Source organism: Rhodovulum strictum (assembly GCF_009649175.1).
Taxonomy (GTDB): domain Bacteria; phylum Pseudomonadota; class Alphaproteobacteria; order Rhodobacterales; family Rhodobacteraceae; genus Rhodovulum; species Rhodovulum strictum.
Window position 1 is genome coordinate 1 of the sequence record NZ_WJPO01000006.1, and the last position, 57,671, is coordinate 57,671.

A 57,671-nucleotide genomic window follows, 5' to 3' on the forward strand; every position below is an offset into this window, starting at 1 on the left:
CCATGACCACCTCCCTCTCCGAAAGGGAACCACAGCCCCAAACAAAGGGGAAGCCCGTTTATGAGTTCAGAACCTAGACCGCCCTGCGGATCCCGATCATCCGCGCCCGCCCGCGCGGATCCTTGTCGAAAAGCGCGGCCAGTTGCTCGGTCATCGCGCCCGCAAGCTGCTCGACATCGGTGATCGTGACCGCGCGCTGGTAATAGCGGGTGACATCATGGCCGATACCGATGGCGATCAGTTCCACGGCCTTGCGCCGCTCGACCATCGCGATCACGTCGCGCAGGTGCTTTTCAAGGTAATTCGCCGCATTCACCGACAGCGTGGAATCGTCCACCGGCGCCCCGTCCGAAATCACCATCAGAATCCTGCGCGCCTCGGGCCGGGCCATCATCCGCCGATGCGCCCATTCCAGCGCCTCGCCGTCGATATTCTCCTTCAGCAAGCCTTCCTTCATCATCAGCCCAAGGTTCTGGCGCGCCCGCCGCCAGGGCGCATCGGCGGACTTGTAGATGATGTGGCGCAGATCGTTCAGCCGCCCCGGCGCCATCGGCCGTCCCTCGGACAGCCATTTCTCGCGGCTCTGCCCGCCCTTCCAGGCGCGGGTGGTAAAGCCCAGGATCTCGACCTTGACATCGCAGCGTTCCAGCGTGCGCGCCAGAACATCGGCACAGATCGCGGCAATGGAAATCGGCCGCCCGCGCATCGAGCCGGAATTGTCCAGCAGCAGCGTCACCACGGTATCGCGGAACTCGGTGTCCTTCTCGACCTTGAAACTCAGCGGCGTGGTCGGGTTCGCGACCACACGGGCCAGCCGCCCGGCATCGAGGATCCCTTCCTCGCAATCGAATTCCCAGGAGCGGCTCTGCTGGGCAAGCAAACGGCGTTGCAGCTTGTTCGCCAGCCGTCCCACCGCGCCCTTCAGCGGGTCAAGCTGCTGGTCCAGATAGGCGCGCAGCCGTTCCAGTTCGGCCGGTTCGGCCAGATCCTCGGCCTTCACCTCCTCGTCGAACTCGGCCGTGAAGACCTTGTAATCGGGATCGGCCTCGGAATGCGGCGCGGGCGGCGGCGGTTCAAGCGGTGCCTCCCCCTCGGGCAGTTCGGCTTCCTCGCCCATGTCCATGTCGGCCAGATCGTCCGGGCTGACATGGGCCTGCGCGGCATCCTGCAACGCGTCCTGCGAGCGTTCCGAACTGGCATCGGCCTCGTCGCTGTCCTCGCCCTGTTCCTCGCCATACTCCTCGGGCGCGTCCTCGTCGGTCTCGGCGCCCTCGTCCTCGGCCTCGTCCTCCTGCGCATCCGGGTCGTCGCCCAACTGGTCGCCATAGCCCAGATCGGCGATCACCTGCCGGGCGAAGCGGGCAAAACCCGCCTGATCGGCCAGCACCTCGTCCAGCCGGTCCAGCGTGCCGCCCGCCTGTTCCTCGATGAAGCCGCGCCACAGCGCCATCGCATTGTCCGCCCCCTTGGGCAGCGGCCGCCCGGTCGCCAGATGGCGCAGCATGTAGCCGGCGGCAACCGACAGCGGCACCTCGCCCGCCTCGCGCGCCTGGGCATAGCCGCGCTTCGCGGCCTCGGCGGCGATCACCGCGTCGATATTTCCGGCCGTGCCGGGCATCGCGCGGGCGCCCACCGCCTCGCAGCGGGCGGTCTCCATCGCCTCGTAGAGATCGCGCGCCATCTGGCCCGAGGGCCGATAGCGCGCATGCAGCCCGGCATCATGGAACCTGTGGCGCAGCGCAAAGCCGTCCGCCGTGCCACGCGCGATCAGCACCTCCTCGCGCGTCATCCGCCGGCTGACCTGCGGCAGACGCACCGCATCCGCCATCAGCCCCGGCGGATCGACCGAATAGGATACGCCCAGATCGGGATCATCGGCCAGCACGCGCGTGGCCTCGGCCAGCGCCTTCTTGAACGGATCGGCGGGGTTGTCAGATGGTTTGGTCATCCCGTCCCGGCGCCGCACGCGCCCTCACCCTTCTTCTGGCCCCAAATATCCCCGCCGGAGGCACGCGCCCGACGGGCGCGTCCCCTCAACCTACAGCGATGCTCGCCGCGCTTTCGGGCAGTTCCTCGGCGAACAGCCGCTGATAGAACTCGGCCACGGTGGCGCGTTCCAGTTCGTCGCATTTGTTCAGGAAGGTCACCCGGAACGCATAGCCCACATTGCGGAAGATCTCGGCATTCTGCGCCCAGGCGATCACCGTGCGCGGGCTCATCACCGTGGACAGATCGCCATTCATGAAGGCCGTGCGCGTCAGGTCGGCGACCGTCACCATATGGCCGATGGTCTTGCGGCCCTTCTCGGTGTTGTAATGCGGGCATTTGCCCAGCACGATCGCGCATTCCGCGTCATGGCTCAGATAGTTCAGCGTCGCGACCAACGACCAGCGGTCCATCTGGCCCTGGTTGATCTGCTGGGTGCCATGGTAAAGCCCCGTCGTGTCGCCCAGACCCACCGTGTTCGCCGTCGCGAACAGCCGGAAATAGGGATGCGGCGAGATCACCTCGTTCTGGTCCAGAAGCGTCAGCTTGCCGTCCGCCTCCAGCACGCGCTGGATCACGAACATCACATCCGCGCGGCCCGCATCGTATTCGTCAAAGACGATGGCACAGGCATTGCGCAGCGCCCAAGGCAGGATGCCTTCCTGGAACTCGGTCACCTGCTTGCCGTCGCGCAGCTTGATCGCGTCCTTGCCGATCAGGTCGATCCGGCTGATATGGCTGTCGAGGTTCACCCGCACGCAGGGCCAGTTCAGCCTTGCGGCCACCTGCTCGATATGGGTGGACTTGCCGGTGCCGTGATAGCCCTGGATCATCACCCGGCGGTTATGGGCAAAGCCTGCCAGGATCGCCAGCGTCGTGTCGGGGTCGAACTTGTAGGTCGGGTCGATATCGGGCACCCGGTCGGTGCGCTCCTCGAAGCCCCTGACCAGCATGTCGGTGTCGATCCCGAAAACCTCGCGCACCGAGATCTCCTCGGTGGGTTTGACTACGCTCATGTTGCTCGATCCGTCCAACTTGCGTTCCTGCGCCTAAGTGTAACATAACGTCCGGGCGTGCAAGGGGAAGGGACCGGTCCGCGCTGTCGGAAACACGGCGCGTTGCGTCGGAAACGGAGCGCCGCAACGGTTTGTAAACCATTTCCGGGCATCTTTGCGCCGAAGCGAACTGTCCGGGTGACGTAGCGGCGGATGCGGTTCAGGATCGCGCCGCTTGGACCGACGGTTCCGAGGCGCGTATCGCCGGAAGACGAGTTGTCCTTTGACGAGTTCTGTTGGCGATACCCGCATGTGCGCCCGTGGACGGGACGTGCCTGCGGTCCCCGCCCGCCATCGCGGTGGCGGGCGGGGCGTTTTCCCTGGCAAGGACCCGCTGCCCCTTCCATGCGCACCGCAATGCCTGCCCTTTGATCGCCGTGCGGCGGCCCGCTGGCCTGCCGCATCGGTCTTGTCAGGCTGCCTTGCGCGACGAATCCCGCGATGCATCGGCCAAAGCGGCGTCCATCGCGGTGGCCGCGGACAGGATCGGCTTCGGTGGCACCCTCAGCCAGAAACAGCCACCAAAGGTTGTGGATGCGGGGGCGCGCTAGAGAATAGGTTGAGATCTCTCGATTGCACGCACCCAGGCTCACGGATTTCCGCAGCTTTCCGCCATGCAGCGCGCGTTGCACTTTCCCGCGCCGCCGGTCTCGCCTAGGGTGCCTGCCGTTGCCTGATGAGCAAGGAGTTGCCGGATGCCCGTTCCCGCCGAAGCCCTGACTGCGCTGGGGAACGTTCTGGGGGGGCGTCTCAGCCGGTCGGGGCCGGATCTGGACCAGCACGGACGCAGCGAGACGTGGTTTCCCAAGGCACTGCCCGATGCCGTCGCCTATCCCGAGACGGTCGACGAGGTCGCGGCGATCGCACGAATCTGTGCCGCGCATGGCTGTCCGCTGACCGCCTGGGGCGCGGGCACCTCGCTCGAGGGGCATGCGCTGGCCATCAAGGGAGGGATCTGTGTCGATTTCACCCGCATGAACCGGGTTCTGAAGATCAACCCCGAGGACATGGACGCGGTGGTTCAACCCGGCGTGACGCGCGAGGCGCTGAATGTCGAGCTGCGCGCGACGGGGCTGTTCTTTCCGGTCGATCCGGGCGCGAATGCGACGCTGGGGGGCATGGCCTCGACCCGCGCCTCGGGCACGACGGCGGTGCGCTATGGCACGATGCGCGACAACGTGCTGGCGCTACAGGTGGTGCTGGCCGATGGGCGGGTGATCCGCACCGGCACGCGGGCGCGCAAATCGTCGGCGGGCTATGACCTTACGGGGCTGTTCGTGGGCGCCGAGGGGACATTGGGGCTGATCACTGAACTGACGGTCAGGTTGCAGGGCCAGCCCGAGGCGATCTCGGCCGCGGTCTGTGCCTTCGACGCGATCGGCCCTGCGGTGGACACGGTGATCCAGACGATCCAGCTGGGCATCCCGATGGCGCGGATCGAATTCGTGGATGAAGCGACCGCCGCCGCCGTCAACGCCTATGCTGGTGCCCGCTTTCCGGTGAAGCCGCATCTGATGGTCGAATTCCACGGCTCGGCATCCGGCGTGGCCGAGCAGGCCGAAGCCTTTGGCGAGATCGTGGCCGACAATGGCGGGGCGGGCTTCGAATGGTCCGCACGCCCCGAGGACCGGACCGCGCTCTGGACGATGCGGCACAATGCCTATTACGCCTGCCTAGCCTCGCGCCCCGGTGCAACGGCGCTGGTCACCGACCTGTGCGTGCCGATCTCGAAGCTGGCCCAGGCGGTCGAGGAAACCCGCGCCGACATCGCCCGATCGCATATCCCCGGCCCGATCCTGGGCCATGTGGGGGACGGCAATTTCCACGCGATCCTGCTGGTCGATCCGGACAACCCTGTCGAACTGGCCGAGGCAAAGCGCCTGGCGCACCGGATGACAGAGCGCGCATTGCGGCTGGGTGGCACGATCTCGGGCGAGCACGGGATCGGCATGGGCAAGCTCGGCCACATGGCCGCCGAACACGGTCCTGCCTGGGACGTGATGGGCGAGATCAAGCGCGCGCTGGACCCCCTGGGGCTGATGAACCCGGGCAAGATGATCCGACAGGAGTAAGCCGGGCTGCCGCGCCCTGCCCAGGCCGCCCGTCAGACATATTGTCCCGCATCGACCTGCAACACCTGCCCGGTGACAAAGGCCGCGCGGTCCGACAGCAGGAACAGCACCGCCGCGGCCACATCCTCGACCCCCGGCAAGCGGCCCAGCAGCGTTTCGTCCAGCGCGCGTTGGCGCACCTCCGGGGCCAGCGCCAGCGTCATCTCGGTCAGCACCATGCCGGGCGCGACCGCATTCACCGTCACCCCCTTGCGCCCGAACTCGCGCGCCGCGGTCTTGGTCAGCGCCACCAGCCCGCCCTTGGACGCCGCATAATTCGCCTGACCGAACTTGCCCCGCAACCCGTTGATCGACACCAGGTTGACGATCCGGCCATAGCCCGCCCCGGTCATCCCCGGCGCCACCGCGCGGATCAGGTTGAAGGCGCCGGTCAGGTTCACATCCAACACCTGCCGCCATTCCTCGTCCGTCATCCTGAGGATCGAGCGGTCCCGCGTGATCCCGGCATTGTTCACCAGCAGATCGACCCGCCCCAGCGCCGCCACCGCATCGCCCACCGCCCCCGCGCAGGTCACATCGACGGCGTGCATCGCGGTGCCCTCGGGTCCGGTGCCGCCCGCGGCGTCGAACACATGCACCTCGGCCCCGCCCGCCACCAGCCCCTCGGCAATCGCGCGCCCGATGCCGCGCCCGCCGCCGGTCACGATCGCGCGCCGCCCCTGCCAGCCCCCTGTCGCCTCCAAAGCCTGCCCTCCCTCCGCTTGACCATCGCTTAATTTGGTATTAGCGTACCGTTTTAATTCATACAAGGAAAAGGGGGCCTGCATGTCCGAGAAACCCGTCGCCGTCCGGCCGGTCCAGCCGCCGGATCTCGACGCCGCCATCGCGCTTGACCGGCAGGTGACCGGGCTCTCGCGCCGCGGCTTCTTCGTCAAGCGCCACGCAAGCCTCGGGGCCGATCCGGGCCGCTTTGCCTGGCTCGTGGCCGAACGCGACGGCAGCCTTGCGGGGTTCGTCTCGGCCCATCTGCAAGAGGGCGAGTTCGGCGGCACCGCGCGCGCCGCGGTGATCGACGCCATCGCCACCGACCCCGCGCAGCGCGGAACCGGCATCGGCCGGGCGCTGATGGACGCGCTTGAGGCCGACCTGCGCGCCCGCGGCGTGACCGAGATCCGCTCGGAAGCCGACTGGACCGACCGCGAGATGGTCCGCTTCTTCGCCGCGTCGGGCTTTGCGCTCGCCCCGCAGCTTGTCCTGAATTGCCCCGTCACCGCCGAGGCCCGCCCATGAACACCCATGACACCGATTTCAGCGACCCCTCCGGCGATGGCCCCGAGGCGCTGGGCCGCGATCCGATCCTGGTGCGTTCGATGCGCGAGACCGATCTGCCCGCCGTCGTCGCCATCGACCGCAAGCTGAACGGCACGGGCCAGCCCCGCAGCCGCTATTACCAGGGCAAGCTGGCCGAGATGCTGGGCGAAAGCGGCGTGCGCGTTTCGCTGGTGGCTGAAATCGACGGCATGTTCGTGGGCTTCGTGATGGCGCGGGTGGATTATGGCGAATACGGACGCACGGCACCTTCGGCGGTACTGGACACGATCGGGGTGGACCCCGGCTTTCAGGGGCGTGCCGTGGGCCGCGCGCTGATGCGCCAGCTTCTGGGCAACCTTGGCTCGCTCAATGTCGAGACGCTGCACACAAGGGTCGACTGGAACGCGCATGGGCTGATGGCGTTCTTCGAGTCCGCAGGCTTCGCCCCCGCGCAGCGCCTGGCCTTCTGCCGGACGCTCTGACAGGATGGGATGGGCGACAGGATGGGATGGGCGGCGCGCGTGACGCCGCCCAAAGGCCGCCTCAGGCGGCCATTTCGTCCAGATGCGCCAGCTTGCGATGGCGGAAGGCGCCCCAAAGCGCTGCGCCGATCGCACCGGCATGGATCGCGTCGGGATGGCTTTCGGCCCTCAGTGCCATCTTCTCGGCCTGAAGCGCCTCGTTCAGCGCGGCCACCAGCCCCTCGTCCAGCGCAAGCCCGCCGGTCATCTGCACCACGCCCTCGGTCGCGCCGATGGCCTTGAGCAGTTTCGCAAGCCGCGTCGCCATCGACACATGGATGCCCTTGAGGATGTTCGCCGCCGATATCCCGCGCGAAACCATGTTGATGACATCCGTCTCGGCCAGCACCGCGCAGATCGAGGATACCTTTTCCGGCGCATCGGCCGATTGCGACAGCGCGCCGATCTCGTCCTGGGCGATGCCCAGATAACGGGCGATGTTTTCCAGGAACTGGCCGGAACCGGAGGCGCATTGGCTGGTCATCCGGTAGCCCAGCACCTTGCCGCTGTCGTCGATGCGGATCGCGCGGCCGTTCAGCGCGCCGATATCCAGCACCGCGCGGGCCTGATCGTTCAGGAACACCGCACCGCGGCCATGCGTCGTCATCGAGTAGAAATGCCCTGTCGCGCCGCGCAGCGCCTCGGCGTCCCCGGTCGAGGCGACATAGGCCACATCGGCGCGGCTCAGCCCCTGACGGGCCAGCATCGCGTCGAATGTCTCGTCGGCAAGCTGGAACGGGTCGCGGTTGCGGATGCGCGCCACATCCTTGTCCAGCCACTCGGCGCGGTCGCCGTCCACGCGGAACAGCACGGCCTTGACGCAGCCCGAACCGATGTCGATGCCGGCAGTAATGATGGGGTTCATGTCATTCCTCCCTCAGTTCAGCGCGGCACGCGCGGCAAAGGTCGCCCCGCCCAGCGCGCCGGTATAGATCGACTCCGGGTCGATGTTGATCTGGACGTCGCCGTAATTCTCGGCGATCAGCTTGCGCAATTCGCGCACGGCGGCCTCGTTCTTGGCGACGCCGCCAGTAAAGGTGAACTGGTCCTTGACCCCGCCCGCCCGCGACAGGATCGACATCGCGCGCAGGATGATCGCGCGGTGCAGCCCCGCCAGGATGTCCTCGCGCTTTTCGCCCAGCGCCAGCCGGTCGCGCAGTTCGGCGCCCGCAAAGACAGTGCAGGTCGAGTTGATGCGCACCTGCTTGGTCGAGGCCATGGCCAGCGGCCCCAGTTCGTGCAGGCCCATGTTCATCTCGTCCGCGATATAGCCCAGATAGCGGCCGCAACCCGCCGCGCAGCGGTCGTTCATCTGGAAATTCTCGACGATGCCCTGGGCATCGACCTGAATGCCCTTGGTGTCCTGCCCGCCGATATCCAGCACCGTGCGCGTGCCCGGATACATCATGTGCGCCCCCAGCCCGTGGCACAGGATTTCCGAGCGGATATGCTCCTTGGGAAAGGGCAGGCGCACGCGGCCATAGCCGGTGCCGACCACATAGGTTTCCTCAAGCGGGATGGCGAGTGCGGCCTGCACCGGCGCGGCGATGGTGGTGGCGTCCATCGTCCCCGCCTCGAGCGCGCGCAGGAACTTGGCCTCCATCTCGCCGGCGGGGGGGCGGTTTTCGACCTCGATGATCGACTTGTCATAAAGGTTCAGGACCAGTTCGAAGGGCAGCCCCGCGTCCTTGCTGACCGCCTCGCCGACCTGCATGAAATCGGCGCCCGCCAGATCGCGGAAGAAATCCGACTTGCGCCGCGCCCCGGGGGCGAACAGCCCGGCCGAGCGGTCGCGCAACCGGCGGAAGGTTTCTTCCAGCACGTCGCGCACAGCGCCCGCGATGCCCTCGAAACGCGGGCCGCTGATATTGCCGATGCAGGTGGCTTCCAGATCGTCGAACTGTTCGAGGAACTGGATATGGCGGAAGTTGCGTTCCAGATCGGCCAGGATCGCATCGACCTGCCCTGCCGCGCCCGGCACATCGGCCAGCGCCCGGCGGAACAGCGTCAGGCGCGTGTCGATCAGCGCCTCCTGTTTCGAGACCTTGGCCGCGGTGTCGTAGTTCGAGCGCGAATTGGTGATGCCGCGGCCCAGCACCTGAAGGTTCTCGTCCATCACCACCGCCTTGGTGGTGGTCGAGCCCAGATCGATTCCGATGAAACACTGCATGACTGGTCCCCCCTCAGGCCGCCCGGGTCGCGCCGCGGCGCTTCTGCTCGATCATCTGGAAATAGCTTTCCAGCCGGTTCTTGACGTTGGCCGCCGAGAAGTAGCGCGGGTCCACCAGATCGGTCTCGATGAAGGCGCCGGGCTTGCCGGTGCGCTTCTCGACCTCGCGCATCATCATCAGTTGCCCGGCCGAAAAGCTGTTGCAGGACTTGATGGAATTGGTCAGCAACCCGTCGGCCTGATACTCCTCGATATACTTGGTCAGGATCTCGACGCGGTTCGGCAGGTTGCGGTTGGTGTAGCAACCAAGGCAGTAATCCGCGAGCGACTCCAGGGGGTTGTCGGGGTCGTGGCGGAAGCCCAGATCATACATGCCGCCGACCTTGGTATAGGTCGAGGCCACCACCACCGCGCCCTCGTCGGAAAACATCTTCCAGAACTCGCGGAAATGGGTCCAGTTGGGCGGGCCTTCGACCACCAGCCGGTATTTCTGTTCGCTCAGCGTGGTGCCATCGGGCATCAGCGGCCCCTGCCCGGCATCGACACGGGCCTGCACCTCGGCGCGCAGCGCGGTGTAATAGTCGATAGCGTCGGTCGTGCCGCGAAAGGCGGTAAAGATCGGGCCGATGTAATAGACCCCGCCGAAATAGGCGTCGATCGGCGAGGGCGTGCGCTTGCCCTGTTCCAGCACCCAGACCAGATCATCCTCGGCCCGCGCCGAATTGCGCAGCGCCTCGCGCAGCCGGTCGATGTCGAACTTGACGCCCGACACCTCCTCAAGGCCGGGAATGATGACCTCTTTCAACTGCTTGACGATGTAATCGCGCATGTTCTTCGTCGACTGCCCGTCGCCCTCATAGGGGACGTGCAGCATCAGGGTCGGGCATTTGTACTCCTCGCGCAGCAGCTCGAACCACTTCATGAAGGTGTAGCAGCCCGTATAGGACAGCAGCAGCACATCGGGGTTGGGAAACGGCTTGCCGTTCGGCGCGATGTTGCCCTTGCCCATCATGCCGATATCGGCCTTGACATAGGTGCAGACATCCTCGGAATGGCCCGATTTCTCGGCCGTCATGATGTAGTCGCCCGACAGCTTGCGCATGCCGTTCTGGATCGCGTTGATCTCGGGCAGGTTGTTGACGATGCCAAAGCACAACAGCAATTCGTTCAGGTTGCCCGGCACGAAGGTCGAGGACACCTTGCGCCCGGTTTCGCGGGACGAGGTGATGGCGTCGTAATTGCGGGCGATCAGTTCCTTTTGCAGGAGCATCGAGGGTTCCTTGACGACATCGGACATGGCCTAGCTCCAGAGCTTGAGGGAATCGGCGAATGTTCCGGCCTGCTCGCGGATGGGCTGCATCTGGCCGGAATTCTCGGCGTATTTGAACGAGATATGGGGGATGCCCGCCTCGGTCAGCCGGTGCGCGATCATCGGCCGGTCCAGCAGCGCCGGATCGCAGAAGCTGGGGCTGGCATAGATCACCCCCTCGGCGCGGGCCTTGCGGATCTGGGCGATGTGGAACCGGCCCTTGTCCTCTTCCCGGGGCACATATTTGCACGAGGTCTCGACCGAATGGGTCAGATAGGCCAGCGCCAGCGCCTGCACGGGGTCGCCATCGGCGGGCACGTCTTCGGTCAGGAAGCGGTTGACCAGCGCATAATCGTCCTCGACCACATAGCAGCCCGCCATCTCGATCGACTTGATCAGGTTCAGAGGGGGCTGTTCGCAGAACGAGCCATAGATCGCGATGCGCACATTGTCCCGGCGCGGCCGGTCCTCGGCGCTTGCGGCGGCCAGCCAGGCGGCGAGCATCTCGTTATGCTCCTCGACCGGCATCAGCAGCCCGGCCCGCATCAGCAGATACACCTCGGATGCCGGGGCCTTCCACGGCGCCTCGGCGCGGAAATCGTAGACGGCGCGCACAAGGCGTCTGTTCTCGTTGTAAAGCGCGATGGACGTGCGCAGCGCCGCGTCGGTCACCGGGCGGCCGGTCAGCCGTTCCAGCCCCTCGCGCATCTCCTGAAGTTCTTCGGCGTAATAGGCGCCGCCCACCTCGGGGTCGAAATTCTGCGGCGTATCGAAGAACTTGGTCCAGACATCGGGGAACATGATCTTCCACATCCCCGACAGGTTGCGGATCACGTCGCAGACGAAGGGAAAGATCATCCCGTCCACGAAATCCAGCCGCCCGGTCAGGCCCAGTTCCACGGTCGAACGCGGGATCCGGCAGATATAGCTTTGATAGAAGGCGTCGCCGTGGATCACCTCCATCCGGTCGCCGCCGCCGAAGATGCCGAGCGGCAGGCAGCCCGCGGCATGGATCAGCTCCAGCGGCGCATAGACCGGCAGGAAACCCACCACCTTGCGCCCCGGCTCGGCCGCCTTCCACGCCCGCGCGGCAGAAAAGTCCAGATCGTCGAACAGCGCCTGGCAATGGGCGATGATGGCTTCGGTGCTGGCGGTCATCGGGTTGCCTCCCATTGCGCGGGGCGCTTTTCGAGAAAGGCCGTCAGCCCCTCGACCGCGTCCCGGGTCTGCATCAGTTCGTTCAGATAAAGCGCCTCGGCCTCGGCCAGTCGGGTGCGGATGCGCTCGACGTAAGGACCGCGCGCCGCCCGGACGGCCAGCCGCAGGGAGGACGGGCTGTGCCCGGCGATGCCGCTGTCGAACCAGTCCAGCGCGGCGCGTTCGGGATCGTCGGAAACGCTGTGTACCAGCCCCAGCCGGTGCGCCTCGGTGCCGGTGACCGGCTGGCCCGAGAACAGCATCGCCTCGGCCGCGCAGCGCTCCATCCGCTCGGGCAGGATGACCGAGGCGGGCGGGGCAAAGACGCCCAGCACGATCTCGGGCTGGCCGAAACGGGCATCGGGCGCGGCAAAGATCAGGTTCCCGGCAATCGCCACCTCCATCCCGCCGCCCAGGCACTGGCCGCGCACCGCCACCAGAACCGGCACCGGCGCCGCGACGATGCGCAGGACCATGGCGTGAAAGCCCCTCAGCATCGCTTCGTACTGGCCGGGCAGATGTTCCTCGACCGAGGCGCCAAAGCTGAAATGCGGCCCCTCATGGTCGATCAGCACCCCCATCAGCCGCGGATCGTCCAGATGGTCGGACAGCGCGGCGTCGATGGCGGCGATCATCGGGGCATCGACGATATTGGCCTTGGGCCGCGCCAGACGCAGCCGCAACAGCCGCCCGTCCCGGTCGTGCCAGACCTTCAGGGGCGCGGCGCTCATTTCTGTGCCCTCGCCGCGGGCATCAGGCTTTCGGTCAGATCGTCGGTCCAGGGCGTGCCGGCCGCCAGCGCCTGACGCAGCGCGACGAAGTCGATCTCGCGGTCCTCCTTGCTGCCCTCGTTGAAGGCGCGGAAGCCCGCCCGCGCCTCTGTCATCATGTTCAGGGCCAGCCAGGACCGGCTGTTTTCCTTGTTGGCGTTCCAGGCGTCGATCTTGGGCTTGCGCAATTCCTCGATGGTCTTGGTGAAGCAGTCGGGGAAGGTCAGCAGGATCCTGGCGCACAACTCCTCGACCCGGGCATCCAGCAGCGACAGGTCCACATTGCCGCGCTTCAGCATCTCGCGGCCCGCGGCCAGTTCCTCGCCCGTCCGCGGCTCGCCATGGGCGATCTTGCCGTATTCGTCCAGCCAGCGGTCGGTGATGACCAGCGGGTTCGGCACGAATTTCCCGTCCACCTTCAGCGCGGGCACGATGTCGGTCAGCATGCCCAGCCGATACGCCTTGTGCGCCGACCACGGCTCGCAAAGCGAGCCCGAGACCATCGCCATCTCGGCCCCCAGCATCACCGGCAGGAAGTCGGTCGCGCCGCCGATGGGGGCCGAGCCGTGCTTGGGCCCGGCCTGCCCGAAGCGCGCCAGATCCTGCGCGACCGAGAAATCGCAGGCCATGCCGATTTCCTGCCCGCCGCCGATGCGCATGCCGTTCACGCGGCAGATCACCGGCTTGTCGCAACCCAGGATGGCCGAGACCATGTCGTTGAAAAGGCGCATGTATTGCCGGTATTCCTGTGGGTTGCCCGCGTAATATTCGGCATATTCCTTCGTGTTGCCGCCGGTGCAGAACGCCTTGTCGCCCGCACCGGTAAACACCACCGCCACCACGTCACGCGCGTTCGAGGCGGCGCGAAAGGCCAGGATCGTGCCCTTGACCATCTCGGTCGTGTAGGAATTGAACTGCGCGGGGTTATCCAGCGTGATCCAGGCATTGAACAGCCCAGGCACCACGGCGCCGTCAGGCGTGCGCGCAGAGCGTTTTTCGTACAGGACGCCCGGCACGACGGTTTCGGGCACGATATTGTGGTCCTTCAGCGCGCGGGGCTCGGGGGCAAGGGCGGCAGCGGGATGGGCAGACATGATGTCGTCCTCTCTGGCAATCGGATGGGGTCAGGGCACAAGGATCGCGCGGCGCGTCAGCTTGTGGTCATGGGCGGCGGCGAAGATGGCGTTGATCTCGTCCAGCGGGTGCTGTTCGACAAAGGCGCCAAGCTCGATCCTGCCATCCAGCACCAGATCCAGCGCGCCGGGATACAGTTCGGGCGGGCAGCCCCAATTGCCCAGCGCGCGGGCATGAAAGGCCATCAGGTTCGACAGCCGGATATCGGGCTTGTCCATGGTAAAGCCGACGACGGCCAGCGTCGCGCCATGCACCAGCAGGTTCCAGGCCGTGGTCTGGCCCGCCGCGGTGCCGGAACATTCGAAGATCACCCATTCCCGCGTCGGCAGACCGTTTTCCGCCGCGAAGGTGGCAATCGCCTTCTTCAGCGCCCGTGCGTCATGCTCGCGGGCATTGAAGGTCGCCGCAGCGCCATGCCGGGCAATCGCCTCCAGCTTGGCCGGGTCCACGTCGATGGCGACCACCGTGCCGCCAAAGGCCGCGGCGATCTGCGCGCAATAGCCGCCCACCCCGCCGGTGCCGATCACGATGCACAGGCTGCCGGGCGAAACACCGGCCTGCAACACCGCCTGATAGGGCGTGGTCACCGCATCCGCCACGACCGAGACATCGGCCAGCGTGAGCCCCGCCCTGGCCAGCCTGTCCTCGTCCACCGGGCACAGCCCGCGCGCCGGCACCACGATATGCGAGGCAAAGCCGCCCTCGATGTCATTGCCCGGCATCGCCTGGTTGGGACAGATCGTACCCTTGCCACGCTTGCAGGCATCGCATTCGCCGCAGGGCATCACCGCGGGCACGATCACCGCGCGGCCCAGCCAGTCCTGGGCGCCCGGCCCGGCCTCTATGACGCGGCCCGAGATCTCGTGCCCCAGCGTCAGCGGCAGCGGCCGGTTGGTGCGCACCCCGTCATAATAATAGCCCAGATCGGTATGGCAGACGCCGCAGCCCGCGATTTCCACCACAACCTGTCCGGGGGCGGGCGCATCCCATCGCAGCGGCGCGCGGGCCAGCGGTTCTCCGGCAGCCGTCATGGTCCACCGATACGGTGCTTTCAGCATGTCTCCTCCCCGTCCTGTGATCGAGCCCGTGCCGGGCGGCGTGGCCGGCATCTCTTATATAAGTATAGGAGTACCTATTTACCTGTTTGTCAAGCACCCAATCCTGCGCCATAGTCCCGGCAAGGGGCCGCGCGCCGAAAACCCGCGCCGCCACGAACGGAGGAGCCATGTCGATCCTGAACCTGCCCGGCCTGTTCGCCCCCCGGTCGGTCGCGGTGATCGGGGCCAGCGAAAAGCCGCTGTCGCTGGGCAATATCGCCATGCGCAACCTGCTGGCCGGCCGCTTCGAAGGCCCGATCATGCCGGTCCATCCCGGCTGGCGCTCGGTCACCGGGGTTCTGGCCTATCCCGGCATCGCCGAGCTTCCGCTTGACCCCGATCTGGGCGTGATCTGCACCCCCGGCGCCACGGTTCCCGCCCTGATCGACGCGCTGGGCCAACGCGGCGCGCGCGCAGCCATCGTCGCGGCCAGCGATGCCGATCCGGCCGCGATGCTGGCCGCCGCCCGACCGCACGGGCTGCGCATCCTTGGCGGGTCCAGCTTCGGCGTGGTGGTGCCGCGCGCGCATCTGAACGCCAGTTTCGCCCATCTTTCGGCCAGGCCCGGCCGCGTCGCCTTCGTCTCGCAATCGGGTGCGCTGTGCGCGGCCGTGCTCGACTGGGCCGCGCCGCGCGATATCGGCTTTTCCTGCGTGGTCTCGCTGGGCGATTCGGTGGGCGTGGGGTTTTCCGACGTGCTGGATTTCCTGTCCAACGACGACGAGACCAAGGCGATCCTGCTGCATATCGACACGATGGTTGCCGGGCGCGAGTTCATGTCGGCCGCCCGGGCCGCGGCGCGCAACAAGCCGGTGATCCTGACCCGCGGCGGGCGGTTGCGCCGGGCGGGCGGCCCGATCGGCCCCTTTCTGGCCGAGGCGCTGGCCGCACCCGACGAAACCTTCGATGCCGCCGTCAGCCGGGCCGGGGCGCTTCGGGTGGAAACCGTGGACGAGCTGTTCGGCGCGGTCGAGACGCTGGCGCGGTCCAAGCAGATCCGCGGCGAACGGCTGGCGGTGCTGTCGAATGGCGGCGGCGCAGCCAAGATCGCCATCGACGAGATCATGTCCACCGCGCGCGGCGAGGCGACCGAACTTGCACCCGACACGCTCGACCGGCTTGCCCGGCTGATGCCACCGGGCTGGGTGCCGGAAAACCCTGTCGATCTGGGTGTGACCGCACCCGCAGGGCTGTACGAAGCGGCGCTGGAGATCCTGTTCGACGCGGCCGAGGTGGACGGGGTTCTGGTGATCCATTCGCCCAACCCCATCGTCGAGGCGCGCGAGGTCGCCGCCCGCGTGATCGCGGTGCAGCGCCGGATGGATGGCCCGCTGCTGGCCTGCTGGCTGGGCGGGCAGACCGCCGATCCCGCGCTGCGGCTGTTCGCCGAGGCCGGGCTGCCCAGCTTCAACTCGATCGGGGCGGCGGTGCATGGCTTCGGCCATCTGGTGCAATACCGCCGCAACCAGGCGATGCTGCTGGAAACGCCCCCGGCAGAACCCGCCGACATGCATCAGGGCCGGCGCACCGCGCACCGGCTCATTGCGCAGGGGCTTGCCCGGCCCGGCGGCACGCTGGGCGATCCCGAGACCCGTGCGCTGATCGCAGCCTATGGCATCCCGGCGGTTGCCAGCACCTTTGCCGCCAGCGTGGACGAGGCCGCCGAGGCCGCAGAGCGCATCGGCTTTCCGGTCGCGCTGACCGTTTCCTCGCCCGATCTGCCGCGGGAATGGGATGTGGGCGGGGTGGCGCTGAACCTTCAGACCGCCGAGGCGGTGCGCTCGGCCGCCGAGGGCGTGCTTGGCCGCGTCGCCCGCACCGCGCCCGAAGCCCGGATCGAGGGTTTTGCGATCCAGCCCATGGTCCTGCGCCCCAATGCGCGGCAGTTGATGATGGGCATCGCCTGCGATCCGCTGTTCGGCCCGGTTCTGGTCTTTGGCGAGGGCGGGCGCGCGGTGGAACTGGTGCGCGACCATATCGTGACGCTGCCGCCGCTGAACATGGCGCTGGCCCGCCAGATGATCGCGCGCACCCGCCTGTCGCCCCGGCTCGACGCCCATGGGCTGCGGCCTGCTGCCAATCGCGATGCCATCGCCGAGGCACTGGTGCGGCTGTCGGCAATGCTGGTGGACAATCCCGAGATCGTGGCCTGCGACATCAACCCATTGTTCTGCGACGAGACCGGCGTGATCGCGGTCGATGCCCGCATCCGGGTCGCGCCGTTGCAGGACAGCCCCGCGCGGCGCTTTTCGATCCTGCCCTATCCGGCCGGGCTGGAAGAACCCGCAACACTGCATGACGGCAGCCGGATCCTGCTGCGCCCGATCCGCCCCGAGGACGAGCCCGCCCATGCCGACCTGATCGGCCGAATGAGCCCCGAGGATCTGCGCTATCGCTTCTTCGGCGCCACGCAGAAGCTGCGCCACCACCAGCTCGCCCGGCTGACCCAGATCGACTATGACCGCGAAATGGCCTTCATCGCCACCCGCACCGGCAGCGACGGGCGGGCCGAGACGCTGGGCGTGGTCCGCACCTCGACCGATTCCGACAATGTGCGCGCGGAACTGGCGATCCTCGTGCGGTCCGATCTGAAGGGTACGGGTCTGGGCCGAACGCTTCTGGACAAGATCATCCGCTACCACCGCGCCCGCGGCACCGCCGAAATCGGCGCGCAGGTGCTGTCGACCAATGAACCGATGCTGCGGCTGGCCCGCGCCGGGGGCTTCGCCGTGCATGCCGCCGAGGAGCCGGGCATCATGGAATGTCGGCTGGCGCTGGGCTAGGCGCGCTCGATCACCACGGCGATCCCCTGCCCCACGCCGATGCACATCGCCACCAGCGCATGGCGCCCGCCCCGGCGCGCAAGCTCCAGCGCCGCGGTCAGGATCAGCCGCGCGCCGGTCGCGCCCAGCGGATGGCCCAGCGCAATCGCGCCCCCATTGGGATTCAGCCTGCTGTCCCACGGGTCAAGCCCCATCAGTCGGCAGGCGCCGATCACCTGAACGGCAAAGGCCTCGTTCATCTCGATCAGGTCCATGTCGGCCAGCCGCAGCCCGGCGCGGGCCAGCGCCTTGGCCGCGGCGGGCGCAGGCCCCAGCCCCATCACCCGCGGCTCGACCCCGGCAACCGCGGCGGCCCGGATCGTGGCGATGGGCGCGATCCCCGCCCGCTCGCCCGCCGCGCGCGTGCCGATCACCAGCGCCGCCGCCCCGTCATTGATGCCCGAGGCATTGCCGGCCGTCACCACGCCCCCCGGGGCCAGCGGGCGCAGCGCGGCAAGGCTGTCAAGGCTGGCGTCGGGCCGGGGATGTTCGTCCTCGGCCACCAGAACGGCGCCCCGCCGCCCCGCCACCTCGACCGGCGCGATCTCGTCGGCCCGCAGGCCCGCCGCCCGCGCCGCCCGCTCCTGCGAGGCGGCGGCGAAGCGGTCGGCCTCGTCCCGGCCGATGCCCATCTCGCGAGCGATGTTCTCGGCGGTTTCGGGCATCGTGTCATTGCCCCAGGTGGCCACGAAACGCGGATTCGGAAATCGCGCGCCGATGGTGGAATCGAACACCTCCATGCTGCGCGCAAAGGGCGATGCCGCCTTGGCCATCACGAAGGGCGCGCGGGTCATCGACTCGACCCCGCCGGCCACCACGATCCCGGCCTCGCCCAGGGTTACGGCGCGGGCCGCATCCACCGCCGCCGACATCCCCGAGCCGCACAGCCGGTTCAGCGTGATCCCCGCCACATCGACCGGCAGCCCGGCCAGCAGCGCGGCATGGCGGGCGATGTTGCGCGCATCCTCGCCCGACTGGCAGGCGCAGCCCAGAACCACTTCCTCGACCCTGTCGGGGGCAAAGGGCGTGCGCGCCAGCGCCGCCGTGATCGCGTGGGCGGCCAGATCGTCTGGCCGCACCGTCGCCAGCGCGCCCCCATGCTTGCCGAAAGGCGTGCGCGCCCCGGCATAGATGCACCCCTCCAACACCGGGCTATTCCTGACTGCGCAGGCGAAAGCGCTGGATCTTGCCGGTGGCGGTCTTGGGCAGATCCTCGACGAAATGGAACCGGCGCGGGAACTTGTAGGGCGCGAGCCGTTCCTTGCAATGCAACGCCAGCGCCGTCTGCAAGGACGAGGTGCCCCGCACCCCGTCAGCCAGCACCACCCAGGCCTCGGGCTTGACCAGACCCTCGGCATCCGGGTTGCCGACCACCGCGGCCTCCAGCACGTCGGGGTGCTCGATCAGCGCGGCCTCGATCTCGAAGGGCGAACACCAGATGCCGCCGACCTTCAGCATGTCGTCCGAGCGGCCGCAATAGGCGAAGTACCCTTCCTCGTCGCAGGTATAGGTGTCGCCGGTGTTCAGCCAGTCGCCCAGCATGGTCGCCGCGGTCTTTTCGGGGTTGTTCCAGTAGCAGCGCGCGGCCGACAGCCCGCGGATCATCAGCCGCCCCGATTGCCCCGGCGGCAGCCGCGCGCCCTCCTCGTCGAACACCGCGCCCTCATACCCCTCGACCATGCGGCCGCTGGTGCCGGGGCGGATGTCGTCCGGGCGGTTCGAGATGAAGATATGCAGCAATTCGGTCGAGCCGATCCCGTCCAGAATGTCGAGCCCGGTGCGTTCCTTCCAGCGCCGCAGGGTTTCCGCCGGCAACGCCTCGCCCGCCGAAACACACAGCCGGACCGAACCGAAATCCGGCTTGCGTGCCTCAAGCGCATGGATCTGCGCGGCATAAAGCGTCGGCACCCCGAAATAGAGCGTGGGGCGGAACCGCTCGATGGTGGCAAAGGTGCTTTCGGGCGTGGGCCGCGCGTCCAGCAGGACCGCGGTGCCGCCGACCCACAGCGGAAAGGTCATGCCGTTGCCCAGCCCATAGGCAAAGAACAGCTTGGCTGCGGAAAAGAACACATCATCCTCGCGCGCGCCCAGCGTGCGGACCCCGTAGAATTCCGAGGTCACGACCATGTCGCGATGGCGATGCACCGCGCCCTTGGGATTGCCCGTCGAGCCCGAGGAATACAGCCAGAAACAATCCGCCTCGGCCGAGGCCGGAACCGCCTCGAACTGTTCGGACTGCGCGGCCAGACGGGCGGCAAAGCTGTCGGCCCCGCCCTCGGCCAGCATCACCGCGACAGGCCGGTGGCCCGATTGTGCCAGCCCCGGTTCGACCTCGGCCGCGAATTCAGGCGAATAGATCAGTCCGGCACAGCCCGAATCCGCGATCATGAAGGCGTAATCCCTGGCCCGCAGCAGCGTGTTCAGCGGCACCGGCACCACGCCCGCCTTGATCGCCCCCCAGAACAGCTGAAAGAACGCGACCGAGTCCTTGACGATCATCAGCACCCGTTCGCCCGGCCCGATCCCGAGGGATACCAGCAGGTTCGCCGCCCGGTTCACGCCCGCGGCAAGCTCGGCATAGGTGGTGTCACCCTGCGTCGTGCGGATGGCCACCTTGGCCCCGCGCCCCTCGGCAAGATGCCGGTCGATGAAGACCCGCGCCACGTTGAAGCCGGGTGGAAAGGCCAGCACGCCATCGCCGGCCACGGGCCGCGCGGAGACCGCGCTCTTTTCCAGATCGCACAGGTTCATGGCTCCTCCCTCGCGCGGTGCCGTCTGTTGTCCGTCCCGATGCCCGCCCGGCGGTCACGTCACGCCGGTCTCCTCTATGGTCGGGAATACTGGTACCGCTTTACCTATTTTGCGAGCCACCCTCCTTCTGTCAAGCACGACGCGCATCACGGCGCGCGAAGGCCCGAAATTTCAGCACTCGGTCGCCGCGATCTCTTGCAGCAGCCATGTACGGAACGCCTGCGCCGCCGCGCTGTCCCGTGCGCGGTCGGGCAGGATCAGCGCGTAATGCTCGCCCGTGACCATCCGCCGCGCCGCACCCAGCCTGAGCGCGCCCATGTCCAGCGCCCGCCGCGCGATGATCTCGGGCACCAGCCCCACGCCCAGCCCGGCCGCCGCGGCATCCAGGATCATGTCGAAATGATCCAGCCGCGCGCCGCGCAACGCCCGCCGAGGGTCGATCCCGCTGTCGCGGAACCAGTCAAGCCACAGCGTCGGCCGAGTCGATTGCTGCAACAGCGGCAGGTCCAGCAATTCGGACTCGGACAGTGCCGCACGCCCGCCCAGCAGACCGGGTGCGACGACGATCACCAGTTCCTCGGCCAACAGGTTCTCGCGCCGCGTGCCGGGGGGTTCATGCTGGGTGCGCATGATGGCCAGATCGACGGGTTCGGCGGCGAAATCGACCGGCGCAAGGCGGGCCGACAGATCCAGGCTGACATCCGGCGCGGCCTGCGCGAACCCGGCAAGCCGCGGGATCAGCCAGCTTCGGGCAAAGCTGGGCAGCACCGCGATGCGCAGCACCGCGCCATGCCCGGCAAAGGCCATGACCCCGATCGACGCCTCGTTCAGATCGCCCAAGAGCCGCTCGGCCTGATCCAGAAAGGCCCGGCCCGCCGCCGACAGCACCAGCCGCTGGCGCACCCGCTCGAACAGCGCGACGCCCAGCCGGGCCTCCAGCGCGGCCAGCGTGCGCGAAACCGCGCTTTGCGTCAGGTTCAGCGAGCGCGCGGCCATGGTCGTGGTGCCAAGCCGCGCGCAGGCCACAAAGGCCTCCAGCTCGCCCGTCGTGGGCAGGTAGGTCTTGCGCATCCGCCCCCCTTTTCGTCCAAGTTTATGCGCATTGCGCATCAACTTCGCAAATCTTATCGTTGGCTCGGCGCTGGCGGGGGCACTAGGATCGGCCCCCGGACCCAGCCTGCCAACCCCGCGAAAGGAACCGCCATGCTCGACAAACCGCCGGTCAGGCCGAAGGATGCCCCGCAAATGGCACCGTTTTCCTGGGAAGATCCGCTGCTTCTGGACGACCAGCTTGCCGAGGACGAGCGGATGATCCGCGACACCGCCCGGGCCTTTGCGCAGGATCGGCTGGCCAGCCGCATCGACGCCGCCTATGAGCGGGAGGAAACCGACCCCGAGATCTTTGCCGAGATGGGCGCGATCGGGCTGTTGGGCTCGACCATCCCCGAGGCAGAGGGCGGGATCGGCGCGGGCTATGTCGCCTACGGACTGATCGCGCGCGAGATCGAGCGGGTGGATTCGGGCTATCGCTCGATGATGAGCGTCCAGTCCAGTCTGGTGATGTACCCGATCCACGCCTATGGATCCGAGGCGCAGCGGCACAAATACCTGCCGAAACTGGCATCGGGCGAATGGATCGGCTGTTTCGGCCTGACCGAACCCGAGGCGGGCTCGGACCCCGGCGGCCTGAAGACGCGGGCCGAACGGATCGACGGCGGCTATCGGCTGACCGGCTCCAAGATGTGGATCTCGAACAGCCCCATCGCCGATGTCTTCGTGGTCTGGGCAAAATCCGACGCGCATGACGGCGCGATCCGCGGCTTCGTGCTGGACAAGGGGCTCAAGGGCCTTTCGGCACCGAAGATCGGCGGCAAGCTTTCGCTGCGCGCCTCGGTCACCGGCGAGATCGTGATGGCGGGCGTCGAGGTCGGCGAGGATGCGCTGCTGCCCGATGTCGAGGGGCTCAAGGGGCCGTTCGGCTGCCTGAACCGGGCGCGCTACGGCATCAGTTGGGGCGTCATGGGCGCGGCCGAGGATTGCTGGCTGCGCGCGCGCGCCTATGGGCTTGATCGCCGACAGTTCGGCAGGCCGCTGGCGGGCACCCAGCTTTACCAGAAGAAACTGGCCGACATGCAGACCGAGATCGCGCTGGGGCTTCAGGCCGCGCTGCGGGTCGGACGGCTGATGGACGAAGGGCGCGCCGCACCCGAGATGATCAGCCTCATCAAGCGCAACAATTGCGGCAAGGCGCTGGAAATCGCACGCGCGGCGCGCGACATGCATGGCGGCAACGGCATCCAGATCGGCTATGGCGTGATGCGGCATGCGCAGAACCTGGAAACGGTGAACACCTATGAGGGCACGCATGACGTCCACGCCCTGATCCTGGGCCGGGCGCAGACGGGTTTGCAGGCGTTCTTCTAGGCCCGGGCGGATCGCAGGCCCCGGACTGACGGCGCGTTACGTCATCCGGCAGGACCAGAGCCTAGAAAAAGCTCTGCGGGTCGATATCGACCGCCAGCCGGACCTGCGCGGGCAGCTTGACCGGGGCCAGCCAGTCGCGGATCGCCGGTTGCAGCGCCGCGCCCTTCGCCGCCTTGATCAGCAGGCGCACCCGATGGCGGCCGCGGATCCGCGCAATCGGCGCGGGCGCGGGGCCGTAAAGCTGCGCGCCGATCCGGCGCAGGGGCGCATCGTTGCGCGCCAGATGGGTGCCGAGGTCAAACGCGGTCTTGGCCTCGGGCGCCGAAAGGATGATCCCCGCAAGCCGCCCATAGGGCGGCATTCCGGCTGCACGCCGCTCGGCGGCCTCGGCTCGCCAGAAGCCTTCCTCGTCGCCGGTCAGGATCGCGCGGATCACCGGATGCTCGGGCTGGAAGCTCTGCAACAGCGCCACGCCCTGATCCGCGCCGCGCCCCGCCCGCCCCGCCACCTGCCGCATCAACTGGAAGGTACGTTCCGCCGCGCGCAGGTCGGAGCCTTGCAGCCCCAGATCCGCGTCGATCACGCCCACCAGCGTCAGCAGCGGGAAATTATGTCCCTTAGCAACAAGTTGCGTGCCAATGATGATGTCGGCCTCGCCGCCCGCAATCGCCTCGATCTGGTCCTTCAGCGCGCGTGCGGTGGTAAACAGATCCGAGGACAGCACCGCGACGCGCGCCGCGGGAAACAGCGCGGCGGCTTCTTCGGCCAACCGCTCGACCCCCGGCCCCACCGGCGCCAGCTTGCCCGTCGCGCCGCAGGAGGGGCAGGTTTCGGGGATCGGTTTCGTCTCGCCGCATTGGTGGCAGACCAGCCGCTTCAGGAAGCGGTGTTCCACCATCCGCGCGTCGCACTGATCGCAGCCGATCATGTGCCCGCAGGCCCGGCAGACCGTCACCGGCGCATAGCCCCGGCGGTTGAGGAACAGCAGCGACTGCCGCCCCGCCGCCAGCCGCGCCGCCACCGCCCGTTGAAGCGTGGGCGAAATCCAGCGCCCGGCGGGCATATCCTCGGCCCGCAGGTCGATCGTCGCCATCTCGGGCAGTTCCGCAGCGCCGAAGCGTGCGGTCAGATCGAGGCGGGCGTATTTCCCGGCCTCGGCATTGGCCCAGCTTTCAAGGCTGGGCGTGGCCGAGGCCAGCACCACCTGCGCGGACGCCAGCGAGGCGCGCAGAACCGCCATGTCGCGGGCATTGTAAAGCACGCCCTCCTCCTGCTTGTAGGAACTGTCATGCTCCTCATCGACAACGATCAGGCCGAGATCGCGGAACGGCAGGAACAGCGCGGACCGCGCCCCCACGACAAGCTGCGCCTCGCCCCGCCCGACCATGCGCCAGAGCCGGCGGCGTTCGACCATGGTCACGCCCGAATGCCACTCGGCCGGCCGCGCGCCGAAGCGGCGCTCGACCCGCGCCAGAAACTCTGATGTCAGCGCGATTTCCGGCAGCAGGACAAGGGCTTGCCGCCCCCTCCTCAGGCATTCCGCGACCGCCTCCAGATAGACCTCGGTCTTGCCCGAGCCGGTCACACCCTTGAGCAGCGTCGTGCCATAGACCCCGTTGGCCACGCCCGCGCAAAGCCGCGCCGCAGCCGTGGCCTGATCCTCGGCCAGCGCCAGACCGGGCCGGGCGGGGTCAAGGCGGGGATAGGGTCGGTCGCGCGGCGTGTCCTGTTCCAGTACAGCGCCGGTGGCCAGGAGCCCCTTGACCACGCCGGGCGAAACCCCGGCCTCGGCCGCCAGTTCGCCCAGCGTGAAGGCAAGCCCGCCATAGCCTTCAAGCACCTCGATCACGCGGGCGCGCGGTTCGGTCATCCGGTCGGGCAGCCCAGCGCCCCGGCGATAGATCTTCTGCATCGAGGGTGCATCGCCCAGACCCGGCGCGCGCGTCGCCAGCCGCAGCATCGCCGAAAGCGGCGTCAGCGTGTATTCGGCCGCGCGTTCCAGAAAGCCGCGCAACTCGTCGCGCATCGGCGCGGCATCCAGCACCCGGCCGATGCTGCGCAGCCTGGCCGCATCGAACCCGCCCTCGCCCGGCCCCCAGACCACGCCCAGCACCCGGCGCGGCCCCAGCGGCACCTCGACGAAATCGCCCGGGCGGCAGCCGCCTTCGGGCGCGAGGTAGTCGAGGATGCGGTCCAGCGGCTCGGCCGTCAGCACGCCGACCCGTGCGCCGGGGGCAAAGCCGCCGCTCATGCCCGCCCGCCCCAAAGACGCCCTTTCGGGCCGCCCCCGCATCCGCTAAGACCGGCGCGACATTTCGCAGCAAGATGCAGGACAATCGCCATGAAATTCTTCGTCGATACCGCCGATGTGGACGCGATCCGCGAACTGGCCGAGCTGGGCATGGCCGACGGGGTGACCACCAACCCCTCGCTGATCCTGAAATCGGGCCGCGACATCCTTGAGGTGACGCGCGAGATCTGCGGCATCGTCGAGGGCCCCGTTTCGGCCGAGGTGGTGGCGACCGCAGCCCCGAAGATGATCGAGGAAGGCCGGAAACTGGCGCAGATCGCCCCGAATATCGCGGTCAAGGTGCCGCTGACCTGGGACGGGCTGAAGGCGTGCAAGACGCTGACCGGCGAGGGCCACATGGTCAATGTCACGCTCTGCTTTTCCGCCGCGCAGGCGATCCTGGCCGCCAAGGCGGGCGCGACCTTCGTTTCGCCCTTCGTCGGGCGGCTGGACGACATCAATCTGGATGGCATGGACCTGATCGCCGACATCCGCGCGATCTATGACAATTACGGCTTCGAGACGCAGATACTGGCCGCCTCGATCCGCTCGGTCAACCATGTCACCGAAGCCGCCAAGATCGGCGCCGATGTCGTAACCGCGCCGCCCGGCGTGCTGAAACAGATGGCCGCCCATCCCCTGACCGACAAGGGTCTGGCCACGTTCCTGGCAGATTGGGAAAAAACGGGGCAGAAAATCCTGTAGGCTTGGTGTAAGGTCGCGCAAAACGACCATAAACACGAGGCAGACATGAGCAGTTCCCCCGCCGTCGCGGACGATCTTCGCGCGAAGATCATTGCCGATCCCGACGTGATCCTTGACGATCCCGACGTTATGCGCGCGCTTGTAGCCGCGAACGAGCGGATGATGGGCGCCAATATCGTCGATCTGCGCGGCATCGCGATGGAACGGCTGGAGGCCCGGCTTGACCGGCTGGAGGAAACCCACCGCTCGGTCATCGCCGCCGCCTACGAGAACCTGTCGGGCACGAACCAGATCCACCGCGCCGCCCTTGCGCTGCTGGAACCCGAGGAGTTCGCCGGGTTCGTCGAAACACTGGCGGGCGAGGTCGCCGCGATCCTGCGCATCGACAGCCTGCGGCTGGTGCTGGAAAGCGCCCGCGAGGACGAAGCCGAGGCGCTGGCCGCACTGGGCGAGACGGTACAAGTCGCGCCCGCAGGCTTCATCGACGCCTATATCGGCGGCGTTCACGGGCGCAGCCTGCGCATCGTGACGCTGCGCCAGCAGATGCCGGGCAACGGCATGCTTTACGGCGAAAAGGCAGACATGATCCGGTCCGAGGCGCTGCTCAGGCTGGATTTCGGCCCCGACCGGCTGCCGGGCATGCTGGCGATGGGCTCGGGCGATCCGCAGCAATTCGCGCCGAACCAGGGCACCGATCTGCTGACCTTCTTCGCGGGACTTCTGGAACGGGCGATGCGCCGTTTCCTGGGATGAGCCTGGCGCTGAGCCCCGCCGCGCGCGCGGCGCTGTCGGACTGGCTGGCCGAGGAACGCGCGCTGAACGGGGCGGCCGAGAACACGATCCGCGCCTATGGCGCGGACGTGACAGCGTTTCTTGCCTTCCTGGCCGAGTATGACGGGGCGCCCGCAGGGCCTGCGCGGCTGGCGACAGTCGAGTCGCGCGACATGCGCGCCTGGATGGCGCATGAACGCGGCCGCGGGCTTGGCGCGCGCTCGCTTGCCCGGGCGCTGTCGGCGGTCAAGGGCTTCTTTCGCTGGCATGGACGGCGCGAGGGGTTCGAGCCGACGGCCGTGCTATCCGCCCGCGCGCCCAAGATCCGGCGCAAGCTGCCCCGCCCGCTGGCCGAAGATGCCGCCCGCGCGGTGCTGGAGAGCGTGGGCGACCATGCGCGCGCGCCGTGGATCGCGGCGCGCGATGCGGCGGTGGTGACGCTGCTTTACGGCTGCGGGCTGCGCATTTCCGAGGCGCTGGGGCTTTGCGGCCGCGACGCACCCCTGCCCGACAGCCTGCGCATCCTCGGCAAGGGCGGCAAGGAACGGATCGTGCCGGTCCTGCCCGCTGCGCGCGAGGCCGTGGCGGCCTATCTGCGACTCTGCCCGTTCGAAACGACGCCCGAGGGGCCGCTGTTTCGCGGCGCGCGCGGCGGCGCGTTGAACCCAAGACTGGTGGCGCGGGCGATGGAACAGACGCGGGCGCGGCTTGGCCTGCCGGCCACGGCAACACCACATGCGCTGCGCCACAGTTTCGCCACGCATCTGCTGGCTGCCGGGGGCGATCTGCGGGCGATCCAGGAATTGCTGGGCCATGCCTCGCTGTCGACGACACAGGCCTACACGGCGGTCGACACCGCCCGGCTGATGGAAGTTTACGAATCCGCCCACCCTAGGGCCTGAGATCAGGAAAACGGCGCGCGCTGACGCGCGCAAGACATTGTCTGGCGGCCCGTTCCGGGCCGCGTTGGGGTATTTGGACCAAGAAGAAGGCAGGGCGGGGGATCTGCCTGTCAGGTCATTGCGCCCGTGCCGCCCGGCCGCTGGCCCACGGCCCGGCCCGCCCCGTCCGGGCGGGGCAGCGCGGCATGGGCCCTGGCGATGGTGGCGAGCCGGAGGGCCAGATCGGGGGCAGGCGGCGTGCTGCGGCGGGTCGCAAGGCTGACATGGATCAGCAGATGCTCGGCGGTCGCGGCCAGTTGCCCCCCCGAAAGCATCCGGTGGAACAGGTGCATCTTCGCTCCCTCGGCGCCCAGCACGATGGTCTCGATCCGGAAATGCTGGCCCGCGCGCAATTCGGTAAGGTGACGGATATGGGTCTCGACGGTGAAGAAGCTGGCCCCTGCCGCGATATGGGCGGCATCGCAGCCGATCAGCGCCATCATCCGGTCGGTGGCATCGGCAAAGGCATGCAGATAGCGCGACTCGGTCATGTGGCCGTTGTAATCGGTCCAGTCCAGCGGCACCGCGCGATCCTGGGTCAGCAGCGGCCGGGCGTCATCGCCGGGCGGCGGGCGGCGGGCGGCGTCGAATTCCGCCAGATGCGCCCCCGCCCCCGTGCCGGTCCAGCGCAGCGCCCGCATCAGCGCGACCAGATCGGTATCGCGGGCGCGCGTCAGGTCGTCCGGGGTCTGGGCCTCGGCCGCCTCCGGCGGATCGGTCGGCGCTGGCTGGGCTGCGCGCCGCCCCGCGCCGAACGGTCCCGCCTGCGCCCAGCCAAGCCCCAGGCCGAAGCGGATCGCGCGGTCGATCTCCGCGGTCGTGGCAATGCCCTCCTGCACAAGCCGCAGCGCCTCGCGCCGGAGCGCCTCGGTCAGATGTCCGACGATATGGCCTTCGTTCTCGCGCCGCAGCACCAGCGGGGCCATGCCGATCCCGGCCAGTATCCCGCTGGCCCGTTCGAGCATGGCGGCGGGCGCATCGGGGGCGCCGGCCAGTTCGACGAGCGGCAGCAGATAGACCGGATCGACGGGGCAGGCGACCAGAACATGGCAGCGCAGCGCCCCCGGCCCCTGAAGCATGGACGGCGTGAAGCCCGCCGAGGAGGAGGCGAGGATCACATCACCGGCGCAATGCTCCTGCACCTTCTGGTAGAGCGTGCGCTTGAGGTCGAGCCGTTCTGGCACGCTTTCCTGGATCCAGTCCGCGCCCTGCACCGCCTGCGAGATCCGCTCGGTCAGCAGCACCGGACCTTCGGGCGGCAACGGGCTGTCATGCAGCCCCGGCAGCGCGCGGCGGGCATTGTCCAGCACCGCCGCGACCCGGGCGGCAGCGGCCGGATCGGGATCGAAGACGCGCACCTGCCAGCCCATCAGCGCAAAGCGCGCCGCCCAGCCCGCGCCGATCACACCGGCGCCGAGGATCGCAGCGACACGGCTCATGCGCGCTGGCCCGGACGCAGGGGCGCTATGGCGGCGCAGTCCCCCCCCTTGCGGTTGCTCTGACGCGGCATGTTCTTCCCCCCTGTCCGCGCGACGCATGATGGCAGCGCCGGACGCTGTGGCAAGGCCCGCAGGCGGGACGCGCGCACGGGGTTGCCCAAGCGTGCCGGAGTTGCAACGCCCCCTGTGGAGGCGCTCCGCGGTCAGAACGGCATCGGATGGGCCTTGTGTGCCAGGGCGATGTCGGCCAGCACCTCGGCCGACAGGGTCAGATCGGCGGCGCCGAGCGCGGTTTCAAGCTGCGCGGTCGAGGTCGCGCCGAGGATCGGCACCGCCGGGAAGGGCCGCTGAGCGATGAAGGCCAGCGCCATCTGCACCGGGTCGAGCCCATGCGCCTTGGCGATGCCCAGATAGGCCGCGACAGCCTCGAATACGCGGGGGGTGATGCGGCCGTTCAGATCGGGCAGCCGCGCGCGCCGCGTACCCTCGGGCGTGACATCGCCGGCATATTTGCCGGTCAGCAGCCCCGTGGCCAGCGGCGAATAGGCCAGCAGCGTCATTTCCTCGTTCACGCCCAGTTCGGCAAGGTCGGTGTCATACTGGCGGCAGAGCAGCGAATATTCGTTCTGGATCGTCTGCGCCCGCGGCAGCCCGTGCTGTTCGGCCAGACCCAGCCATTGGCAGGTACCCCAGGCGCTTTCGTTTGACAGGCCGAAATGGCGGATCTTTCCCTCCTGCACCAGATCGGCCAGCGCCTCCAGGCAGTTCTGCATGTCGGCCAGAGTCGCGTCGCGGTCCTGCCCCGAAGGATCATAGGCCCACGACTTGCGAAAATGATAGGAGCCGCGATTGGGCCAGTGGATCTGGTAAAGGTCGATGTAATCGGTCCGAAGCCGCCGGAGCGAGCCCTCGACCCCCTCGCGGATGGTTTCGGGCGAGACCGGCGCCCCCTCGCGCACGGCGCGCTGGCCTGCGCCGGTGATCTTGGTGGCGATGATCACGTCATGGCGGCGGCCGGTCTTGCGCAGCCAGTTGCCGATGATCCGCTCGGTCCGGCCGACGGTTTCCTCGCGCACCGGGGCCACGGGATACATCTCGGCGGTGTCGATGAAGGTCACGCCCCGGTCGAGTGCCAGGTCGATCTGGGCATGGCCCTCTTCCTGGGTGTTCTGGCTGCCCCAGGTCATGCTGCCCAGGCACAGGCAGGACACCCGCAATCCGGTTCGGCCCAGCGCGACTTTCCTCATGGCGGTCCCCTGTCGTTTCCCTGTTGCGCAAAGTGATCGGCTATAATGGTCGGCGCAACCCTTCTTGCACGCGAAGGTTGACAAAATCCTTGCAGTTCGGGGTCTTGGGGACGGAATGCACCGCCCCTGCCCCAGCCAAAGGCCCCGGAAACGCCGTCAAGGCCCCGCCCGCCCCGGGGGCGCTGGCCATCGCGCGGGGCTTGGGCTAAACCGGGCACCGACGCTCGGCAAGAAGGCAGCCCCCGCATGGCACGCATCCTGATCACCTCGGCGATCCCTTATATCAACGGGATCAAGCATCTGGGAAATCTTGTCGGCAGCCAGTTGCCCGCCGACCTTTATGCCCGCTACATGCGCGCCCGCGGCCATGAGGTGATGTTCCTCTGCGCCACCGACGAGCATGGCACGCCCGCCGAACTGGCCGCGGCCAAGACCGGCGAGCCGGTGGCCGAGTATTGCGCCCGGATGCATGGGGTGCAGGCGGACCTTGCGCGCGGCTTCCGGCTGTCCTTCGACCATTTCGGGCGGTCCTCCTCGCCCCAGAACCATCGCCTGACGCAGTATTTCGCGGGCCGCCTGGCCGAGAACGGCTATATCGAGGAAGTGACCGAGCGGCAGGTCTATTCCAACGCCGACAACCGCTTCCTGCCCGACCGCTATATCGAGGGCACCTGCCCCAATTGCGGCTATCACAAGGCCCGCGGCGACCAGTGCGAGAACTGCACCAAGCAACTGGATCCGACCGACCTGATCGACCCGCGTTCTGCGATTTCCGGCTCGACGGACCTGGAGGTGCGCGAGACCAAGCATCTGTATCTGCGGCAATCCGCGCTGAAGGGCGAGTTGGCGGCATGGATCGACTCCAAGACCGACTGGCCGATCCTGACCACCTCGATCGCGAAGAAATGGCTGAACGATGGCGACGGGTTGCAGGACCGCGGCATCACCCGCGATCTGGACTGGGGCATCCCGGTGAGGAAGGGCGATCAGGACTGGCCGGGGATGGAGGGCAAGGTCTTTTACGTCTGGTTCGACGCGCCCATCGAATACATCGCCGCCGCCGCCGAATGGGCCGAGGCCCATGGCCGGCCCGATGCCGACTGGCGGCGCTGGTGGCGCACCGACGAGGGCGCAGAGGATGTTCGATATGTGCAATTCATGGGCAAGGACAACGTACCCTTCCACACCCTGTCCTTCCCCGCCACCATCATGGGGTCGCGCGATCCGTGGAAGCTGGTCGATTATATCAAGTCCTTCAACTACCTGAATTATGATGGCGGGCAATTCTCGACCAGCCAGGGCCGCGGCGTGTTCATGGATCAGGCGCTGGCGATCCTGCCCTCCGACTACTGGCGCTGGTGGCTTCTGTCCCATGCGCCGGAAAGTTCGGATAGTGAATTTACATGGGAGAATTTCCAGGCTGCGGTGAACAAGGATCTGGCCGATGTGCTGGGCAATTTCGTCAGCCGCGTGACCAAGTTCTGCCGCGCGAAATTCGGCGAGGCGGTGCCCGAGGGCGGAAGCCTCGGCGACCGCGAGCAGGAGTTGATCGACGACCTCTACATCCGCATCCGCGCCTATGAGGCACATATGGAGGCGATCGAGGTGCGCAAGGCGGCGGGTGAGTTGCGCGCGATCTGGGTGGCGGGCAACGAATACCTGCAAGCGGCAGAACCCTGGACGGTCATCAAGACAGACCCGCAGGCCGCGGCCGCCATCGTGCGGTTCTCGCTGAACCTGATCCGGCTTTATGCGGTGCTGTCGGCGCCCTTCATCCCCGATGCGAGCGAGACCCTGCTGAAAGCGCTGGACACCGATGGCGACTGGCCCAACGACCTGCGCGACGCATTGGCGCGCCTGACGGCTGGCCATGGCTTTGCCACCCCCGACATCCTGTTCCGCAAGATCGCCGACGAGGAACGCGAAGGCTGGCAGGCGCAGTTCGCGGGCGCGCGGCGCTGAGGGAACGGGAGCGCTCCCGCCCCCGTCCTGCGCGGGGCTTGCGCCCCGCTTGTCCGGCGTTGGGCGTGGCGCGCCCGCTGACGCGGGGGCGCGCCTCCGGCGGGGATATTTGGGGCCAGAAGAAGATGAGTCGAATGGCCTGTCCTTCTTCCTGGCAAAAATACCCGATGTCCTGCCGGTTCAGCCTGGCGCGTCAGGCGGGTTGGCGCACGACATAAACCGAGCAGTCGGAATGGCGGACGACGCGGGCGGCGTTGGGTCCGAGCAGGTAGTCGCGCAGGTCGGGCTTGTGCGCACCGATCACGATGAGATCGGCGCCTGCCTCGCGCGCGGCATGAAGGATTTCCTCGTAGGCCTTGCCGGTCGCGACGATGTGGCGGACGGACTTGTTCGCCTCGGCGCCGATCACGGCGGTAACGAATTCGTCGAGCAGGCTCCGCGCCCTGGCCACGGCCCTGTCATGGAACTCCTTGTCGAAATACTGGCCCACCACGCTCATCCCGAAATCGGGAACGACGGTGATGACGTCGAGCCGGGCGCCGTCGAGCCGGGCGAGGCGGTCGGCCACGCGCAGCACCTCGGCGTCGAGCGCGGGCTGGGTCACGTCTATGGCGGCGAGGATCGAGGCGGTCATGCCGGGGCCTCCTGGCGGCGGGCGCGGCCCAGTTGGGCCCAGGCAACAAGCCCGAGCAGCAGCAGGGCCGGCAGGTAGATCAGTTCCTTGGGCGGTTGCGGTTGGGGCACGCGCAGCGCGGTGATCTCGACAGGCTCGTCGCCGTAGAAATCAAAGGCGCGCAGGGCGCCCGCGACGGGTGTGCCGAACATCGGTTCGTCCAGCACCATCCGGCCGCCACGGTCCTCGGGCAACAGGCCCGTGGCGGCCAGACGTGCCGCGCCGCCAGCCTGATCGCCGACGGTCACGACCAGGCTGGTTTCGCGCGGGGCGAAGGTGTTGAAATCAGGCCCCAGCACGCGCAGCCGGATCTGGTCACCCGGTGCGGCCTCGTCCAGCGCCTGTTCCAGTTGCGCGGGCGGCAGGTCGGCAAAGGGCGGTTGCACCCGGTTCATGAAGTAATCGGGCCGGAACAGCGCAAAGGCGATCGCGATCAGCGCCGCGCTTTCGTAAAGCCGGTTGCGGGTGATGAACCAGCCCATCGTTCCGGCCGTGAAGACCAGGATCGCCACGGTTGCCACGATGAAGACAAGGATGCCCTGTGTCCATGTCACGTCGATCAGCAACAGATCGGTGTTGAAGATGAAGAAGAAGGGCAGCGCGACGGTGCGCAGCGAGTAGAAGAAGGCGGTGAAACCGGTGCGGATCGCATCCCCCCCCGATACCGCGGCGGCGGCGAAACTTGCCAGCCCCACGGGCGGGGTCACGTCCGCCATGATGCCGAAATAGAACACGAACAGATGCACGGCGATCAGCGGCACGATCAGCCCCGATTGCGCGCCAAGCTGCACGACGACCCCCGCCATCAGCGAGGAGACCACGATGTAGTTCGCCGTGGTCGGCAGCCCCATGCCAAGGATCAGCGACAGAAGCCCGACGAAGACCAGCATCAGGATCAGGTTGCCGCCCGAGACGAACTCGACCAGATCGGCCATCACCTGCCCGATGCCGGTCAGCGTCACGGTGCCCACGATCACCCCTGCGGTGGCGGTGGCCAGCGCGATGCCGATCATGTTGCGCGCGCCCGCGATCAGCCCCGAGACCAGATCGCCGAACCCCTGCACGAAGGCCGGTCCCATCGCCCGTCCGCCGCGGAAAAGCGCCTTGAGCGGGCGCTGGGTCAGCAGGATCGCGAACAGCAGCATCGTTGCCCAGAACGCCGACAGACCGGGCGATTTCTGCTCGATCATCAGGAAGTAGACCAGCACGATGATCGGCAGCAGGAAATGTAGCCCGCTCTTGTAGATCTCGGATACCACCGGCAGCCGCAGATCCCCGGAATTGGGATCGTCGGGCTCCAGATCGGGTACGGTCGCGGCCAGCGCCAGCAGCGCGACATAGGCCAGGAAGACAAGCGCCGCCAGCACCCAGCCCGCCCCATCGGGCACCAGCGCCACGACCCAGCCCACGGGATATTGCACCAGGTAGCACAGCGCCGCGAAGCCCGCGAAGAAAGCGAACATGCCGCCCACCGTGCGCCCCAGCGACACCACCCGGTCGCCCAGCGCGGGCATGTTGCGCTTCACCGCCTCGAGATGGACGATATAGACCAGCGCGATATACGAGATCATCGCGGGCAGGAACGCGTGGGTGATGACCTCGACGTAAGAGATCCCCACATATTCCACCATCAGAAAGGCCGCCGCGCCCATCACGGGGGGCATGATCTGGCCGTTGACGGAACTTGCCACCTCGACCGCGCCCGCGCGCTCGGGCGTAAAGCCCACCCGCTTCATCAACGGGATGGTGAAGGTGCCGGTGGTCACCACATTGGCAATCGACGAGCCCGAGATCAGCCCCGTCGCGGCCGAGCCCACCACCGCCGCCTTGGCGGGGCCGCCGCGCAGATGCCCCAGCGCGCCAAAGGCCATCTTGATGAAGTAATTGCCCGCCCCGGCCTTGTCCAACAGCGCACCGAACAGCACGAACAGGAAGACGAACCGCGCGGAAACCCCCAGCGCGATGCCAAAGACGCCTTCGGCGGTGATCCACATATGGCTCATCGCCTTTTGCAGGCTGGCACCCTTCCACTGGATCACGTCGGGCACCCAGTTGGCCGAGCCGAAGAAGACATAAAGCAGGAAGATCGTCGCGATCACGGCCATCGCAGGCCCCAGCGCCCGGCGCGCGGCCTCGAACAGCAGCACGAGACCCGCCAGGGCGAACCACTTGTCGGTATCGTCGGCAAGCCCGCCCGAGCGCACGATCTTGTCATAGAAGAAATAGCCGTAAAGCGCGATGAAGGCACCAAGCCCGGCCAGGATCCAGTCCTGAACGGGGATGCTGCGCCGCGGGCTCGATTTCAGCGCGGGATAGGCGCAGAAGGCAAGGAAGATCGCAAAGGCCAGATGGATCTGGCGCGAATTGTTGATGATAGCGCTGGGCAGGATCACGTTGGCCATGGGCGAGGCCAGCGCCACCTGGAACAGCGACCAGCACAGCGCCACCGCCGCCAGGAACAGCCCCACGGCACCGGCCGGGTTGCGCGCACCGGAATCCGAGGCCGCGACGAGCTGTTGCAGTTCCTGTTCGCTGAGCGCGCGGCCACCGCCACCGGTTCTCGCCATGGCTTTCCGTCTCCCGGCTGGACCGCGGGCGGGCCGCGGCGTGTCGTTCACCGGCGCTTTTGCCGCGCCTTTCTGGGGGCCGGGGCACAGAAGCGCCCCGGCCGATTGATGATGGCAGAACCGCTTACTCGATCCAGCCCTTTTCGCGATAATAGCGCGCCGCGCCGTCATGCAGCGGCGCCGACAGGCCGTCGGCGATCATTTCCTCGGGTTTCAGATCGGCAAAGGCCGGGTGCAGTTCCTTGAACTCGTCGAAATTCTCGAACACCGCCTTGACCAGAACATAGACCGCTTCCTCGGGCACGGCCGCCGAGGACACGAAGGTTGCGCCCACGCCGAAGGTCGTCACATCGGCATCGGTGCCGCGATACATGCCGCCCGGGATCGTGGCGTGACGGTAATAGGGGCGTTCCTCGATCAGCGTCTCGATCGCCTCGCCCGCGACATTGACCAGCACCGAGTCGCAGGCCGTTGTCGCCTCCTGGATCGAGCCCGAGGGGTGGCCGACCGTGTAAACCATCGCGTCGATCTGGTTGTCGCACAGCGCCTGGCTTTGCTCGGCGGGGCGCAGCTCGGCGGCAAGGGCGAAATCGGCATTGCTCCAGCCCATCGCCTCCATCACCACTTCCATCGTGCCGCGCTGACCGGAGCCGGGATTGCCGACATTCACCCGCTTGCCCTTGAGATCCTCGAAATTGGCGATGCCCGCATCGGCACGGGCGACCACGGTGAACGGCTCGGGATGCAGCGCAAAGACCGCGCGCAGATCCTCGAACGGGCCGTCAGCCTCGAAATTCTCGGAGCTGCCGTTGTAGGAATGGAACTGCCAGTCCGACTGCACCACGCCGAATTCCAGTTCGCCCGCGCGCAGGGTCTTGAGGTTGTAGACCGACCCCCCGGTGGATTCGACCGAACAGCGGATGCCATGCTCGCGCCGGTCCTTGTTGACCAGACGGCAGATCGCGCCGCCCGCGGGATAATAGACGCCGGTCACGCCGCCGGTGCCGATGGTGATGAACTGATCGGCAGCGACAGGGCTGGCCATTGCGCCCAGCGCAGCCGCGGCCGCGGTCAGTTTCAGTTTTGCAAACATCAGGTTACTCCTCTGTTGGTTGGTCGTTTTCGGTCGGGTCGCTTACCCGTCCCAGAGTTCGTCCAGGCGGTGACTGCGCGCTTCCACGTCTTCGATCCGGGCCTTTGCCTCGGGCCCCGCCCGGGCGGCCATCATCCCGATGATGGTCTCGGCCAGCACCAGGCTTGCGGCATAGGAGGAAAAGAAATGCGGGCTGTCCGAGGGCAGGATGAAACCCTGATCGGCCCATTTCAGCGCCGGGCAGGCATGGGTGTCGGTGATGACCACCAGATAGGCCCCCCGCTCGCGCCCCATCTCGGCGGCCAGGATCGCGCGCCGGGCAAAGGGCGGCTTGGTCAGCACGATCAGCGCATCCTCTGCGCCCAGATCGGCCATGGCGCTGGCAATCGACGCCCCCATCCGCCCGGCAAGCCGCCAGTTCGGGGCGAAGTAATTGCCCATATAGCCCATGTATTCGACGATCCCCGTCGAGCCCAGCGCACCGAACAGCACCACATGGCGCGCTGCATGCAGCCGGTCCACCGCCGCCTCCAGCCGGTCGGGGTCGATCAGCCGCGCCATCGCCTCGATATTGGCGGCGCAAGCGCTGGCCTGCCGGGTCAGGAACGGCTCGCCGCCCGCACCGGCCTCGGCCTGAAGGCGGCGGACCCGTTCGGAGAAACTGACATAGCGCCGCCCGACCGCGTTGCGGGAAAGCTCGCGCATGTCCTCGTAGCTGGCAAAGCCCAGCGCGCGCGCCAGCCGGGAAAAGGTGGCCGGCGCCAGCCCCGACGAGGCCGAGATCGCGCGCAGCGAGCGGGTTGCCACATCGACCGGGTTCGCCGCAACGTAATCGGCGGCCGCACGCAGCTTGGCGCTGAGCGCGCCGTATTCCGCGGCGATCTTGTCCTCGATGGATGGCCCGTCCGGCATCAGCCCCCCGGTCAGATTCGGTGAAACATAGCGTTTCAACCGTTTTGCGCGTTGTCAATTCCTGAAACGTCTGTTTCAGTCCCGGGCTGAACCCCTGCCTGCGACTCGCGCCCGAAAGCCTCCATGTCCCACATCTTCCCTCGCAATTCCCGAGCCAGCCTGCCCGTGATCGACCGGGGCGAGGGCGTCTATCTAGTTGACAGCACGGGCAAACGCTATCTCGACGGCTCGGGCGGGGCGGCGGTGTCCTGCCTTGGCCATTCCGATGCCGCGGTGAACGCGGCGATCAAGGCGCAACTCGACCGCGTGGCCTTTGCCCATACCGGCTTCTTCACCTCGGACCCCGCCGAGCGTCTGGCCGACGCGCTGATCGCCCATGCGCCCGCGGGGCTTGAGCGGGTCTATCTGGTCTCGGGCGGGTCCGAGGCGGTCGAGGCTGCGCTGAAACTCGCCCGCCAATACGCGCTGGAAACCGGCCAGCCCGCCCGACACCGGGTCATCGCGCGGCGGCAAAGCTATCACGGCAACACGCTGGGCGCGCTGGCAACGGGCGGCAACATGTGGCGGCGCGAGCCCTTTGCCCCGCTGATGATCGAGACCACCCATATCGCGCCCTGCTACGCCTATCGCGGCCAGGACCCGGGCGAAAGCGCGGCCGAGTATGGCCAGCGCGTCGCCAATGAGCTGGAGGCCGAGATCCTCCGCCTTGGCCCCGAAACCGTGCTGGCCTTCGTCGCCGAGCCGGTCGTGGGCGCGACCCTTGGCGCGGTCCCCGCCGTCGATGGCTATTTCCGCCGCATCCGCGAGATTTGCGATACTTACGGCGTGTTGCTCATCCTTGACGAGGTGATGTGCGGCATGGGCCGCACCGGCACGCTGTTTGCCTGCACGCAGGACGGCATCGCCCCCGACATCCTGACCATCGCCAAGGGGCTGGGCGCGGGCTATCAGCCGGTCGGCGCGATGCTGTGTTCCGCCGCCATCCATGACGCCATCGCCGCAGGCTCGGGCTTCTTCCAGCATGGCCACACCTATATGGGCCACCCGGTCGCGGCGGCCGCCGCGCTGGCGGTGCTGGGGCGGCTGACCGACGATGGGCTGGTCGAGCGGGCGCAGACCATGGGCGCCCGCCTGCGCACAGCCCTTCAAACCGCCTTCTGCCAGCACCCCCATATCGGCGACATTCGCGGCCGGGGCCTGTTCCTCGGGCTCGAACTGGTCGCGGATCGCGAGACGAAACAGCCCTTCGACCCCGCCCGCAAGCTGCACGCCCGCCTCAAGGCCGCCGCCTTCGAGGCCGGGCTTATCTGCTACCCGATGGGCGGCACCATCGACGGGCGGCAGGGCGATCATGTGCTTCTGGCGCCGCCCTTCATCCTGGAGGATGCCCATATCGACGAGATGGTGACCAGGCTGGGCACCGCGCTGGCGCAGAGCCTGTAGGCGTCAGGGCGCGATCCCCAGCGGCAGCAGGATCGGCAGCAGCGTGACCGACACGACCAGCGTCACCACCGTAAAGGGTGTACCGATGCGCACGAAATCCATGAACCGATATCCGCCCGGCGCCAGCACCAGCAGGTTCACGGGCGAGGAAACCGGCGTCATGAACGCGGTCGAGGCCGCCAGCGCCACGCACATCGCAAACGGATAGGGCGAGGCGCCCAGCCCCTGCGCAATCGCCAGCGCAACGGGGGCCATCAGCACCGCGGTCGCGGTGTTCGAGATGAACAGGCTCAGCGTCGTCGTGGCCAGGAACAGCGCGGCCAGCAACAGCCGCGGCTGCTCTGCCCCGATCAACTCAAGCGCCGCGGCGGCCGCCAGATCGACCCCGCCCGTGCGCTGCAAGGCCAGTGCAAAGGGCATCATCCCGGCGATCAGCACCAGCGTCTGCCAGCTGATCGCCCGATAGCCCGAGCGCGTGTCCATCACCCCGAACAGCCCCAGCGCCAGACAGCCGATCAGCGCGGCCTGCGCATTGGGCAGCACGCCGGTTGCCATCGCCGCCACCACGCCCAGCAGCACCGCGACCGCGATGGGCGCGCGGCGGCGTTCGGGCACGAATTCCTCGGCCTCCTCGGGCAGATCCAGCAGCACCAGATCGCGCCGCTGCCCGGCCATCTGGCGGATCACACGCCACGGCCCGGCCAAGAGCAGCGTGTCCCCCTCGCGCAGCGCGCTGTCCGAGGCGGGACCGGGCAGCACCGCCTGCCCGCGGCGAATGGCGATCACCGACAGCCCTAGGGTGTCGCGCATTCGCGCCTCGGCGGGCGAGCGTCCGGCAAGGACCGACCCGTGCGGCACCATCGCCTCGACCAGCCCGAATTCGCGGGCCGGACGCGCGACATCGCGGCCCGTCATCGGCAGGGCCGTCAGCCCGTAGCGCGCGGCGAACTGCGTCCCGTCAAAGCGTGCGCCGACCACGCCCAGCAGCAGGATGTCCTGCGCATGCAGTTGTGTGGCGGCCACGGGCTCGACCAGTTCGGGGCCAAGCCGCCCGCACCGCTCGATCATCACCACTGTCACCCCGGCCCGCGCAGGTAGGTCCAGCGCATCCAAGCTTTGCCCCGCCAGCGCCGAACCCGGGCCGATCTGCAACCGCAGAAGCCGCCCGTCAGGGGCATAGCTCGCCGCCAGATCCCGCATCCTGAGCCGGCGCGGCGGCGGCGCATCCTCGGTCGTCGTCAGCCTGCGGCGCACCGCCACCATGTAAAGGATCGCCAGAACAAGGATCGGCAAGCCGAAGGGTGTAAAGGCGAAGAAACCGAACCCCTCATGCCCGTCGCGCACCAGCGCGGCATTGACGACCATGTTGGGCGGCGTGGCGACCAGCGTCAGCATCCCGCTGATCAGCGCCGCCATCGACAGCGGCATCATCAGCCGCCCCGCCGCCACCCGCGCCGCACGCGCGATGCGCAGCACGATGGGCACGAAGATCGCGACAACGCCCGTCGAACTCATCACCGCGCTCAGCCCCGCGGCGGCCAGCATCAGGAACGCGATCAACCGCGTCTCGCGCCCGCCCGCCGCGCGCACCATCCGGTCGCCGATCCATTGCGCGACACCCGTGCGCACCAGCGCATCGCCGATCACGAAGAGCGCGGCAATCAGGATCACGGAGGGGTCGGAAAAGCCCGACAGCGCCTCGGGCACCGACACGACACCGGTGAATGGCAGCACTGCCACGAGCATCAGCGCGACCGCATCCATCCGCGGCCGGCCCAGCGCGAACAGCACCAGCGCCACCCCCAGAAGACCCAGGATCATCGCCAGTTCGACCGTCATGCACCGCCCCCGCTTGCCCGTGTCACCGTCCGGCTACCATTCACGATGCCGTCGCCGCCCGATTCCCTTAGACACGGCCCATCCTTCGGGTGTTTTCGCACGCCGGTAAACCCGGCGCGGGTCACATCCGAGTTCAAGTGCGGCGCGCGGCAGAGCCGGACTTCCAACAATTTCGGTTTTCGGGCCGTAATGTTGCCCAGATTGGCTTTCACAATCCGGTCGAGAGCGGTGTGCGCGACGGCGAGTCGTGCGCGGGCCGGGTCCGACATGGCCAGAAGGTCGGCGGGCCGGTCCGCAGGAAGGGAAGTGGACGGACATGACGAGTTTGGCGGCCCTGCATTCGGATCCGGCCCCGGTGATCGCCTGCACGGTGTCCCGGGACATCCAGAATTTCGACCTGCTGATCGAGGACATGGAAGCAGAACTTGGCGCGTGCTGGGGCGACCTTGCCTTTCCGGATGCCAGCAGCTTCTTCGACCAGCCCGATGCGCGGTCGCTGGAATTCATCGCAGTCGCGGTGGACGACCAGGACGAGGACAACATCGCCTTCATCGGCGAGATCATCCGCAACGCCAAGCGCCGCAACATCAAGGTCATCGTCATCGCCGAGGAACTGAGCCCGATCGCGCTGCACCAGCTGATGCGCGTGGGGGCCGACGATTTCGTTCCCTACCCGCTGCCCGAACGCGCCCTGCACGACGCGATCGAGCGGGTGCGCCGGCCGTCCCCGGCGGCGCTTGCCCCCGGCCAGGGCGGCCAGATCGTTCCGGCGGTGTCGCGCTCGCATCGCGACGGCGTCGTGCTGCCGGTGCATGGGCTGGCGGGCGGGGTCGGCGCCTCGACCTTCGCGGTGAACCTGGCCTGGGAACTGCGCCTTGCCGCCAAGGGCACCCCCAGCCGGGTCTGCCTGCTCGATCTCGACCTGCAATTCGGCTCGATCTCGACCTATCTCGACCTGCCGCGCAAGGATGCGGTGTTCGAGCTTCTGTCCGACATCCCCGCGATGGACAGCGACACCTTCATGCAGGCGCTTCAGACCTATCGCGACGGGTTGCATGTGCTGACCGCGCCCGCCGACATCCTGCCGCTCGACATCATCGGTTCCGACGACGTGAAGCGGCTGATCGAGATCGCACGCTCGCAATTCGAGTTCGTCGTGATCGACATGCCCACGACGCTGGTACAATGGACCGAGGCGGTGCTGAGCCAGGCCCATGTCTATTTCGGCCTGCTGGAACTGGACATGCGCTCGGCCCAGAACGCGCTCCGGCTGATCCGCGCGCTGAAATCCGAGGATCTGCCCTATGAGCGGCTGCGCTACGCGATGAACCGGGCGCCGAAATTCACCGATCTCTCGGGCAAGAGCCGGGTCAAGCGTATGGCGGAAAGCCTTGACATAGATATCGAGATCCATCTGCCCGAGGGCGGTCAGCGAGGCCGGGGATCACGGCCTGCCGCTGGCCGAAACCGCCGCCAAGGCGCCGCTGCGCAGGGAAATCCAGAAACTCGCGAACTCGCTTTTCGAGCTCGGCCAGATGTCGGCCGCGGCCGAGGCGTGACAGACAGGACGCTTGCCCGATGTTCTCACGATACAAGAAGACCGATGCCGGGCCCACCGGTCCCGCGGCCGCCCCGCAGCGCCAGGACGCGCCGAGCGCCGCCCAGACGCCCAAGGCAGCCCCCCCAAAGCCCGCGCCCGTCGACAAGGAGCGCAAGCGCAAGGAGCGTTTGGGCGAGCTGAAGGTCGAGCTGCACAAGCGGCTTCTGGAGAACCTCAACCTTGCCGCGCTGGAACATGCCGAGGAAAAGGACCTGCGCGCCGAGATCCAGGCCATCGCCAGCGAGGCGCTGGAGGAGATGGGCATCGTCCTGAACAAGGAGGACCGCCAGCAACTCAACCAGGAGCTTTACGACGAGGTGGTTGGCCTCGGCCCGCTGGAGCCGCTGCTGAAGGACGAGACGATCAACGACATCCTTGTGAACGGCCCCAAGCAGATCTTCGTCGAGCGGGGGGGCAAGCTTACGCCCACCGACATCACCTTCAAGGACGAACGCCACCTTCTGCGGATCATCGACAAGATCGTGTCGGCCGTGGGCCGACGTGTCGATGAATCGAACCCCTATGTCGATGCCCGGCTGGCGGATGGCTCGCGCTTCAACGCGATGGTGCCGCCGATCGCGGTGGATGGCAGCCTTGTCTCGATCCGCAAGTTCAAGAAGGACAAGCTGGGGATCGAGGATCTGGTGAAATTCGGCGCCTTCACGGATGAAATGGCCGCCTATCTTCAGGCCGCAGTGGCCACGCGGCTGAACATCGTCGTCTCTGGCGGGACCGGCTCGGGCAAGACCACGACGCTGAACGCGCTGTCCTCCTTCATCGACAATTCCGAACGCATCCTGACGATCGAGGACACCGCGGAGCTTCAGCTTCAGCAGACCCATGTCGGCCGGATGGAAAGCCGCCCGCCGAATGTCGAGGGCAAGGGCGCGGTTACCCAGCGCGACTGCCTCAAGAACGCGCTCAGGATGCGGCCCGACCGCATCATCGTCGGCGAGACGCGCGGCGAGGAAGTGATCGACATGCTTCAGGCCATGAACACGGGCCATGACGGCTCGATGACCACGATCCACGCCAACAACGCGCGCGACGCGGTTTCTCGGCTTGAGAACATGGTGGCGATGGCCGGGATCGAGATGCCGCTCAAGGCGGTGCGCAGCCAGATCGCCTCGGCCGTCAACCTGATCGTGCAGGCCAGCCGCCTTCAGGACGGTTCGCGCCGCATGGTCTCGATCACCGAGATCACCGGCATGGAGGGCGAGGTGATCTCGATGCAGGAGGTCTTCCGCTACGAACGCCTCGGGCTGGCACCCGACGGCAAGATCATCGGCCGCTTCACCGCAACCGGCGTGCGCAGCCATTATTCCGAGCGCTTCCGCCAATGGGGCTACGACCTGCCGGCCAGCATCTTCGAACCGAACAGGGGAATGTAAGCCATGCAGATCGGTATGGATGCGATCATCTATGGCCTGATCTTCGTCGCCGTCCTGGCGCTGGTCGAGGGCCTGTATCTGACGGTGTTCGGCAAGTCGATCAGCCTGAACGCCAAGGTGAACCGCCGGCTGGAAATGCTGGAAAAGGGCACGGACCGCGAAAAGGTGCTGGAACAGCTCCGCAAGGAGATGCGCCAGCACATGAATGCCCGCGGCATCCCGCTATACTCCTTGCTGGCGGAACGGGCGCAAAAGGCCAATATCGCGTTCACGCCGAACCAGCTGATCATGGTCATGGCGGTGCTTTCCGTGGTCGCCTTTCTCGGCCTGACCGTGGGCACCGATGCCGCGCTGCCGGTGCGCGTGCTGGTTGCGGTCGCGATGGGCGTGGGCGGGGTCTATGTCTGGGTCAATGGCAAGGCGAAGAAACGGCTCGGCCTGATCGAGGAGCAGTTGCCCGACGCGGTAGAACTGATGGTACGCTCGCTGCGCGTCGGCCACCCCTTCGCCTCGGCGATCAACATCGTCGCCAAGGAGGTGCCCGATCCGCTGGGCACCGAGTTCGGCATCATCGCCGACGAGGCCGCCTATGGCCGCGACGTGGGCGAGGCGCTGAAGGATCTGGCCGAGCGCGTGGACATGCAGGATCTGCGCTTTCTTGCCGTGGCGGTCACGATCCAGCAGCAATCAGGCGGCAACCTCGCAGAGGTTCTGGAGGGGCTGGCCAAGGTGATCCGTTCGCGCTTCAAGCTGTTCCGCCGGGTCAAGGCGCTCACCGCCGAGGCGAAATGGTCGGGCATGTTCCTGTCCGGCTTCCCGATCGCCGCGGTCTTCATGATCCTGACGATCAAGCCCGACTATTTCGACGCGGTCAAGGACTCGCCCTTCTTCATTCCCGCCGCCATCGCGGTCGGCGTCATTCTGGTCGTGAACGTGATCTTCATGCGGATCATGGTCAACATCAAGGTTTGAGGAGCAGGGCCCATGGACATCATCGCCACCCTCAACACCGCCCTGATCGACCGGTTCGGCGCGTTCGGCCCGCTTTATGCCTTGGGCGCGCTGGGCTTCCTGATGATCGCGCTGACCTTGCCCGCGCTTCTGAAAAAGCGCGTCGACCCGCTTGACAAGTTCAAGCGCGAAACCCGCGAGATGAAGGCGGCAAGTGCGCGCGAACCGGCGGCGGCGCTCAGGCCCACCTCGCGCGCGGACAAGCTCGAACGCTTCTCGCATTTCCTTGAGCCCCAGAACGAGGAGGAATTCTCGGCTATCCGGCTCAAGCTGATGCGGGCGGGCTACCGCTCGAAAACCGCGGTGCGGATCTTCCATTTCGCCCAGCTTGCGCTGGGGCTCGGGCTTCTGATGCTCGGCGTGTTCTACACCATCCTGAACAGCGCCAGCAGCCAGGTCGATACCACCCGGCTGATCCTGTCGGTGATCATTCCGGGCGCGATCGGCTATTATCTGCCGCGCTACTGGGTCGAACGGCGGGTTCAGACGCGCCAGCAGGAGATCACCAACGGCTTTCCAGACAGCTTGGACATGATGCTGGTCTGCGTCGAGGCGGGCCAGTCGCTGGACCAGTCGATCATCCGCGTCGCGCGCGAGATGCGGGCAGGCTTTCCCGACCTTGCCGAAGAATACGAGATCGTCGCCCAGGAGATGAAGGCCGGCAAGGACAAGGTGCAGGTTCTCAAGGACATGGCCGAACGCTGCGGCGTGACCGATATCTCGTCCTTCGTGACGGTGCTGATCCAGTCGGCCACCTTCGGCACCTCGATTGCCGAGGCGCTGCGGGTCTTCTCGGCCGAAATGCGCGACAAGCGTGTCATGCGTGCCGAGGAAAAGGCGAACGTGCTGCCGACCAAATTGACACTGGGCACGATGATGTTCACGGTGCCACCGCTGCTTATCATCCTGATCGGCCCGGCGGTCTATGACATCTACACCACGTTCTCGACCGCGACCTTCTGAACCGCTCCGGCGTGCGCCGCTTCTGGCCGTGTTCCTGCTGCTTGCCGCCTGCGCGCAGAGCGGCAGGCTGGGGCCGGGTTTCGAGGGTCTGGCCCCGCCCCCGGGCACGCCCGAGATCACCGACGCGGTTGACGGGCTGATCGTCGGCCACCGGCTGATGGCGGCGGGGGAGTACGAACTGGCGCTGAAAGCCTATTACCGTGCCGGGGCCGAACAGGGGCTGAACGCCGATGTGCTGTCCGCGATCGGCTCGGCCAACCTGCGGCTGGGGCGGCTTGGCCAGGCGGAAAGACAACTGCGCCACGCGCTGAAACTGGACAATCGCTTCGTGCCGGCCTGGAACAATCTGGGCGTGGTGCTGATCGAGAAGGGCGAGGCCGGCGAGGCGCGGCGGGTCTTCGAAACCGCTTTTGCCCTTGATAGTGGCCGATCTGACGACATCCGGCAGAATCTGCTGCTGGCTATCGAAAAAACCGGCGATCCATCCTATGATCCGGCCAACAAGAGCGACTTCCAGCTGGTTCGGCGCGGCAGCGACCGCTTCCTGCTGATCGCCACACCCTGAGGCCCGGGCAGCAGAGGACGCAGGACATGCGCAAACATATCCTTGTCGCGACATGCGCGGCGCTTGCGCTTGCGGGTTGCCAGCGCCCGGGCGAAGGCGATGTCGAACGCGCCATTCAGGACGTGCTGTCGGGCGATGAAAACAGCCTGAACGAGATCATGATGAACGTCGCCGATCCCGGCGAGGCGGTCACCCATTTCCGTCGGACCCTGGAGACACAGCCCGACAGCATCGCGGCCCAGCGCGGGCTTGCCCGGTCGCTGGTCAGGGCGGGGCGCAACAGCGAGGCCGTTCCGGCCTGGGCGCGCGTCACCGCGCATCCCGAGGCGACCCACGAGGACCGGGTGGAACATGCCGATGCGCTGATCCGTGCCGGCGAGTGGAAAAAGGCCGAGGCGGTATTGCAGACGATCCCGCCGACCCACGAAACCTATCGCCGCTACCGGCTTGAGGCGATGGTGGCCGATGCCAACAAGCAATGGGCCAAGGCCGACAGCTTCTATGAAACCGCCGCGGGGCTGACGACGCGGCCCTCGGGCGTGCTGAACAACTGGGGCTTTTCCAAGCTGACGCGGGGCGATTTCAAGGGCGCCGAACGGCTGTTCACCGAGGCGATCCGCTATGACCCGTCGCTTTTCACCGCCAAGAACAACCTGGTTCTGGCCCGCGGCGCCCAGCGCAATTACGATCTGCCGGTGGTCCAGATGACGCCGGTCGAGCGGGCGCAGCTTTACCACACGCTCGCGCTGACCGCGATCAAGCAAGGCGATGTCTCCATCGGCAAGGGGCTGCTGCAAGAGGCGATCGACGCCCATCCGCAGCATTTCGATCCGGCGGTGCGCGCGTTGCAGGCGCTTGAGGCGCGGGGCTAGCAGGGCGAGCAGATTGAACGCGCCTGGGTATTCCATCTCGCTGTCGGAGTCCGCGTTGCGGCCGATCGGTGCAGCGCGTGGGCCTGCCCAGCCGCCGCCTTGGGCCTGCCCTATCCCTGCCCGAATGCGCGCCGACCCTTGCGCCGATCCACCCCGCCCGGAGCGCCCGCATGACTTCGCTTGACCTTGCTGCACCCCAATCCCGCACCGGCGGACGGGCCGCAACCCTCGCGCTGGGCCTTGCCTTTGGCGCGATTCTCGTGGGGCTGATCGCGCGCGCGGTCGATCTGGGCGCACCGCTGGGCATGGTGGCCGTCCTGCCCTTCGTTCTGCCGATCGCGGTCTGGGTCGCAATTGCCGACATGAAGACGATGAAGATCCCGAACCGGGCCGTTCTGGCATTGGTCGCGGTCTTTGCACTGGCCGGACCGGTCGCCTTGCCGCTGGAGGTCTGGGCCTGGTGCTGGGTGCATCTCGGCGTCGTGCTGGTTCTGGGCTTCGTGATGAGCAGTCTCGGCATGATCGGCGCGGGCGATGCGAAATTCGCTGCCGCCATGGCGCCCTTCGTGGCGCTGGCCGATCTGGGGAGCTTCCTGTTCCTGTTCGCCGCAGTGACCGTGCTGGCCTTTGTCGGTCATAGGCTGGCCCGCCGAATCCCGGCGGTGCGCCGCGCCCTGCCCGGCTGGGACTCCTGGGAGCGCCGCGATTTCCCCATGGGGCTGGCGCTGGCGGGGGGGCTTCTGGTCTATCTCGGGCTTGCGGCGCTGGGCGCGATGCCAAGCAGCACATAATCAGGGGTCCGGCGCAGTTCGGTCAGGACATAGCCTGCCTCGTCCAGCTCGCGCAGGATGCTGGCGCGCACATCGGGTCGCGCGGCGCATTGCGGCACCAGAACAAGCTCTGCCGCCTCGACCCCGGGCAGCCCGCCATAATACCAGGGCGCCCCGCCCGGCAAAGGCGCGACACCGCCGAAAAGCGCATAGGCGCTCAGCATGTCGGCCACCAGAACGGGCCGCCCGCCGAACCCCGCCGCGCCGACATCCTCGGACACCGCGCGGAACCAGCCGACAAGCCCGCTGAGCAGGCGGCAAGGCTCCAGCGGCGCACCCTCCAGAAGCGTCAGTTCGGGCATCGACGCGCCCTGCCCGATGTCCTGCCCTGCCGCAAGCGGTCGGCTGACCCGGGTCTGGACATGGGCGATGCGATCCGGCCGCATCCGGATGCCCTGATCGCCGGGCAATACCTCGACCGCATCGACGCTGCGGGCCATCAGGTTGCGCAGCGGGCTTTCGGCCATGGCAACAAGGATCGGCGCGACAAGGATCAGCGCGCCCCAGCCGGTCACCGCCAGCCCACGGCCCGCCCCCTGCCCCGGAGCCGCGCAGAGCGTCAGCGCAAAGATCCCCAGAAAGAACAGCCAGACCGGATCGTTGCCGTAATTCTGGTAGGTGACATAGGCCAGCCCTGGCGCTGCGGCGAGCAGCAACAGCCCTTCGCGCAAACGCCCGGACCGGCGCGCCAGCGTCACGGCCGCAAACAGAAGCATCGTGCCCGCCACGCCCCTGGGCCCGGTCAGGACATCAAGCAGGCTGTCGCCCGGGAAGGGCCGGATATCGGTCCGGGCCACGGCCAGAAGGTCGCCAAGATAGGCCACCCAGAATCCCGGGCCCGCCGCAAGCGTCACCGCCAGCATCACGCCAAGCCCCGTCCCCAGCACCGCCAGCGCACCGTGCCGGTCACGCGCAAGCAGTAGCGCCAGCGCGACGACGGGCACCGCGGCGACAAGATAGGTCATCTTGATCAGCGCCAGCGCCGCCAGCCCCAGCCCCATGATCGCCCCGTCAGCAACCCGCGCCCGCTGCCCCGCCCGGCGGCCGGGCAGCACCGCCAGCACCAGCACGACGAACAGGATGGCCCAGGCCCAGCGGTTGTAGCTCATCGACAGCGATATCTCGGGTGCGGCCGTCGCGGGCACCAGCGCCACCGCCAGCAGCATGATTCCCGCCCCGAAGACATGGGCCCAGGGCCGCGCCAGCCGGTCATGCGCCGCCCACCAGGCCGCGGGCAAAAGCGCCGCGCCGACCAGCGCCTGGCCCAGCACGAACGCCTCTGCAAACGGGTGGCCAAGCCGGACGAACAGCGCGATGGGCGCATTGGCCAGCACGCCCAGCGGCGTCATGAAATCAAGATGCGGCCAGTCGCCCGCAGCCTGGTGCAGCACGATCTGCACCATATGCAGCATGTCGCCCTCGTGCATGGCCGGGTATAGCCCGCCCGCCGCCAGCCCCGCCCAGCTCGCCGCGCCCAGCACCGCAGCCATCGCCGCGGCCAGCCCGAGCATGTCCAATCGCGTCATGCGCCCTGCCCTCCTGTCGTTGCGCCGCCTGGCGGCCGCTGTGGCGACGGAGCCTGCGCAATCCTTGCGATTGTCCGGAAACGCCCGGCCTGTCGCCCAAGAATTGCCCCAAAATACGGTGAGTTTTGGGCAGGCTCCGCAGCAGTTTCAGGGCAAACACATGAACATGCAGATTTCCGACGTCATGGCGCCGCCCGCCCCCAGATCGCTGGGCGAGATGCGCCTGCCGATGGTGATGATGCGCGACATCCTGCTCAAGACGATCTTCCGCAAGAATGTCGATACCGTGACCCAGATCGCCAGGGCGATCTGCCTGCCGGCCCCCGTGACCCAGGAACTGGTCGACCTTGCGCGCAACCAGCGGCTGCTGGAAGCGACGGGAACGCTTCATGCGGGCGCGGGCAACGAGATGGGCTTTCAGTTGACCGAGGCGGGCAAGGCGCGCGCGCTCGACGCCCTTGGCCAGTCGGAATATTACGGCGCGATGCCCGTGCCGCTGGACATCTATGCCGAGCAGGTCAGGCGCCAGTCGATTCGCAACATCCAGATCACGCGCGACCAGTTGCATGGCGCGATGGGCCACCTGATCCTGCCCGACGCCTTGCTCGACCATCTCGGCCCCGCGGTCAGCGCGGGCCGCTCGATCCTGATGTATGGCCCGCCCGGCAACGGGAAATCGTCGATTTCCAACGGCATCCGCGACGCGCTGGGCGACCGGATCTATGTGCCCCGCGCGGTCGAGTATTCCGGTCAGGTCATCACCGTCTATGACCCGATCGTGCATTGCGCGGCCGAGGAACTGGTGGACGATCCCCATTCTCTGCGCCGCATCTCGGGGCGCTACGACACCCGCTATGTGCTTTGCGAGCGGCCCACGGTCATCACCGGCGGCGAATTGTCGCTGTCGATGCTCGATCTGGTCTACAACCCCACGGCACGCACCTATCAGGCGCCGTTGCAGATGAAATCGACCGGCGGCATCTTCATCGTCGACGACCTGGGCCGTCAGGAAGAACCGCCGCAGGCGCTGATCAACCGCTGGATCGTCCCTCTGGAGGAAGGCAAGGACATCCTTGCGCTGCAATCGGGCGAAAAGTTCGAGGTGCCGTTCGATACGCTGGTGATCTTTTCCACCAACTTCCATCCCAACGAGATCTTCGACCGCGCCGCGCTGCGCCGGATCTTCTTCAAGATCAAGATCGACGGCCCCAGCCAGGAAGATTACCTGCGGATCTTTGCACTCGTCGCGCGCAAGAAGAAGATGCCGATCGACGAGGCCACGCTGATCTACCTGCTGAAAGAGAAGTATCCCACGATCAACAACGAATTCGCCAACTACCAGCCGGTCTTCCTGATCGACCAGATGATCGCGATTTGTGAGTTCGAGGGCATTCCCCACCAGATGACGCCAGAGTTGATCGACCGGGCCTGGGCCAACATGTTCGTGCGCGACGAGGACATCCAGCACTGATGCCCAGCTTGTGCGCAGACCCCAATGCGCAAGGCCCGCGTCGGCCCGGCCGACCTTGGCCGGGGCGGTCCGTGTCAGGCTGCGCCCGGGGCCGGCCTGCCCGGCCGGTTCGATAAACTTCGACGATAATCCGGCCCCTCTGGCATGGTGCAGACAACAGGATGTTAAGGCTTCGGTTCCATGGTCCGGCGGACGAACCTCGAAACCCGGAATCTGCGATGCACCTTCTTTCCGATTCGGGCCGGTGCGGCCGACATGACGATCGTCCCTGCGGTCCGACTGTGTCGGCACATGCGTCCCGCGCTCGCCATGGGCGGCGCACGGATCAAGGGCCCTCCATCGGTTCGACAGCTTCCGAAAGTGCGGTCGCGCACCGCTGATCCAAAGGTGCGGCAGGCTGATCCCTGCCGCCCACCCTGTAAAAAACAATAAAGCCGCGAGGCAAACATGCGCCGATTCATCTCTTTCCTGTTTGGAAGCATCGCCATCAAGATGGGGTTCTCCATGGCGGCCATGGCCGCGATGACGGCCGCCGCAGTCGTGATCGCTCTGGCCGTGTTCACCAGCCTGACGGGGTCGCTCAACACGCTTCTGGGCCAGCAACTGCCCGCGCTGCGCAACAGCGTCGACGTGATCGAACACAGCGCGGGGATCCGCGATGCCCTGTCCGAAATGCTTCTGGCCAGCACCCCCGACGGTGTCCGCTCCGGGCTTGAAAGCTTCGTCGAGGAACGCGCCGCGCTCGAAAAGGGGATGAACGGCATGCCCGCAGCGGCCATCACGGCGATGAAGCCGCTTCTCTCCGATCTCGGCTCCGCGGTGGAACTGATGCAGGCCGCCATCGCCGATCGCTTCGCGCGTCAGGACGAACTGGAAACCACGATCGCCGCCTTCCGCGAGCAGTCGGACAAGGCGCGGGAACAGCTTGAGAAGATCTCCGACGACGCGGTCTATGACATGGAACTCGCCGGCGCGCAGACCATCGAGGCAGTGACCAGCACGCTTGGCTCGCTGATCGACCATGATTTCGTTGCGACGACCCTGGTTCTGAAGGCCCGCAGCGAGATCAACCTGCTCAGCGGTATCGCCATCGCGCTGGCCGATTCCGGCGACGAAGGCCGGGGCGGAAGCCTGCGCGGCATCGCCGTGTTGAGCCTTGGCGAACTCGACACGATCCTTTCCGGGCTCGAGGAGAACGGATCGAGTTCCGGGCTTCTGCCCGTGCTGACCGAGATGCGCACGATGCTCGCCGAATCAACCATCGACGGGTTCCGCGCCCGGCCGGACCACCTTCGTCGACTGATGGCGCTTCGCGAGCAGACCGACGCCGCCCTGACCCAGGCCATCGACGACCTGACCCAGAACCTGATGACCGGCGCCGAGGATACGGCGACCTTCAACAGCGAGGCGGTCGAACGGCTGATCGGCAATGAACTGACCTTCATCCGCGATGCCGCCCGGCTGGAACTCGCCGTCGAAACCGTGGTCGCCACGGCATTTCTGGGGGCAACGGCGCGCGATCCGGATGCCGCTGCCGCCGCGCAAGGCGATCTTGACGAGGTTGCCGGGGCATTGGCCGCACTTATAGACGAAGTCTTCCTGACCGAAGACCTGCGCATCATCATCCAGGAGATCCTCGCCTCGGCCGCGCCGGAGACCGGCGTCATCGCCACGCGCGCGGCAATGCTGCACGCCCAGTCCCGCGCCGAAACGACCTCAAGAACGGCCTATGACCATCTGCGCCGGATCGGCGATGCTGCGGTCTCGCACAGCGATGCGGCGCTTGCCTTGGCCGCAGAAGCGGGGGACAGCGTTCTTGCGGCGGCAGACCGCGCGGAGCGGCAGCTTCACATGGTGGCGATGGGCAGCGTTGCGCTTCTGCTCGCTGCACCTGTCTTCACCTGGCTTCTGATCCTTCGCCCGATGTCGCGCCTTGTCCGGGTGACCGAACGGTTGTCCAAGGGCGATCTGGCACCGATCACCGGCATCCCGTATTCCGGCGGCGAGATCGGTCGAATGGCGACCGCGCTGGGCATTTTCCGCGAGGGCCTGATCGAACGCGCGCGCATGCAGGAACAGGAACGCGCGCTCGAAGAGGAACGCCGCCAGCTGGCCGAACAGCAGCACACCGTTGTCACAACCCTAGCCGACGCGCTGCAACGGCTGTCCGCGGGCGATCTGACGCATCGTCTGGACGCGGCCTTTGCGCCCGATTACGAGCAGTTGCGCCATGATTTCAACGCGACGGTCGCGACGCTGAACGAGATGCTGGGCTCGATCGTCGAGAACGCGACCGAGATCCACGCCCGCGCCGAGGAAATCGGCACCGCCTCGGACGACCTGTCGCAGCGCACCGAGAACCAGGCCGCGACGCTGGAGGAAACCGCCGCCGCGCTGGACGAGCTGACCTCGAGCGTGCGGGCCGCCGCCGACGGTGCGGCCGAGGTCGAGCGGGTGGTTTCGGCCGCCCGCGGCGATGCCGAGGCCTCGGGCCGTGTGGTGACCGACGCGATCGGCGCGATGTCCGAGATCAAGCGGTCATCCGACGAAATCGGCCAGATCATCGGCGTGATCGACGACATCGCGTTCCAGACCAACCTGCTGGCCTTGAACGCGGGCGTCGAGGCCGCGCGAGCGGGCGAGGCCGGGCGCGGCTTTGCGGTCGTGGCCTCCGAAGTGCGCGCGCTGGCGCAGCGCAGTTCGGACGCGGCCAAGGAAATCAAGACCCTGATCGGCACCAGTTCGGATCAGGTGGAATCCGGCGTGGCGCTGGTCAACCGCGCGGGCGAGGCGCTGGCGGATATCGTGGGCCGCGTGGCGAACATCGCCGATCTGGTCTCGGGCATCGCCACGGGCGCGCAGGAACAATCGGTGGGGCTGGGCGAGATCAATGTGGGTGTGACCCAGCTTGACCAGGTGACGCAGCAGAACGCCGCCATGGTCGAGGAAGCCACCGCCGCCAGCGCCACCCTGCGCCACGAGGCCGAGACGCTGCAAGGCCTGGTCGCCCGGTTCCGGCTGCAAGGCGGCCAGCCCGGCTCCAGCACGGCCCTGCCGCCGCTGCGCCTGGCCACCCCCACCCGCCCCGCGCCGCCCAGCCAACCGAAAGCCGCCGCGGAGCTTTCCTTCCCCGCCCAGCGCAAGGCCGCAAACGACACAACAACCTGGCAGGATTTCTGACAAGGCGCAGGCGGCGACGGTTCGCCAACCCTGATCCATTCGGCCGTGCGCCGAAAACCGATGCCTACCGGCAGATCAGAGGCGGGCCACCTCTGCCGCGCGCCCCGGAACAGAGAGCGTCCGACAGCGCATGAACGCCCATGCCGGCCCGAAACGGGCCGGCAACGCCATGCGCGCTATCCTTCCATTATCTGACAACACCAGAGATCCGGCACGTCGTCCGGCTGCCGTGCGAGGCATCCGCACCGCCAGGGTTTCGGGTGGCCCGGCATCATCTGGCCTGCGCCTGGCCCAAAAGGCCAATATCGCCACCGTCGATGATGATCTCGAGGTTCCAGAACTTGCGCAGTTCCGCCTCGGCCGCCTGCGCCGCAGCCTCGTCGTCCGGGGGCATCCGTTCGCCCGGCATACCCTGGCCAAAGGCCGCGAACACATCGGTTCCCGCGGCCAGCGTCACCGGCGACAATTCGGCAAAGGTCAGCACCGGCAGGTCATGGTGCCGCGATGCCTTGATCTGATCCATCTGCTCGTAATTCGCGATCAGCCGGAAGCCGAAATCGGCCCGGTGCGCCAGTTGCGACAGCCGCGCCAGCGCCAGCGGATCGTCCAGCTCGGCCGGACCTGGCGCCACGGACACCACCGGCACCGGGCCAAGCGGGCGCGGGCGCGGCGCAAGTTCGGCCACCAGCGGCGTATGGGCGCCCGCGATGAGCGGCCGGAGCTGGGTCTCGGTCAGGTCGATCACCCGGGGCTCGCGGCCCATCGCATGGGCAAGCCGCCCCCGCGCCGCCAGATAGCCCTGATGGTCGGCGAACCGCCCGGTGGCCACGACCGGCACCCCGGGCTCCAGCGCCCGGTTGCGCAGCGCGGCAAGAACCTGGTCGTCAAGCTCGTCGGCCCCCAGCACGCACACGGCCCTGATCGAGAGAGCCTCGGGATCGACGAGAAAGGGCGCCGCATCGCAGGCGCGTTGGCAGCGGCTTCCGCCCTGGACAAGGATCATGCCGCCCGGCCCCGCGCCGGATCGCCGATCAGCGCCTCGAACCGCGCCGCGAAAACCGCCTCTGAGAACTGCTCGAGCACCGCCTGACCCCGCGCCATCTGGGCCGCATGGGCCGCCGGGTCGGCCACCATACGCGCCACCGCCGCGTCCACGTCGTCGGGACGGCAGGCAATGATGCCCTTGCCGAAGCTTGCCCCGGCCTCGGGGTCGGTCAGCACCACCTTGCCCGCGGCCAGTGCCTCGGCGATAACACGTCCGAAACTCTCGCGCCAGGCTGGCGCCGTGAAATATACCGTGAAATCAATCATCCCGAAATAATCTCCGACCTCGATCGAGCGGAACGGCAAAAGCGTCCAGTGCGGCCGCGGCACCTCGCAGGCGATCAACAGATCCGCCCCGAGGATCACGTTGGCCTTCGGCATGGGCGGGAATGTAGTCGAAGCTCAGCCGCCCCAGCGTCATATCCTGGCAGAACCTGCGCAATTCCACCGCAAGCTCGTCCTCGCCCGCCATCAGTTCCGGGTTCTCGCGCAGATACCGCCACAGCCCCCCCGAGGGCACGCTGCGCGAAAACTCCTTCGGTCAGGCTACTGTCTGTTCGCTTCTCTGAGCTTCCGGATCACTTCGCTCTTCAGCGCCGTCGGGGTCTGCGGCTGGGGCTATGGCTGTGGCGGGTTGCGCCGGATGGTGGCCGGTTGCGTTGCAGGGCGGGTCGTGCGGACCGGAGCCTGAGCCTCTTGGGAAGGGCCACCCAGCCAAAGCTCCAGCCGCCCGGGCCGCGGCTTTTTCGCCGCTGTGGTGAAGTCGCGCGCCACACCCCCCAGTTCGCGGGCCAGCGCATGTGCCGTCTCGGCATCCTGACGGTGGAAATAGCGCAGATCGGTCTCGGGGATCGAGACCTGCACCCGCGCGGGCTGCGAAATCTGGTAGCCAGCCCGGACCAGTGCCGCGACCGCATTGGCCATGCCGCCTTCGGGTACGGAATTCGACACGAAAACGCTGACGAAATACCCCGGCGGTGCCTTATGCGCAGGCAAGGGCGCGGCAGCGGGTTGTTGCGGAGGCGGCAGCAAGGGCACAAGATGGCTGTCTGGCGGGCGCGGCAGAGCCCCCAGGGATGGCGGCGGCTCCGGGCGCGGCAGCGTGGCGTCCGGAACGCTCACCGCCGGAACCGCAACGGCGTTGTCACCGGCCCAGAGCGCGGGCAATGGCGCGGGCGCGGGCGGCAACAGTCCGGCCAGCAACTGTTCAGGCGCGGCCGGGCGAGCCGCGAGGGCGGGAAAGGCCGGGGCACGCAGCGCGGCAAGCACCATGCGCGGGGCAGGCTCGGGCACGGGCAGCGGGGGCAGCGCAACCGCCAGGGCCGGAATTCTGGCGACCGCATCTTGCGCCCGCGCATCCGGCCGGACGGGGGCTGCGGCAAGGGGCTGCGACGACGCGGCGGGCTTTGCGGATGGCGCGGGGCGCGGGGTGGCGGCCGAATCCATGGTCGCGGTGTCTGGCGGCTGAGCCACGACAGGCGGCAACCCGCTGTCCCTCAGGCCGGGGAACTTCATCGCCCCGACCCCGGCAATCAGACCAATCCCGAATGCCCCCGCTGTAAAGAGCGCCCAGCGCCAGCGCCGCCGGTCCCGCGTCTTGCCCGACCCATCACGCTGCGCGGCCCGGGCCTGGGCAAGTGCAACCTCAAGCCGCGGCGCACCGCCGCGAAGGGCGGCAGGGGGGCGCACCGCCTTGGGGGGGGGCGCCACGGACCGAATCGCGGCAGGGGTCGACAACGCACCGTTCCGCGGCAGACCGGGCGGGCCCGGCTTGTCGGCGGAAGCCTTTGGCGCAGCCATGCCTGATGCGTCCCCGGTCCCACGCGTCGCCTTGAACACCATGGCAACGCGGGCGGCGGTCCCGGTTTCGGGCCGGACCGCGCGTTGCCTGGCTCCGTCGGGGGCCAAGGCGGGTTTCGTACCGGATGCCTTGTCGGCAAGGGCCTTCTCGCGCTGGCGGCGCGCCTCATCGAGACGCTTTTCCCACGCCTCGGAGGTCAGCAACTCCATCACCCTTGCGTGGTCCGCCCCGGAAACGCCGCCTTGCGACGACGATGACTCCGCCCCCGTCCTTTCGTCCATCAGACTCCCATCCCCCGTGGGAAACCCGGAACAATCAAATAACGCACACTATCCTGGCCCCGAAAACCGGACCCCGTCACACGGCAATGGCAGCCCGCGTCCTGATCAAGGAGCCTACCCAAATGACCCGCGCGGAACAATGTCGCAATTCCGTCGGATGGCTTGCACCGGGGTCAGGGCTGTTTCGGACTGGCATGGCCGGTTCCCTGCCCAACCTGCCCCGCCCCCGTGCGATCAGCTTTCGTACCGCGTCCGGCCGCGCCGCTTGGCGTCGATCGGCAGGACCATGTGCATCGGCTGGTGGGCGCGCTGGGAGCAGGCCTGGCGCGGGCAGATCTGGCAGGCGATGCCGATCCGCGCCACATTGCCCGCCTCGCGGTCCAGGTTGACGGCGCGGGCATAACCGATCCGGTGCGCGTCGCCCCGCTCGCAGCCCAGCGCCACCACCAGCCGACTGTCCGGAAGGTTGCGGCTGAAGACCGGGCGCGGGGTGGTGCGGCTGATCGTGAAGAACTGCGCGCCGTCGGGCATCTCGACCAGTTGCGGCAGCACCATGTCGGGCATGCTGAAGGCGTTGTGTATGTTCCAGGCCGGGCATGACCCGCCCTTTTCGGCCAGCGCGAAGGGCGTGGCGT

The 57,671-nt window shown here is 67.6% G+C and carries 44 protein-coding genes and 1 pseudogene (1 of these 45 running past the window's edge); 19 read left to right on the forward strand and 26 right to left on the reverse strand.

The features are described from left to right. Positions 1-73: 73 nt before the first annotated feature. A complete protein-coding gene (cobT, locus tag GH815_RS05570) occupies positions 74-1,948 on the reverse strand; it encodes a cobaltochelatase subunit CobT (RefSeq protein WP_153747772.1) in 1,875 nt (624 codons plus the stop codon). An 85-nt stretch (positions 1,949-2,033) separates the two neighbouring features. Further along, entirely contained in the window at positions 2,034-3,002 is a 969-nt protein-coding gene (gene cobS, locus GH815_RS05575) for a cobaltochelatase subunit CobS (protein ID WP_153747773.1), read from the reverse strand. A gap of 734 nt (positions 3,003-3,736) precedes the next feature. Here cobS and GH815_RS05580 point away from each other — a divergent pair. Next, on the forward strand, positions 3,737-5,113 hold the full coding sequence (locus tag GH815_RS05580) for an FAD-binding oxidoreductase (RefSeq protein ID WP_153747774.1): 1,377 nt from the start codon (positions 3,737-3,739) through the stop codon (positions 5,111-5,113). Positions 5,114-5,145: 32 nt separating this feature from the next. On the opposite strand, the gene GH815_RS05585 is transcribed toward GH815_RS05580, so the two are convergent. After that, positions 5,146-5,856: an SDR family oxidoreductase gene (locus GH815_RS05585; RefSeq protein ID WP_246176335.1), complete on the reverse strand. Its 711-nt coding sequence runs from the start codon at positions 5,854-5,856 to the stop codon at positions 5,146-5,148. A gap of 82 nt (positions 5,857-5,938) precedes the next feature. Here GH815_RS05585 and GH815_RS05590 point away from each other — a divergent pair, with 82 nt between their 5' ends. Both GH815_RS05590 and GH815_RS05595 read left to right on the forward strand, forming a co-directional pair. Then, positions 5,939-6,403, forward strand: coding sequence for a GNAT family N-acetyltransferase (locus GH815_RS05590; RefSeq protein WP_153747776.1), 465 nt, complete (start codon positions 5,939-5,941; stop codon positions 6,401-6,403). Next, positions 6,400-6,906, forward strand: coding sequence for a GNAT family N-acetyltransferase (locus GH815_RS05595; protein ID WP_153747777.1), 507 nt, complete (start codon positions 6,400-6,402; stop codon positions 6,904-6,906). The genes GH815_RS05590 and GH815_RS05595 overlap by 4 nt, the downstream gene beginning before the upstream one ends. Positions 6,907-6,967: 61 nt before the next feature. Here GH815_RS05595 and bcrD read toward each other — a convergent pair whose 3' ends face one another. Genes bcrD through had form a run of 7 tightly spaced genes read right to left on the reverse strand, consistent with a single transcriptional unit; the run spans position 6,968 to position 14,583 of the window. Beyond that, positions 6,968-7,810, reverse strand: a complete 843-nt coding sequence (bcrD, locus tag GH815_RS05600) for a benzoyl-CoA reductase subunit D (protein WP_153747778.1) — start codon at positions 7,808-7,810, stop codon at positions 6,968-6,970. 12 nt (positions 7,811-7,822) lie between these two features. Further along, positions 7,823-9,115, reverse strand: coding sequence for a benzoyl-CoA reductase subunit A (gene bcrA / locus GH815_RS05605; RefSeq protein WP_153747779.1), 1,293 nt, complete (start codon positions 9,113-9,115; stop codon positions 7,823-7,825). 13 nt (positions 9,116-9,128) lie between these two features. Further along, complete coding sequence (gene bcrB / locus GH815_RS05610; protein WP_153747780.1) at positions 9,129-10,412, reverse strand: benzoyl-CoA reductase subunit B; 1,284 nt, start codon at positions 10,410-10,412, stop codon at positions 9,129-9,131. 3 nt (positions 10,413-10,415) lie between these two features. Beyond that, positions 10,416-11,582, reverse strand: a complete 1,167-nt coding sequence (gene bcrC / locus GH815_RS05615) for a benzoyl-CoA reductase subunit C (RefSeq protein ID WP_153747781.1) — start codon at positions 11,580-11,582, stop codon at positions 10,416-10,418. After that, a complete protein-coding gene (locus GH815_RS05620) occupies positions 11,579-12,352 on the reverse strand; it encodes a cyclohexa-1,5-dienecarbonyl-CoA hydratase (protein WP_153747782.1) in 774 nt (257 codons plus the stop codon). Before GH815_RS05620 ends, bcrC begins: the two co-directional genes overlap by 4 nt. Then, the gene (oah, locus tag GH815_RS05625; protein ID WP_153747783.1) at positions 12,349-13,485 is read right to left on the reverse strand and encodes a 6-oxocyclohex-1-ene-1-carbonyl-CoA hydratase; all 1,137 of its coding nucleotides are present in this window, start codon (positions 13,483-13,485) and stop codon (positions 12,349-12,351) included. The genes GH815_RS05620 and oah overlap by 4 nt, the downstream gene beginning before the upstream one ends. Positions 13,486-13,515: 30 nt before the next feature. Continuing rightward, on the reverse strand, positions 13,516-14,583 hold the full coding sequence (gene had, locus GH815_RS05630; RefSeq protein WP_153747784.1) for a 6-hydroxycyclohex-1-ene-1-carbonyl-CoA dehydrogenase: 1,068 nt from the start codon (positions 14,581-14,583) through the stop codon (positions 13,516-13,518). A 167-nt stretch (positions 14,584-14,750) separates the two neighbouring features. Here had and GH815_RS05635 point away from each other — a divergent pair, with 167 nt between their 5' ends. Next, positions 14,751-17,405, forward strand: coding sequence for a bifunctional acetate--CoA ligase family protein/GNAT family N-acetyltransferase (locus GH815_RS05635; protein ID WP_153747785.1), 2,655 nt, complete (start codon positions 14,751-14,753; stop codon positions 17,403-17,405). Here the strand turns inward: GH815_RS05635 and GH815_RS05640 are convergent. The 3 genes from GH815_RS05640 to GH815_RS05650 all read right to left on the reverse strand — a co-directional run bounded on the left by GH815_RS05640 (position 17,402) and on the right by GH815_RS05650 (position 21,266). Continuing rightward, entirely contained in the window at positions 17,402-18,592 is a 1,191-nt protein-coding gene (locus tag GH815_RS05640) for an acetyl-CoA C-acyltransferase (protein ID WP_343030673.1), read from the reverse strand. The two genes, GH815_RS05635 and GH815_RS05640, sit on opposite strands and share 4 nt — an antisense overlap. Positions 18,593-18,596: 4 nt before the next feature. Beyond that, entirely contained in the window at positions 18,597-20,195 is a 1,599-nt protein-coding gene (locus GH815_RS05645) for a benzoate-CoA ligase family protein (RefSeq protein ID WP_153747786.1), read from the reverse strand. 171 nt (positions 20,196-20,366) lie between these two features. Continuing rightward, entirely contained in the window at positions 20,367-21,266 is a 900-nt protein-coding gene (locus GH815_RS05650; protein WP_153747787.1) for a LysR substrate-binding domain-containing protein, read from the reverse strand. Positions 21,267-21,398: 132 nt separating this feature from the next. Between GH815_RS05650 and GH815_RS05655 the strand changes: the two genes are divergently transcribed. Further along, positions 21,399-22,619 (forward strand): acyl-CoA dehydrogenase, encoded by a 1,221-nt coding sequence (locus GH815_RS05655; RefSeq protein ID WP_153747788.1) that lies wholly within the window; start codon positions 21,399-21,401, stop codon positions 22,617-22,619. 61 nt (positions 22,620-22,680) lie between these two features. Here GH815_RS05655 and GH815_RS05660 read toward each other — a convergent pair whose 3' ends face one another. Continuing rightward, positions 22,681-24,870 (reverse strand): primosomal protein N', encoded by a 2,190-nt coding sequence (locus tag GH815_RS05660; protein WP_153747789.1) that lies wholly within the window; start codon positions 24,868-24,870, stop codon positions 22,681-22,683. 90 nt (positions 24,871-24,960) lie between these two features. Between GH815_RS05660 and fsa the strand changes: the two genes are divergently transcribed. Genes fsa through GH815_RS05675 form a run of 3 tightly spaced genes read left to right on the forward strand, consistent with a single transcriptional unit; the run spans position 24,961 to position 27,287 of the window. Further along, complete coding sequence (fsa, locus tag GH815_RS05665) at positions 24,961-25,614, forward strand: fructose-6-phosphate aldolase (RefSeq protein WP_153747790.1); 654 nt, start codon at positions 24,961-24,963, stop codon at positions 25,612-25,614. Between the two features lie 45 nt (positions 25,615-25,659). Further along, positions 25,660-26,367, forward strand: coding sequence for a DUF484 family protein (locus GH815_RS05670; protein WP_153747791.1), 708 nt, complete (start codon positions 25,660-25,662; stop codon positions 26,365-26,367). Further along, positions 26,364-27,287 carry a tyrosine recombinase XerC gene (locus GH815_RS05675; protein ID WP_153747792.1) on the forward strand — a complete coding sequence of 308 codons (924 nt, stop codon included), beginning with the start codon at positions 26,364-26,366 and terminating at the stop codon, positions 27,285-27,287. Before GH815_RS05670 ends, GH815_RS05675 begins: the two co-directional genes overlap by 4 nt. A 110-nt stretch (positions 27,288-27,397) precedes the next feature. Here GH815_RS05675 and GH815_RS05680 read toward each other — a convergent pair whose 3' ends face one another. After that, positions 27,398-28,765 carry a thioesterase family protein gene (locus tag GH815_RS05680; protein ID WP_153747793.1) on the reverse strand — a complete coding sequence of 456 codons (1,368 nt, stop codon included), beginning with the start codon at positions 28,763-28,765 and terminating at the stop codon, positions 27,398-27,400. 203 nt (positions 28,766-28,968) lie between these two features. Then, positions 28,969-30,012, reverse strand: a complete 1,044-nt coding sequence (locus GH815_RS05685) for an aldo/keto reductase (protein ID WP_153747794.1) — start codon at positions 30,010-30,012, stop codon at positions 28,969-28,971. A 246-nt stretch (positions 30,013-30,258) separates the two neighbouring features. On the opposite strand from GH815_RS05685, the gene metG reads away from it, so the two are divergent. After that, positions 30,259-31,974 carry a methionine--tRNA ligase gene (metG, locus tag GH815_RS05690; RefSeq protein ID WP_153747795.1) on the forward strand — a complete coding sequence of 572 codons (1,716 nt, stop codon included), beginning with the start codon at positions 30,259-30,261 and terminating at the stop codon, positions 31,972-31,974. 193 nt (positions 31,975-32,167) lie between these two features. On the opposite strand, the gene GH815_RS05695 is transcribed toward metG, so the two are convergent. The 4 genes from GH815_RS05695 to GH815_RS05710 all read right to left on the reverse strand — a co-directional run bounded on the left by GH815_RS05695 (position 32,168) and on the right by GH815_RS05710 (position 37,219). Next, positions 32,168-32,608, reverse strand: coding sequence for a universal stress protein (locus GH815_RS05695; RefSeq protein WP_153747796.1), 441 nt, complete (start codon positions 32,606-32,608; stop codon positions 32,168-32,170). Further along, positions 32,605-35,214 carry a TRAP transporter permease gene (locus GH815_RS05700; protein ID WP_153747797.1) on the reverse strand — a complete coding sequence of 870 codons (2,610 nt, stop codon included), beginning with the start codon at positions 35,212-35,214 and terminating at the stop codon, positions 32,605-32,607. The genes GH815_RS05695 and GH815_RS05700 overlap by 4 nt, the downstream gene beginning before the upstream one ends. 124 nt (positions 35,215-35,338) lie before the next feature. Next, positions 35,339-36,307, reverse strand: coding sequence for a TAXI family TRAP transporter solute-binding subunit (locus GH815_RS05705; protein ID WP_153747798.1), 969 nt, complete (start codon positions 36,305-36,307; stop codon positions 35,339-35,341). A 42-nt stretch (positions 36,308-36,349) separates the two neighbouring features. Beyond that, the gene (locus GH815_RS05710) at positions 36,350-37,219 is read right to left on the reverse strand and encodes a MurR/RpiR family transcriptional regulator (protein WP_153747907.1); all 870 of its coding nucleotides are present in this window, start codon (positions 37,217-37,219) and stop codon (positions 36,350-36,352) included. Between the two features lie 123 nt (positions 37,220-37,342). Between GH815_RS05710 and GH815_RS05715 the strand changes: the two genes are divergently transcribed. Continuing rightward, positions 37,343-38,662, forward strand: coding sequence for an aspartate aminotransferase family protein (locus tag GH815_RS05715; protein WP_153747799.1), 1,320 nt, complete (start codon positions 37,343-37,345; stop codon positions 38,660-38,662). 3 nt (positions 38,663-38,665) lie between these two features. Here GH815_RS05715 and GH815_RS05720 read toward each other — a convergent pair whose 3' ends face one another. Next, positions 38,666-40,501, reverse strand: a complete 1,836-nt coding sequence (locus tag GH815_RS05720) for an SLC13 family permease (RefSeq protein ID WP_153747800.1) — start codon at positions 40,499-40,501, stop codon at positions 38,666-38,668. Positions 40,502-40,817: 316 nt separating this feature from the next. Here GH815_RS05720 and GH815_RS05725 point away from each other — a divergent pair. The 7 genes and pseudogenes from GH815_RS05725 (at position 40,818) to GH815_RS05755 (ending at position 47,694) form a co-directional block, all read left to right on the forward strand. Further along, positions 40,818-42,060 (forward strand): annotated as a pseudogene (locus GH815_RS05725) (AAA family ATPase). A gap of 19 nt (positions 42,061-42,079) precedes the next feature. After that, positions 42,080-43,492: a CpaF family protein gene (locus tag GH815_RS05730; RefSeq protein ID WP_153747801.1), complete on the forward strand. Its 1,413-nt coding sequence runs from the start codon at positions 42,080-42,082 to the stop codon at positions 43,490-43,492. A 3-nt stretch (positions 43,493-43,495) separates the two neighbouring features. Continuing rightward, positions 43,496-44,464 (forward strand): type II secretion system F family protein, encoded by a 969-nt coding sequence (locus GH815_RS05735; RefSeq protein WP_153747802.1) that lies wholly within the window; start codon positions 43,496-43,498, stop codon positions 44,462-44,464. A 12-nt stretch (positions 44,465-44,476) separates the two neighbouring features. Continuing rightward, positions 44,477-45,466 (forward strand): type II secretion system F family protein, encoded by a 990-nt coding sequence (locus GH815_RS05740; protein WP_153747803.1) that lies wholly within the window; start codon positions 44,477-44,479, stop codon positions 45,464-45,466. Continuing rightward, positions 45,429-46,031 (forward strand): tetratricopeptide repeat protein, encoded by a 603-nt coding sequence (locus GH815_RS05745; RefSeq protein ID WP_153747804.1) that lies wholly within the window; start codon positions 45,429-45,431, stop codon positions 46,029-46,031. The genes GH815_RS05740 and GH815_RS05745 overlap by 38 nt, the downstream gene beginning before the upstream one ends. A gap of 26 nt (positions 46,032-46,057) precedes the next feature. Next, on the forward strand, positions 46,058-46,903 hold the full coding sequence (locus GH815_RS05750; protein ID WP_153747805.1) for a tetratricopeptide repeat protein: 846 nt from the start codon (positions 46,058-46,060) through the stop codon (positions 46,901-46,903). A gap of 269 nt (positions 46,904-47,172) precedes the next feature. Further along, positions 47,173-47,694: an A24 family peptidase gene (locus tag GH815_RS05755; RefSeq protein ID WP_407072166.1), complete on the forward strand. Its 522-nt coding sequence runs from the start codon at positions 47,173-47,175 to the stop codon at positions 47,692-47,694. Here GH815_RS05755 and GH815_RS05760 read toward each other — a convergent pair. Then, the gene (locus GH815_RS05760) at positions 47,649-49,259 is read right to left on the reverse strand and encodes a hypothetical protein (protein ID WP_153747806.1); all 1,611 of its coding nucleotides are present in this window, start codon (positions 49,257-49,259) and stop codon (positions 47,649-47,651) included. The genes GH815_RS05755 and GH815_RS05760 overlap by 46 nt on opposite strands. A 160-nt stretch (positions 49,260-49,419) precedes the next feature. Between GH815_RS05760 and GH815_RS05765 the strand changes: the two genes are divergently transcribed. Then, positions 49,420-50,730, forward strand: a complete 1,311-nt coding sequence (locus GH815_RS05765) for an ATPase (RefSeq protein WP_153747807.1) — start codon at positions 49,420-49,422, stop codon at positions 50,728-50,730. A gap of 504 nt (positions 50,731-51,234) precedes the next feature. Further along, the gene (locus tag GH815_RS18825; protein WP_246176336.1) at positions 51,235-53,910 is read left to right on the forward strand and encodes a methyl-accepting chemotaxis protein; all 2,676 of its coding nucleotides are present in this window, start codon (positions 51,235-51,237) and stop codon (positions 53,908-53,910) included. A 271-nt stretch (positions 53,911-54,181) separates the two neighbouring features. Here the strand turns inward: GH815_RS18825 and GH815_RS05775 are convergent, their stop codons facing one another. The 4 genes from GH815_RS05775 to GH815_RS05790 form a co-directional block, all read right to left on the reverse strand. After that, positions 54,182-54,913 carry a hypothetical protein gene (locus GH815_RS05775; protein WP_153747809.1) on the reverse strand — a complete coding sequence of 244 codons (732 nt, stop codon included), beginning with the start codon at positions 54,911-54,913 and terminating at the stop codon, positions 54,182-54,184. Further along, a complete protein-coding gene (locus tag GH815_RS05780; RefSeq protein WP_153747810.1) occupies positions 54,910-55,335 on the reverse strand; it encodes a glycosyltransferase family protein in 426 nt (141 codons plus the stop codon). Before GH815_RS05780 ends, GH815_RS05775 begins: the two co-directional genes overlap by 4 nt. Before the next feature lie 237 nt (positions 55,336-55,572). Continuing rightward, positions 55,573-56,469, reverse strand: coding sequence for a LytR C-terminal domain-containing protein (locus GH815_RS05785; protein WP_153747811.1), 897 nt, complete (start codon positions 56,467-56,469; stop codon positions 55,573-55,575). Positions 56,470-57,270: 801 nt separating this feature from the next. Further along, positions 57,271-57,671, reverse strand: partial view of a helix-turn-helix domain-containing protein gene (locus GH815_RS05790; protein WP_153747812.1) — the end only. Its footprint extends 1,003 nt past the window's final position; the window shows 401 of its 1,404 coding nt (coding positions 1,004-1,404); its start codon lies off the right edge, out of view; the stop codon is at positions 57,271-57,273.

Excerpts from the sequence above, each read along its gene's own strand:
- GH815_RS05685 (WP_153747794.1), bottom strand. The coding sequence starts at position 30,012 with ATGAGGAAAGTCGCGCTGGGCCGAACCGGATTGCGGGTGTCCTGCCTG.
- GH815_RS05750 (WP_153747805.1), top strand. The coding sequence starts at position 46,058 with ATGCGCAAACATATCCTTGTCGCGACATGCGCGGCGCTTGCGCTTGCG.
- GH815_RS05595 (WP_153747777.1), top strand. The coding sequence starts at position 6,400 with ATGAACACCCATGACACCGATTTCAGCGACCCCTCCGGCGATGGCCCC.
- metG (WP_153747795.1), top strand. The coding sequence starts at position 30,259 with ATGGCACGCATCCTGATCACCTCGGCGATCCCTTATATCAACGGGATC.
- GH815_RS05695 (WP_153747796.1), bottom strand. The coding sequence starts at position 32,608 with ATGACCGCCTCGATCCTCGCCGCCATAGACGTGACCCAGCCCGCGCTC.
- GH815_RS05655 (WP_153747788.1), top strand. The coding sequence starts at position 21,399 with ATGCTCGACAAACCGCCGGTCAGGCCGAAGGATGCCCCGCAAATGGCA.
- GH815_RS05710 (WP_153747907.1), bottom strand. The coding sequence starts at position 37,219 with ATGCCGGACGGGCCATCCATCGAGGACAAGATCGCCGCGGAATACGGC.
- GH815_RS05670 (WP_153747791.1), top strand. The coding sequence starts at position 25,660 with ATGAGCAGTTCCCCCGCCGTCGCGGACGATCTTCGCGCGAAGATCATT.
- oah (WP_153747783.1), bottom strand. The coding sequence starts at position 13,485 with ATGTCTGCCCATCCCGCTGCCGCCCTTGCCCCCGAGCCCCGCGCGCTG.
- GH815_RS05780 (WP_153747810.1), bottom strand. The coding sequence starts at position 55,335 with ATGCCGAAGGCCAACGTGATCCTCGGGGCGGATCTGTTGATCGCCTGC.
- GH815_RS05715 (WP_153747799.1), top strand. The coding sequence starts at position 37,343 with ATGTCCCACATCTTCCCTCGCAATTCCCGAGCCAGCCTGCCCGTGATC.
- GH815_RS05645 (WP_153747786.1), bottom strand. The coding sequence starts at position 20,195 with ATGAACCTGTGCGATCTGGAAAAGAGCGCGGTCTCCGCGCGGCCCGTG.
- GH815_RS05675 (WP_153747792.1), top strand. The coding sequence starts at position 26,364 with ATGAGCCTGGCGCTGAGCCCCGCCGCGCGCGCGGCGCTGTCGGACTGG.
- GH815_RS05745 (WP_153747804.1), top strand. The coding sequence starts at position 45,429 with ATGACATCTACACCACGTTCTCGACCGCGACCTTCTGAACCGCTCCGG.
- GH815_RS05765 (WP_153747807.1), top strand. The coding sequence starts at position 49,420 with ATGAACATGCAGATTTCCGACGTCATGGCGCCGCCCGCCCCCAGATCG.
- had (WP_153747784.1), bottom strand. The coding sequence starts at position 14,583 with ATGCTGAAAGCACCGTATCGGTGGACCATGACGGCTGCCGGAGAACCG.
- GH815_RS05730 (WP_153747801.1), top strand. The coding sequence starts at position 42,080 with ATGTTCTCACGATACAAGAAGACCGATGCCGGGCCCACCGGTCCCGCG.
- GH815_RS05660 (WP_153747789.1), bottom strand. The coding sequence starts at position 24,870 with ATGAGCGGCGGCTTTGCCCCCGGCGCACGGGTCGGCGTGCTGACGGCC.
- cobT (WP_153747772.1), bottom strand. The coding sequence starts at position 1,948 with ATGACCAAACCATCTGACAACCCCGCCGATCCGTTCAAGAAGGCGCTG.
- GH815_RS05580 (WP_153747774.1), top strand. The coding sequence starts at position 3,737 with ATGCCCGTTCCCGCCGAAGCCCTGACTGCGCTGGGGAACGTTCTGGGG.
- GH815_RS05775 (WP_153747809.1), bottom strand. The coding sequence starts at position 54,913 with ATGATCCTTGTCCAGGGCGGAAGCCGCTGCCAACGCGCCTGCGATGCG.
- bcrA (WP_153747779.1), bottom strand. The coding sequence starts at position 9,115 with ATGCAGTGTTTCATCGGAATCGATCTGGGCTCGACCACCACCAAGGCG.
- GH815_RS05590 (WP_153747776.1), top strand. The coding sequence starts at position 5,939 with ATGTCCGAGAAACCCGTCGCCGTCCGGCCGGTCCAGCCGCCGGATCTC.
- GH815_RS05785 (WP_153747811.1), bottom strand. The coding sequence starts at position 56,469 with ATGAAGTTCCCCGGCCTGAGGGACAGCGGGTTGCCGCCTGTCGTGGCT.
- fsa (WP_153747790.1), top strand. The coding sequence starts at position 24,961 with ATGAAATTCTTCGTCGATACCGCCGATGTGGACGCGATCCGCGAACTG.
- GH815_RS05760 (WP_153747806.1), bottom strand. The coding sequence starts at position 49,259 with ATGACGCGATTGGACATGCTCGGGCTGGCCGCGGCGATGGCTGCGGTG.
- bcrC (WP_153747781.1), bottom strand. The coding sequence starts at position 11,582 with ATGACCGCCAGCACCGAAGCCATCATCGCCCATTGCCAGGCGCTGTTC.
- GH815_RS18825 (WP_246176336.1), top strand. The coding sequence starts at position 51,235 with ATGGCGGCCATGGCCGCGATGACGGCCGCCGCAGTCGTGATCGCTCTG.
- GH815_RS05740 (WP_153747803.1), top strand. The coding sequence starts at position 44,477 with ATGGACATCATCGCCACCCTCAACACCGCCCTGATCGACCGGTTCGGC.
- GH815_RS05735 (WP_153747802.1), top strand. The coding sequence starts at position 43,496 with ATGCAGATCGGTATGGATGCGATCATCTATGGCCTGATCTTCGTCGCC.
- bcrD (WP_153747778.1), bottom strand. The coding sequence starts at position 7,810 with ATGAACCCCATCATTACTGCCGGCATCGACATCGGTTCGGGCTGCGTC.
- GH815_RS05620 (WP_153747782.1), bottom strand. The coding sequence starts at position 12,352 with ATGAGCGCCGCGCCCCTGAAGGTCTGGCACGACCGGGACGGGCGGCTG.
- cobS (WP_153747773.1), bottom strand. The coding sequence starts at position 3,002 with ATGAGCGTAGTCAAACCCACCGAGGAGATCTCGGTGCGCGAGGTTTTC.
- GH815_RS05720 (WP_153747800.1), bottom strand. The coding sequence starts at position 40,501 with ATGACGGTCGAACTGGCGATGATCCTGGGTCTTCTGGGGGTGGCGCTG.
- bcrB (WP_153747780.1), bottom strand. The coding sequence starts at position 10,412 with ATGTCCGATGTCGTCAAGGAACCCTCGATGCTCCTGCAAAAGGAACTG.
- GH815_RS05680 (WP_153747793.1), bottom strand. The coding sequence starts at position 28,765 with ATGAGCCGTGTCGCTGCGATCCTCGGCGCCGGTGTGATCGGCGCGGGC.
- GH815_RS05650 (WP_153747787.1), bottom strand. The coding sequence starts at position 21,266 with ATGCGCAAGACCTACCTGCCCACGACGGGCGAGCTGGAGGCCTTTGTG.
- GH815_RS05700 (WP_153747797.1), bottom strand. The coding sequence starts at position 35,214 with ATGGCGAGAACCGGTGGCGGTGGCCGCGCGCTCAGCGAACAGGAACTG.
- GH815_RS05705 (WP_153747798.1), bottom strand. The coding sequence starts at position 36,307 with ATGTTTGCAAAACTGAAACTGACCGCGGCCGCGGCTGCGCTGGGCGCA.
- GH815_RS05635 (WP_153747785.1), top strand. The coding sequence starts at position 14,751 with ATGTCGATCCTGAACCTGCCCGGCCTGTTCGCCCCCCGGTCGGTCGCG.